Source organism: Bartonella birtlesii IBS 325 (assembly GCF_000273375.1).
Lineage (GTDB): Bacteria > Pseudomonadota > Alphaproteobacteria > Rhizobiales > Rhizobiaceae > Bartonella > Bartonella birtlesii.
In genome coordinates this window covers 442,137-499,807 of the sequence record NZ_CM001557.1, presented here as the reverse complement: position 1 = coordinate 499,807, position 57,671 = coordinate 442,137, and the positions used below count along the sequence as shown (strand labels likewise).

Genomic DNA, 57,671 nt, shown 5'->3' with positions numbered 1-57,671 from the left:
AATACATGCTGAGATTTTATGGCGAACTCGGCCTAATAAACCCATTCTTGCAGCGGGTGTGTCAGGTTCTATACCTGCAGTTTCTCATCTTCTAAAAGTTATTGCCTCTCTGCCCAAAGGTGCTGTTGTTCTTCCTGGTCTTGATCTTGATATGGATGAAGAGCAATGGGAAGCATTAGGTATAACCCATAAGGAAAAAACAGCTTATGATATTTCTTATCATACAACGAATGCTTTTAGTCATCCTCAATATCATTTAAAAAAACTTCTTTCTCTTATGGAATGCCACCGCATCGATGTGTGCGAAATTGGTCAACAAAATTTAATAAAGAAAAAGCGTATGGCTCTTTTATCAGAAGCGCTGCGACCAGCCTCTACAACAGAGCGCTGGATACAAATTGTCCGCGATGATTATGAAAATCTTTGTGCCGATTGGTCATTTATTGAAGCGATAAATGAGCGTGAAGAAGCGCTTGCCATTGCTGTTGCCTTACGCAATGCGATCGAAGAACCTCAAAAAAACGCAGCTCTTATTACTAATGACCGCAATTTAGCGCGCCGTGTCGTAGCTGAACTACAGCGTTTTGGTATTGAAGCAAATGATTCAGGCGGAATACCACTTGCGCAAACACTGCCTGCAACCTTGTTCCGGCTTCTTTTAGAAAATGTTTTTCAGCCCTATGATCCTATTGCTTTTCTTTCCCTTCTCAAACATCCACTCACCACATTAGGTCAAGAGCGTCATCGCTTACGCGAAATGGCAGAAAATTTTGAACTCTTTGTTCTTAGAGAAAATGCTGGTTGTATCAATCTTTGCGAATGCAACAAATTTCTTGAAAAATGGATAGCAACATATTTAAGCAATATTTCTGAAACCGATGTATTTGACCAACAAAAATTTGAAGAAGTACGCTTGCTTGGTGATCTTTTGGTCAAAGCTGTGGAGCCTTTAGCATCTCTTATGAAACAAAAACAAGAATGCACAATAAATGAGGTCGCAGTTGCAACAGTTGAAGTTTTTGAAAATTTTGGGCGTAATGAAAACAATTCACTTGCCCATCTTTATCAACATGAAGCAGGTCAAGCTCTGTTGATTTTTTTGCGTGAATTGGTGAGCGATCAATCAGGGTTAACATTCCCTCTTTGCGAATGGCCTGCTATGTTTTCAGCGCTGATAGCTGCCCGTTCTGTCACGCCTTCCCCTGGAGGACACCCTCGTTTATTTATCTGGGGTACTTTGGAATCACGTTTACAAACGGTTGATACTATCGTCATCGGAGGACTTAATGAAGGATCATGGCCAATTACAACCCGCAATGATGCTTTTTTATCACGACCGATGAAAATGATGTTAAGTCTCGAACCACCTGAACAGCGTATAGGCCTTTCTGCACATGACTTTCAATGGGCTATGGGAATGGATAAAGTGGTGATAAGCCGAGCATTACGAGTGAATCATACGCCTTCCATTCCTTCACGCTGGTTACAGCGCTTAGAAACTGTCGTAGGAAAACAAGTTTGGCAACAAATCCGTGCACGAGGTGAAATATTTCTTCATTGGGCGAAAATGCTTGATCATACAAATATCATTGCTGGTGTGACACGTCCTTGTCCTGTACCACCCCTTGAAGCACGCCCTCGCCATTTTTCCGTTACTGAAATAGCAACGTTGCGGTATGATCCTTATGCCATTTATGCAAAAAAAATCCTACGTCTTAAACCGCTTAAAGCCCTCATCCATGCTCCTAGTGCCGCTGAACGTGGAATACTTTATCATGCTATTCTTGCTACTTTTTGTAGACAAGTAAAAAACCCAAATGCTGCAAATGCACTCGATATACTCCTCAACATAGGACGTCAAGAATTTGATAAATTTAATTTGCCTGCCGATATTGAAACAATCTGGTGGACAAATTTTGAAAATCTTGCTCCATTTTTACTCCAATGGGAACAAAGCTTAGGACCTCGAGAACGATATGCCGAAGTGGTATCACAAAAAATACCCATTTCTACTACAGGTGTCACTCTTTCTGGACGTATTGACCGTATTGATGTATTGCCAAATAAAACAGTTGAAATACTTGATTTTAAAACCAGTACTCCCCCCTCATCAAAAGAAGTGCGCGATTTATTGTTTCCGCAATTGGCATTAGAAACAGCTTTGTTTATGCAAGGCGCTTTTCCAGATCTTCAGAATCTTACTCCCACAAATTTATTTTATGTTGCTCTTAATAAAAAAGGTAAAATTACTTCCCAGTCAATTTTTTCAAAGAAAGAAGAAAATGACCACCAAAGCGCTCTTGATCTTGGTGAGAGTGCGTGGGAACGTCTTATCACATTAATGAATTATTATCAAAATCCACAACAAGGTTATCTTTCAAACGCAGTTCCTTTTAAACGAGAATATGAAGGTGACTATGATCATTTAGCACGCTTATGGGAATGGTCAAGCGGACTTCAGAAAGCAGATCAAGAATGACTTTTTTTTCTATTCCTGAAGCAGCTCTTAAAGCACAAGCAACAGCAACACATCCAAAAACAAATGTATGGGTTTCTGCCAATGCAGGATCTGGAAAAACCCACGTTTTAAGCGAACGCGTTATTCGTTTGCTTTTAAATGGTACCCCTCCTGCACGTATTTTATGCCTTACTTATACAAGAGCTGCTGCTGCTGTTATGCAATCGCGGATTTTTCGCACACTTTCTAGCTGGAGTGAACTTGATGATGCACAGCTTAAAGAAATCTTATCACAACTTGAAAATAAGCCCATTAGTGCACAAAAATTGACCTATGCACGTCAACTCTTCGCTCGTGCCTTAGAGACACCGGGGGGGTTAAAAATTCAAACTATCCATGCATTTTGTGAATCTCTGTTGCATCAATTTATGCTGGAAGCCAATATTGCTGGGCATTTCGAACTAGTTGATGATATCAGTCGAAAAAAACTCCTCCAAGAAGCTCGTCGCCAACTTCTGGAACATAAAGATGCTCAACCCGCTTTGAAACAGCTGCTTAAAGTTATTAGCGAGCACATACTTAATCAATTGCTTTATGAAGCAACTGAAAAGCAACATAAACTGGCCGGTTTTTTGTCCGCTGTTCTTTCTGAAAACGGAGAAGAGAAGTTGCATGCACTTTTTCATTTAGCATCTGATGAAACAAATGAACAGTTATTAGAAAAAATTCAACAAACTGCTCGTCTGCCTCTTTATGCCCTTACACATTGCCAAACAAACGGCAATAAGAGCCTTAAGAAAATGATCGCGAAATTTTCCCAATTAAAAAACGCTTGTGATGAAAAAAACATTATTGGTATTATTTCCGATATTTATTTTAAAACAACAGGTGAACCACGCAATTTTTCATCTTTGTCGTGTAACAAATTAGATGAAATTTGGCCCTTTATTCAACAAATACTTGAAGATAAACAAAACAAGCTTTCTATTCTTTTAGAGAAATATCAATGCGCAACAATCGCTACACTCAATAAGGCTGCTTTTCAGCTTTGTGCTCTATATCTTAAAATCATCGCGAATCTAAAAAAAGCCAACGGTTTATTAGATTTTGATGACCTTATTGAGCGTACACTCAATCTATTACGGCGTAAAGGGGCAAGCCAATGGGTGCACTATAAACTTGATCGTGGTCTTGATCATATTTTACTTGATGAAGCACAAGATACCAACCCTGAGCAATGGCAAATTATTCAACTGCTGGCACAAGAATTTTTTACAGGTTATGGCCAGCGTACAAATACACGTACTCTTTTTGCTGTTGGAGATGAAAAGCAGTCCATCTATTCTTTCCAAGGCGCTGTACCAGAAAATTTTGCCGAAAATGGACGAATAATTCAAAAAAAGGCGCTGCAAGCAAAACAAAAATTTGAAAAAATACAACTGAATTATTCTTTTCGTTCTACAGCAGATGTTCTTAAAAGTGTTGATCTTGTTTTTGAAAAACCAGAAAACTACAAAGGACTTTCAGCAGAAAATATCAAAACAGTCCATGAAGCTATTCGTATTCATAGCCCTGGGGAGGTTATTGTATGGGATGCCATTCCTAAAGAAAAAAGCAAACTTCCTGATGATTGGCATTTAAGCGTTGATCATTTAGACACCCCTGAAACGCGTCTGGCAGAAAAAATTGCTGAAACTATTGCTGGCTGGTTACAAAAAAGGGAAATGCTTCCAGCAAAAGAGCACCTCATGCGCGCAAGTGATATTATGATCTTGGTTCGTAAACGTGATCACTTTGTTTCTGCTCTTTCTCGTGCTCTTAAATTACGCAATATTCCTATCGCCGGCGCTGATCGTTTACAGCTTATAAAGCATATTAGTGTGCGTGATTTAATGGCACTGGCACGTTTTGTCTTGCAACCACAAGATGATCTTTCTCTTGCTTGTGTTTTAAAAAGTCCTCTTTTTGTTCTTAGCGAAGAGGAACTTTATCAGCTTTCTGCGCATCGTACAGGCTCTCTTTGGCAAAGTCTTTGTATGCATGCCTCATCTTATGCATCTTTTAAAAATGCTTTTGAAAAATTGAATCAATATCGCACTCTCGTGGATAAAATACCGGTTTTTGAATTCTATAGCCATATTCTAAATAATGATAAGGGACGTCAAAAGATTTTGGCTCGTTTAGGATCTGAAGCAAATGATGTGCTTGATGCTTTTATGGATTACACACTCACTATTCAAAAAACTGGTTTACCAGGATTACAAGCTTTTTTGGAAACATTAAGTGCAAACGACCCAGAAATTAAACGTGAATTTGATCAAAATCATGAAGAAATTCGTATTATGACTGTTCATGCCGCAAAAGGACTAGAAGCTGCTGTTGTGTTTCTGGTTGACCCAGGGAGTGCTATTTGGCACCCTCAACATGCACCACATTTGCTTAAAGTTTCTTCAAATCATGCACAATGGAGTGATCAACAAGCTTTTATTTGGCGCCCTCATGCAAAATTCGAGACACCGCCCTCTAAACAAGCATTGTCATACTTAAAAAAACGCGCTGAAGAAGAATATAGGCGTCTTCTTTATGTGGGAATGACACGTGCTAAAGATTGCTTATTTGTCTGCGGATATAGTGGTGAGAAAATTTTCCCGAATACATGGCTACAATTGGTAAAGAATGCTCTCAAACCACATGCTGTGGCTATAAAAGGCCCAGCAGAAGATATTGCAGCTTGGCGCTATTGCATTACACCTTCTTCACTTGCCCCTATAAACCAAGAGCTTCCTCATATTGCGCGCCAAACACCACCATCTCTACCCGCCTTTTTTTCTCATAAAGTTCCAGAAGAACCAGCTTTACCCAAACCGTTGAGGCCTTCTGTTGCTAGTCTTTCTATTGAAGCTGATCCTGAAATTTCCTCAAATTCTAAATATCTGAGTACTTCACCTGTCTTAGGAGAACCAAACACCAACAGAGCTTTTTTTATTGAATATGGTAATATTGTTCACCGATTGCTGCAATATTTACCCAATTGCCCTCCCCAAAAGCGACGCGATTACGCTCAGCACTATCTTAATATCAAAGTTTCTCATTGGTTTGAAAATCAAAAAGAAACAGCACTTTGTCATGTTTGGCAAATCTTAGATCATTCTTACCTCACCCCTCTCTTTTCTGATCATTCTCGTGCTGAGGTCCCCTTAATGGGTATGGTAAAAATTCGTGGAAAAGAACAAACTGTTTCCGGTCAAATTGATCGTATATATATCACAGAAGAAAACGTAATCTTTGCTGATTTTAAAACGGGATTCTCACCTGAAAATGAAGCTACCATCCCTCCACATCATTTGTTGCAAATGGCTCTTTATCGAAAATTACTGCAAACTATTCATCCCAATAAAGAGATCCAAGCACTTCTTGTCTACAGCAAAGAAGTAAAAGTTTTTAAACTTCTCCCAGAAAAACTCGATACGCTGCTTAATGAAATTGTTTAATAAATTATGAAAAACCTTTTCCCTTACAACCTCTTATAATTTATCTTGGCAATAACTTGATATGAATCGTTATCATACCAATCTATAGAGATGAATATAAAGGATAAATCAATGACATGTATAAAAGTTGATAACAGCAATTTCGAAAATGAAGTTCTGAACTCTTCCACCCCTGTTGTAGTTGATTTTTGGGCAGAGTGGTGTGGACCTTGCAAAATGATTGCTCCAATTTTGGATGAAATCTCATTGGAAATGGAAAATCAAGTTAAAATTGCCAAAGTAAATATCGATGAAAATCCCGAACTGGCTACCCAATATGGAGTACGCTCGATTCCTACCCTGTTAATGTTTAAAGATAGAAAGGTTTCATCAAATATGGTTGGCGCTGCCGCTAAAGCGCGTGTTTCTGAATGGATTAAAGAAGCGCTTCGTTAAACTGCTCATGTGATTTTTTCTAAAAAAGAGAGGAAATCTTATCTCTCCTCCTTATTTGATTTTTAAAAACAATTTTTTTATAGAAAAATACTTTTTTATTCAGAGCGTGTTTGATAATCTTTAAAAGCCGCAAATTTTATTTTCGGTGCTCGTTCTGCTTCATAATTCAATGAAAAATGATTTTCTGCTAAAAAAACTGGATCACCCTCTAGATCATGGGCAATGGCAGAACGGTGATTGCTGAGAAATTTTTGCAACTCATCTTTGCTTTGTGCTGAAATCCAACGACATATATTAAAGCGTGCTGGCTCAAAACTCACCGGCAAGCCATATTCTATTTTCAATCTTTCCTTTAGAACATCAATCTGCAAAGCACCAATGACACCAATGAGAGATGGTGAACCATCATCGGGGATAAATAATTGCACGACACCTTCTTCCGCCATTTGTTGCAGAGCTTCTTTGAGTTTTTTTGCTTTCATCGGATCACCTAGACAGACACGACGCAAAATTTCTGGTGCAAAATTGGGTACTCCTTTAAAGAGAATATCTTCTCCTTCCGTTAAGGTATCACCTATACGCAATGTGCCATGATTAGGAATCCCTACAATATCACCGGCATAGGCTTGATCAGCAATTTGACGTGAACGCGCAAAGAAAAATTGTGGTGCCGAAAGTGTCATTGGTTTTCCTGTTCGTACCAACTTTGTCTTCATGCCACGTTCAAGTGTTCCAGAACAGACCCGAAAAAATGCAATACGATCACGGTGATTAGGGTCCATATTCGCTTGAATTTTAAAAACAAACCCTGTCATTTTAGCTTCCGTTGCAACAATACTGCGTTGATCAGCATCCTGATTACGAGGACTTTGACCAAAGTCAATGAGCGCATTGATCAAATCACGAACACCAAAATTTCGTAAAGCAGAACCAAAATAAACCGGTGTCATATGTCCTCCACGAAAAGCTTGAAGATCAAAATTTTTGCAAGCATTTCGTGCAAGTTCTACGCCTTCAATAAAAGTTGAACGTTGATATTCAGGAAGAAGATTTGCAACTTCGTGGGGTCCAGAAACTTTCTGTTGTGTTATCTCATCATCTTTTTTACGAAACCGATTATGATGAAGATCAAATGTTCCTGCAAAATCCTTCCCCGTACCAATGGGCCAAGTTATTGGTGCCGTATCAAGGGCGAGTTTTTCTTCAATTTCATCTAAAAGTTCTATAGAATCACGTGTTTCACGATCCATTTTGTTAATAAAAGTAACAATAGGAATATCTCGCATCCGACATACTTCAAATAATTTCAGTGTTCTCGGTTCAATTCCGCGTGCACCATCTAGCACCATGATAGCACTATCAACAGCCGTGAGAGTGCGATAGGTATCGTCAGCAAAATCCTCGTGGCCTGGAGTGTCTAACAAATTAAAAATGTGATCTTCATATTCAAAGGTCATCACTGATGTTACAACCGAAATACCGCGATCACGTTCAATATGCATCCAATCGGAACGGGTTTGAATGCGATCTTTTTTCGCTTTTACCTCTCCGGCAAGCTGAATAGCTCCACCAAATAATAACAGTTTTTCTGTTAGCGTTGTCTTCCCAGCATCTGGATGAGCAATAATTGCAAATGTGCGACGCCGTTTTACTTCTTGCACGCGCTTTTTCATCATTCCCCCACAGGTCGTGCAAGCGCTTCAGCAATCAGTGCACGCATTTCATTAATCCCATATAAAGCAATAAATGACCCCAATCGTGGTCCTCGTTCTTGCCCTAAAAGGACCTCATAAATCATTTGAAAAAACACATTTGAAACACCTGGCCCTCCTTCTGGACTTCTTTTGCTATGATCTTGATAGCGTTTTATTAAACGCGCAACATCAAGAAGTGCATTTTGAATTGTGTTGGCATCAGCAGTTTCAGGTAAATTGGCTAATTTTTCATCAATTTGTACTAACGTTGCCCGTTCATTATCATCTGCTGTTCGAAATTTTTTGTTAGGCTTAACAAAAACATCAAAATATTTAAGAGCAAATTGCACCAATTGATCAAGTTCTGGATAAGTTTGTGCATTTGCTCCTTTAGCATAGCGAGAAATAAACCCCCAGAGAACCTCTTTATTCTCCGCATTTGAAGCACTTACCAAATTCAATAGCAAAGCAAAGGGTACAGGCAAATTAACTTGTGGAGGGCAACCATTATGGATATGCCATACCGGATTATTAAGTCGCTCTCCCCAGTTTTGACGACCATAAGCTGCAAGATGCGCATAATATTCATCAACAGCTTTTGGAATAACATCAAAATAAAGCCGTTTTGCTGTTTTGGGCTTTGAAAACATATAAAACCCTAAACTCTCCGTTGGCGCATAGGTTAACCACTCATCAATAGTTAAGCCATTTCCTTTGGATTTAGAAATTTTCTGTCCCTTCTCATCCAAAAAAAGCTCATAATTAAATCCTTCTGGTGGTTTTCCACCAAGCGCTTTGCAAATTTTAGAAGAAAGATTTGTGGAATCGATAAGATCCTTACCCGCCATTTCATAATCAACATTAAGTGCTGTCCAGCGCATGGCCCAATCCACTTTCCACTGACATTTTACTTTGCCACCCGTAACCTCTGTTTCAATAGTTTCTCCTGTTTCAGGTTCAATGTAGGTGACAGTGCCTTTTTCAACATTGCGAGCAATCATCGGTACCTGTAAAACCTTACCAGAAAATGGAGAAATAGGTAAAAAGAGTGAATAAGTCGCTCGCCTTTCTTCACCCAATGTTGGCAAAACAATTGCCATTACCTTGTCATAACAGGCAAGTATTTTTAAAAGTATTTCATCAAAACGACCAGAGCTATAATAATCAGTAGCACTGGCAAATTCGTAATCAAAACCAAAACGATCAAGAAAAGCCTGCAAACGTGCATTATTCGCTGCTCCAAAAGAGGGATAAATATCACCAAAAGGATCAGGTATGCGACTGAGCGGTTGACCAAGATAGCTTTCCATCTTCTTGCGATCAGGCACATTATCAGGAACTTTACGCAAACCATCCATATCATCAGAAAAACAAAGTAATTTTGTTTTCACTTTATTTTCTGTGAGAATATGGAAAGCATGACGTACCATAGTTGTACGTGCTACCTCCCCAAAAGTGCCAATATGCGGCAGACCAGAAGGCCCATAGCCTGTTTCAAATAAAACGCTCTCTGGATAACCCGTTTTCTCATACCGTTTGATAATTTTACGTGCTTCTTCAAAAGGCCAAGTTTTCGATTGAGCAGCCACGTCTCTCAATTCAGGCGTAAGAGGAACTTCACACTGATAACGCATCATTATCTTTATCCTAAAAAATTAAACTCTTTAATGGTATGGTGTATGGTTCTTGGATTCATTCGTCAATAATAGCAAACGAAAAGCTGCCAAAAATCTTTTTATCATTCTCTTATTATGACTAGATTTTGCCCTATTCTTTTTCTTGTATTTTCTTTTATTTTTTATATCAACGAAGTATAAATATTATGGATATGTAATTTGCTCGTTTTGGTTATTGGTGTTTTAATTGCTGTTATTCTAGGTTTTGTTTATTATACTTATCAGCAAGAAAAAAGTCTTCTAGCATTAAACAAAAAAACGGACAACAAAACACTTCGCAAACATCAATAAATTAGAAAAATGACAAAATAAGGCATTTTATACAAAAAAAATCCTCTACTTGTTATACTATAAATGGGATATGTAATTCATTTATTTACATTCTAATGAACGTGCTGCTAGTGTGCGCAAACGCAAGGCGTTTAATTTTATAAAACCTGCCGCATCTTTTTGGTTATAGGCACCTTCATCATCCTCAAAAGTCACTAATTTACTGGAATAGAGTGACTTTTTGCTTTGGCGTCCTTCAACAATTACATTACCCTTATAAAGCTTTAATGTTACTTCACCTTCAACATTTTCTTGAGATAAATTAATAGCCGCCTGCAACATTTCGCGTTCAGGTGAAAACCAAAAACCATAATAAATGAGTTCTGCATAACGCGGCATTAATTCATCTTTCAAATGTGCCGCCCCCCGATCCAATGTCAAAGATTCTATTGCCCTGTGCGCCGTTAAAAGAATGGTTCCTCCCGGTGTCTCATAAATGCCTCGTGATTTCATACCAACAAAACGATTTTCTACCAAATCTAACCGACCAATACCGTTGTCGCGTCCATAATTATTTAATTCAGCAAGTAAATTTGCAGGAGATAAACTTTTTCCATTAATCGAAACAGCATCACCTTTTTTAAAACCAAGAGTGATTATAGTTGCTTGATCTGGAGCCGCTTCCGGCGAAAGAGTCCGCATATGCACATATTCAGGAGCAGGGATTGCCGGATCTTCTAAAATTTTTCCCTCTGATGACGAATGCAATAAATTTGCATCAACCGAAAAAGGCGCTTCTCCTTGTTTATCCTTCTCTACAGGAATTTGATGGGCATGTGCAAAATTAATCAAATCTGTTCGACTCTTAAAATCCCAATCACGCCATGGAGCAATGATTTTGATTTCAGGATTAAGAGCATAGGCAGAAAGTTCAAAGCGTACTTGGTCATTGCCTTTTCCTGTTGCCCCATGGGCAATTGCATCTGCACCCGTTTCCTTAGCAATTTCAATTAAGCGTTTTGAAATGAGTGGACGCGCTATTGACGTTCCCAAAAGATAGGTCCCTTCATAAACGGCATTAGCGCGAAACATTGGAAAGACAAAATCACGCACAAACTCTTCACGCAAATCTTCAATATAGATTTCTTTCGCACCCAGTATTTCTGCTTTACGACGCGCGAGAGCTAATTCTTCCCCCTGCCCTAAATCAGCTGTAAAGGTTACAACTTCAGCGCCCCATTCACTTTGCAACCATTTAAGGATAATAGACGTATCTAAGCCCCCAGAATAAGCTAAAACAACTTTTCTAATATTTTGCCACTTTTTCATTTTAAAATTCCATTGTATGTGTTTTTCTTGAATTTAAAGATTAAAAATTACGCAAACAATAAAAATAAATTCTCTTTGAATAAGATTTAAAAGATGCAAAAAAATACAAGAAAGTGTAAAGAAGCATTTTCGTGAGAAATGTGGATTATTTGAGTGTTTTTACACAATAATAAAGAGGTTTATATGTCATTTTTTCCTGAATGGCCTATTTTAATACAATTTTCTGTGGCATCGTTGATTTTAGCACTTATTCCAGGACCTGATATGATGCTCTCTATAGGACGAACTATTACACAAAGCAAAAAAGCTGGTATTATGTGTGCTCTGGGAAGCGCAACAGGATTTGCCATTCAAGTAACTGGTGTGGCACTGGGCTTATCTGCTCTTATTTTCGCTTCACCGCGTGCTTTTGTTTTTCTTAAAATTGCTGGCGCTTTTTACCTTTTATGGTTTGCCATTCAAGCATTGCGTAAACACTCAACACTTTCTATTGAACAAGAGCCATCTAAATATAAGAGCTCTAAGCGTAACTATCTTGCTGGTATTGGAATTAATCTTTTAAATCCCAAAGTTATTCTCTTTAATGTAACCTTTTTGCCGCAGTTTATTAATGCGAATGATCCTATGGCAACGCAAAAGTTGCTCATCTTAGGGTTTTCTTATATTCCTATTTCTCTTCCCATTACAATTTCGACGGTCTTCATGGCGCATAAACTTTTCAAAAGTCTTAATCAAAATCCCCTTTATATGCGCTTTTTTAATTGGTTTATCGCTGGTGCTTTTACCAGTTTTGCTCTCCATCTTCTTATAACTGAAAATTAGGTTTACTGGCTGTCTACAGCATTTTCTAACCGCAAACGTTCAGATTTACGTAAACGCTCTGAAACCGATTTAAGTTGACCACATGCAGCTAAAATATCACGTCCACGCGGTACCCGAATAGGCGAAGCATAGCCTGCTTTGTTGATAACATCAGCAAAACGTTCAATTTGTTCCCAATCAGAACATTGATAATTACTCCCCGGCCATGGATTAAAGGGAATTAAATTGATCTTGGCTGGAATATCTTTTAGCAATTGTATCAATCGTTTAGCATCATCCAAACTATCATTGATGTCTTTCAGCATAACATATTCAAATGTAATTCGTTTTGCATTGGAGAGACCAGGATATTGACGGCACGCATCCATAAGCAGAGTAAGTGGATATTTTTTATTGATAGGAACCAGCATATCCCGAAGTGTATCATGCACCGCATGGAGTGAAATGGCTAACATAACGCCAATTTCTTCTCCTGTTCGGATAATTCCAGGCACTACCCCACTGGTTGAAAGTGTAATCCGGCGTTTTGATAAAGAAAGCCCTTCTCCATCGGAAGCAATCAATAAAGCTTTTTTAACTGCTTCAAAATTATAAAGTGGTTCCCCCATCCCCATCATCACGATATTGGTGATTTTGCGCCCTTCAACGGGAACAATTGCCCCGTCAGGTGTATCCTTATTAGGAAAATCACCCAAACAATCACGTGCGACCAGTAATTGTGCCAAAATTTCTTCGGCTGTTAGATTACGAACAAGTAGTTGCGTTCCCGTATGACAAAAAGAACAGGTTAACGTACACCCTACCTGAGATGAAAGACATAAAGTCCCACGCCCTTCTTCAGGGATATAAACCGTTTCAATTTCCACAGGTCTTCCTGCTCCACGCGCTGGAAAACGCAAAAGCCATTTACGTGTGCCATCTTTTGATATTTGTTCGCCAATAATTTCTGGACGCGCAATAGAAAAATGGCTTTTAAGCATTTCTTGCATGGATTTAGAAATATTTCGCATTTCATCAAAATTTGAAATACCACGCACATAAAGCCAATGCCAAAGCTGACGGACACGCATACGCGTTTGATGTTCTGGTATACCAATTGCCTTTAAAGCTTGCACCATTTCATCTTGTGATAAACCAATTAAAGAGAGTTTAGAATCCTCTTTAACGGTAACATTATTTGTTTCCCGTGATGAACATAGTCCAACTGGTCTAAGGTCGTAGGAAATGGCCATTGTTTTCCAATTTACATCATAATTCAGGGTTATAGAGACCTTAATGACATTTCTCTGCTGCATTCAATGCAGCAGTAACCCCTTTTAAAGAATAAGTATAGGTAGTAGAAGTTCCCCGTTTTGAGAGAGCTTTCACTGTCATATTCATTCCAGCACGCATAGCAGAAACAAGCTGCTTTTCTAACTCTGATGAAGACAACCAAGCTGATGAATCTTTTGTGAAAAAATCAAAATCCTTATCTCCGATAATCACAGTAACTTTTGATCCTTCTTTCAGTGTATAACCTGCCATGAATTGCGGTTCAAAGGAGACAGGCGAATGAGAACGCTTGGTCACCAAAAAGAAATTATCACCATGATTAACCGTTGTGGGAAGAGATTGTAAAGGTACTGACAACACATAGCAAATTGTGTCTTTGGACGATTTATAAGAATAGGTTCCCCAAGCTTCAAATTGATTTAAACGGCTTGGCGTTTGTGCACATGCTTCTCCGGTAATAACCAAAACCATTACAGATACAGCAATAACAGTCTTTTCAAACATCTTCATTTAGCTCACTTCTTTAGTCTCTAACAAGATTCTCTTCATTGAAAAGCTCAACAAAAACTCGTTGATGCCTTAATGTCGTTGTCCCCATCCTTTCAACAAGTGAAATATTTCATATTAACCAAAATAGTTTCTTCCTTTTAATTTTAACCCTCTCATTATTACAAAGTATGAATTTTTTATTCAATAACCAGGCTAAAAAACAATATTTTGATATTATACAACCAAATTTGTTTTTCATACAAACAACATCTCTTTAAGCAATTAGAATTTAAAATAAAGCCTAAATATACCATCACCTTCTTAAGAAATAAACTATGCTCTTTTACCGTAATAAATTTGCAGCAAATCGGAAAGCACACCATAAAAAAAATACTCTAAATTTCACAGTTCTTTGAAAACCATTCATATGCTAACATATCCGACCATCTGCTTTAACAAAAATCATAAAATTCTCTCTTCTTTTGCGAATGATAATGCTTCTATGCGGACTCAACTTTGTAGAGATGCCATCTCTCTTACGCTTTTAAAAGCTTTAAATACAAAAAAAACAGCATCAGTAACCGCAGATAACTTTGCCTCCTTTGAAACCACTTGTTCCCATCATACGCTTTCCTATTTTATTGTAAATTTTTAAAGTAATTTCAGCAATCTACACGAGTTTAACCGTATTGTTTCTCTGTCATGAATATACAAAAAATTTAACTTTTTTCCACAGTCATTCCTAACCCCTGTCTCTAATCGTTTTTAAAGGACTTTTTCATTAAACCCTATGGAACGCTTATAGATGCATACAAGCCTTGTGCCCAATCTAAAGTCTATGATTTTATCGTATAAAATTGTCGTTTAATATTGGCTCTTTAAAAGAGTTACTGTTTTAAGCAAAATCCACCCTTAAATAGCTCAATTTACAAAAAATCACATAAGCTATCCCCAAATCATAGAGTGCTTCACAGCATAAAATAATAAATGCTTTGTAGAGAAAAATAACAAAAGCCAGAAATTCTTTTATTTTTAGTTCTTACAAAAAACCATTTTAGGGGGAATATTTTTAGCTGTTTAAATGTGTACTGCATTGTTATTTCATATCTGTTGTGCATGATCCGCAATCATACACAACATCATCTTTTAAGCTGCATTCGATTCTGAATTTTGAATCAATAAAGTATGAAGTTCATCGGCATCATGGGTGTTGCGCAATTTTTGAACGACATCACTATGGCGTAAAACACGCGCAATTTGTGATAAAGCTTTCAAATGGTCTGCACCAGCATTTTCAGGTGCTAATAAAAGAAAAACAAGATCTATCGGCTCGTCATCGAGAGCTTCAAAATCAACTGGGTTTTCAAGGTGCGCAAATATACCAATGATTCGGTCAATCTCTGGCAATTTTCCATGAGGAATTGCAATGCCACCACAAAGGCCCGTTGAACCCAGTTTTTCACGTTGTAAAACAATATCAAAAATTACACGTTCACTAAGATTTGTAAGCTCAGCAGCTTTTTCGGCCAAAATCTGCAAAACTTGTTTCTTCGAATTCGCTTTAAGAGCCGGAATAATTGCTTCCGGTGCAATTAACTCACTCAAATTCATACTTTAATTTTCCTTTTACATGCTCAAATGCTCACCTACAAACTTGTAAACGGTGTTCTCTAAAGTTCTTTCACTTTCTCGCATCATCACATGTGACTTTATTTCCAATTTATAATGGGTGATGATTCTATTCATCTCATATTGCTCTCAGCGCAACAATAAATAGTCATTCAACTCCTAATTAACAGCATAAGAAAACACAGAATTGACGTTGTCCATAAATTTAATTTTCCTATGATACGTGACAACGCCAATCACTTATAAATTTCTGGAGCTTTCCAGTATAAAAGTTGGTGTGCAACTTTTTCATCAGACTTTCCTCTTTACTTTTAAAAACTGGCTTCCATAAAATGAGAAGAGTATCGAAACAAAATGGTACATTACTTTGACAATTTCTGTGTAGCTTGAGTGCTACCTGATTACAACAATCTAAAGGCATTAAATCATTCGATGGTTACTTTAAAAGGGCTTACGTATTGGGTTCAACATCCAAGGTCATGCACCCGCTTTTAAATGCGCAATGCAAACCAACAAAATATCATAAATTCTATTTAATAACCGCAACATAATCCATGGGTACTACCATAAAAATATCCGAAGCAGCATCATTGATATGTTTGTTTAATTTAACAAAGAAAAATATTATGAATATCCCTATACCTTCCAACAAAACGTGCATTTATTTATAGCCTCGTCTATCATTCATTGTTAGGTTAATCTAGTGATATCTTTTTTTATGTTACCCTTAAAAGCAAACTAAACACATCCAATAATGAGACAATTTCATCTTGATGAAATTCTTTTTCCACTGTTTATTATAAAAAATTTTAGCACAAAATAAGGTGCCTTTTAAAAATAGTATTATAAACATACTCTCCTGAAAAAATCTTATTGTCTATCCCAACTAAATTTCCTTTTTCCTACCAATAATATCTCCAACATCTCCTTATTCATTGAATGCTTTTAACAAAACTGTCACAGTCTCTGTATAAAGAATGGCTCTTATCTTTAATTCTATGATAAAATGTATACAAATAATAACTTATGAAGAATCAAATTAAATTTCATATTTTTTCTGTGAAATATGTTTGGTTACATCAACGTAAGGACATAGGTCACTATTTATGCTCATCATGTTGATCTCTTTAAGCGTAAATGAAAACATAATCAGAGAGAAAATTGATTTCCTAAATAAATTCTGCGCACATCAACATTGTTGATAATATCGTCAGGAGAACCATGAACTAATACTTGCCCAGCGTGAATAATATAAGCACGATCGACAAGCCCCAATGTTTCGCGCACATTATGATCAGTTATCAAAACACCAATCCCACGCCTCGTTAAATGACGAATGAGCTGCTGGATATCAAAAATAGCGATAGGATCAATTCCTGCAAATGGTTCATCAAGCAACATAAAATTGGGGCGAGAAGCTAAAGCACGTGCGATTTCGAGTCGCCGACGCTCCCCTCCTGACAAAGAAAGGGCAGACATTTTTCGTAAATGGTCAATTTTAAATTCATGTAAAAGTGCATCTAACTCTTCGCGCCGTTTGAAGCGGTCTTTCTCTACAATCTCTAAAACAGCTTTAATGTTATTTTCTACCGAAAGACCACGAAAAATAGAAGCTTCTTGGGGAAGATAGCCTATACCTAAACGAGCACGTCTGTACATAGGAAGATGTGTTATATCAAATCCATCAATTCTAATGGATCCTCCATCAGATTTCATGAGACCTGTAACCATATAAAAACAAGTCGTTTTTCCTGCACCATTGGGACCCAAAATGCCAACAGCCTCTCCAGTACGAATGCCAAAAGAAACATCCTTAATCGTTTGCCTTCCACGGTAAATTTTCATCAAATGACTGGCAATTAAAGTCCCTTTTAAGCGTTTTCTTAAAGCTTCACTTGCTGAATCATCTCTATCCGTCTGTTTTTTTCTTTTGATTCCAAACATGAAATCTTAATGGCCATTCTTTTGACTTTGTTTAAAAATGATGGAAACACGACCCTTTTTCTCAGATGTTTCACAACCTTCTAAAAAAGCTTTGCCGTTTTTCATATCTGCTGTGAGTGCGCACCCTGTCGCCACATTATCACCGTCTGTTAACACAACATTCTTCCCTGTTAAGCGCATTATTTTTGACTTACCATCAAAAACACCTTTATCCCCCGTAGCGATTTGTGTAGCAATTTTTATATAAACTTTTCCTAAAGCTTCCATTTTCTGAACACCTGTCGAACCAAACCAAGCAGGTGATGATGCCTTTGTCTCTGCTTGAACTCTCTCTGCTCCTTTACGCATCTTATCGTAGTAAACGATCAATTTTGCTGTTCGCAAAAGACTTTTACCTTGAACCACAGAAACATCACCCCGAAAGAGCGCTATTCCCTCTTTATCACGTATTTCTAAAGAATCTGCATAAAGTTCTACCGGTTCTTTGTCATTTGATAAACTAATACCAAAATGAGCACTTTCAGCATATCCAAAAACTGTCTCAAATCCTAGTATTCCAATACTCAAAGCCAAAGAAGCCTTCATCCATTTTTTATATAATCCCCTCAGCTTCATCTCATCATTTCTCACAATTCTTCTATTCACAGACATCTACACTGCTATAAAAATCATTTAAGATTTGTAATTGATATAATCTCATGGCTGACCAATCACTAAATGCACGCCACCATGAAAGTATATGTTTTGTCCTTTTTCTCGAATTTGCAAAGCATTTGCTGCAAGCTGTAAACCTGCACGCTGAATATTGACAGGTCTATTTGTATTTAAATGCCCCTCGGATAAATTAATATTTGCTGTCATAAATTGTGCAACCATTCCATCATTGGTCGTAATGGTGAAGGGCTTATCCAACTGTAAATAACCATTCGTATTATCATAAAATCCCCCTTGTGCATCAAGAAAAACCCGTTTCTGTTTGCCAACAAATGCTCCAGCTGTAATGTTTTTAAGACCAATTGTTCCAGAATGTGTACGATCTTGAAATGCCCTTTCTGCTTTAAGCCAATAAGGTTCATGAGCGCGTGTGTAACCTTCTAACTTGGGATTGAGCATTGTCAATTTGGCTATTCCTTCCTCTTCATTATCCAAAACTATAGGTTCAGAAGCAGTGGGAGCAAAAAAAATGTAAACCAGCAAAAAACGAATGCTACAGACAATGCAGCAAGAGGTAAAAAAAATTTTAATATGCTAATCCAACGCGAATGACGAGATGCTTTTTTAAAAACATCAGCCAAAGGGGATTGCGTTGAAAAGACTTTATAATGATTATGTACGGACATACTTCCCTAATCTCTTAAATGTTCCGTGTCTTTCAATCTGTATAACCTCTATAAAAGGTATTTTCAAATTTTGTTTCTTGTAAATTTGTTTTTTCTTGGTTTTATTCTTATTCATTTGTATATTGTAATGTGTATGGATGAAATGCACAATTATAGAAAACTATAGAAAACCTTTTTTGGTGTGAAAGTGAGGCTATTTTGGTTAAATCAGAGCTTATACAGATTATTGCACGTCAAAATCCACATCTTTTTCAACGTGATGTAGAGAATATCGTGAACGCTATTTTTGAGGAAATTTCAACAGCACTTGCAAATGGCAATCGTGTAGAACTTCGAGGTTTTGGTGCTTTCTCTGTCAAAAGCCGCTCAGCTCGCAACGGCCGTAATCCACGAACAGGTGATGCAGTTGCGGTTGAAGAAAAATGGATTCCTTTTTTTAAAACTGGCAAGGATTTGCGTGATCGACTTAACCAATGAGTAAATTTATGACATTTAAACGTATCCTTTTCATAATTATTTTGGTGATTCCTACAGCGCTTTTGGTTGCTTTTATTGTAGCTAATCGTCAAATGGTTACTTTGACGCTTGATCTTTTTCAGACAAACTCAGAAAATTTTACTTATCACGCTCCTTTTTTTATATGGCTCTTTATTTTTTTTGGTCTTGGCGTTTTATTGGGAAGCTTAAGCAATTGGTTTGCATATCATAAATGCAAAAAAGCCCTTAAAAAGAGTAATGCGGAACTCGAAAAATTAAAAAAATCAATCACAGATATGGTATAAATGTGTGTGAAAGTTTTTTTGTGTATTCAATATAGAATAAAAACTGCTCTTTTTCTTTTTTCCTGTACATACCCTAATTGACTCTGGGGCTTTACACTCTTACAAAAAATTCGAGAGCTTTATAACAACACCCGTATCGCGATATTCTATATGCCTGCAAAATGTTTTCAATCTTACCACAACAATAGATATCCGCAGGAAAAATTACCTGTTATTTTAGAAACAGGGGCAAGTGCAGATTATGCTCTTATTGACTCTGGTAATGGACAAAAATTAGAGCGTTATGGAGCTTACCGCATTATTCGACCAGAGGGACAAGCCTTATGGAAACCTGCTTTATCACAAAAGAAATGGGAAGATGTTGATGCCATTTTCACTGGTAACAGAGATGAAGAAGGTGTTGGTCGTTGGCATTTTCCTAAAAAACCGCTTGGTGAAACTTGGCCTCTTTCTTGGAATGGATTGTCTTTTCTAGGCCGTTTTACTTCTTTTCGTCACGTGGGTGTTTTTCCTGAACAAGATGCCCATTGGCGCTTTATGGAAGAACAAATTACGCAAGCTATACGTCCGATTAAAATGCTTAACCTTTTTGGCTACACGGGTATCGCTTCTTTGATTGGTGCACGTGCGGGTGCAAATGTTACACATGTTGATGCTTCTAAAAAAGCTATCGCTTGGGCTAAAACAAATCAAGAAAGAGCAGGATTATCAGATTACCCTATTCGTTGGATTTGCGATGATGCTGTAAAATTTGTCGAACGAGAACTGCGTCGTAAAAAAAACTATGATATGATTCTTCTTGATCCTCCTGCCTATGGACGTGGCCCTCATGGAGAAATTTGGCAATTATTTGATCATTTATCCACCATGATTACAAATTGTCGTAAGCTGCTTTCTGATAAACCTCTTGCGATTGTACTTACTGCTTATTCTATTCGTGCTTCTTTCTATACACTTCACACTCTCATGCGTGATGAATTGATAAATTTTGGTGGTATTGTCGAATCAGGAGAATTAATCTTACGTGAAGAAACCACGCAACGTGCCCTTTCTACTTCTCTTTTTAGTCGTTGGATTGCTTGAATATGTGTATATCAAAAATCGGAAAGGTCAAAGAAATCACCTCTCTTAGCAATTCTATCATCAAAGACCTTCGTGCACTCAGCCAGAAGAAAAACCGAAATCGGGAAGGTCTTTTCATGGCAGAAGGACTGAAATTGGTGATTAATGCTCTCAATCTTGGCTGGACAATACAAACACTGATTTTTTCTAAAAGCAAAATTGGTAATACCGCTATTGAAAACACCGCTGCATATACTGTAGCCAATGGCGGTTTTGTCATTAAAGCTTCACAAAAGGTGATGGAATCACTTACTAGGCGGGATAATCCGCAAACAGTTATTGGTATCTTCAAACAACAGTGGCATCCCCTTGAAATGATCAAAGAGCAAGTCAAAGACGTTTATGTTGCACTTGATCGGGTGCGTGATCCTGGAAATCTTGGCACCATTATTCGTACTGCTGATGCCGTAGGTGCTAAAGGCGTTATTTTGATTGGTGAGACAACAGATCCTTTTTCACCCGAAACAGTCCGAGCAACGATGGGATCGATTTTTTCTATACCACTTTATCGTTGTGATGAAAGTGATTTTTTAAATTGGTCTGATCACTTTAAAGCCATGATTGTTGGCACACATCTTAAAGGACCTACCGATTACCGTAGCATTGATTTCAAAAATGGTCCTGTTATACTTCTTATGGGAAATGAAGAACAGGGGCTATCAGATATTCTAGCAAATCATTGTGATAAACTTGCGCGTATTCCTCAAAGCGGATGCGCCGACTCACTTAATCTAGCAATAGCAACAGCTATCATGCTTTATGAAATTCGTCGTCCTTATTTAACACTAGAACCATGTGAGACTAAAATATGACACGTAAATCACTGCTTTTTTTTCTTCTTGGCTTGATCGTTACAGTAGGACTTGACCAAGCAGTCAAATACTGGATTATACACAATATGCTCCTTGGAACAGCAAATTCGCTTCTTCCTTTTCTTTCCCTTTACCATGTGCGTAATTCTGGTATTGCGTTTTCGTTTTTTTCTTCTTTTTCTCACTGGGGACTTATTGCCATAACGCTTGCTATTATTGTTTTCCTTTTATGGTTATGGAAAAGCACGGCGCAGAATAGATTTTTAACGCGTTTTGGTCTTACCATCATCATTGGTGGAGCAATCGGCAATCTTATTGACCGTATTCGTTTTCACCATGTCACTGATTATATTCTCTTTCATATCGGCGATGTTTTCTCCTTTGCTATTTTTAATCTTGCTGATAGTTTTATCACATTTGGTGTCATTGCTATCCTCATCGACGAATTGCGCATCTGGATAAAAGCAAAGCGCCATTCTGATCGTCCATTTTCACAAAGAGAGAAATAAAATGAAATTATTTGCTTATGTGATACAAGATAAGCGTAAATAGGCGATGCGCAATGGCTTTACCATTATATTATTTTTTATATTATAAATTGGGCACTTCATTATATGGGCACTGGGGTGAGATAGGTTGAAGAGTCTAAAGCAAAGAAATGTCTCTTTAAAACAAACGCGTAAATGTGCAATATAATGCTGTTCGATGTGAGAAGCGTAATCTCATTAAGAAAAATGATGATTCGTATTTATAGATTTTGCATTACGTTTTTCATATTCTTTATAAAGAAACAAAAACTTATCATTTAAACTTTTCCCTTCGCATAAGTAAACTTCATGATTTTACTCAAAATAAGCTTATTCCTTACCAATTTGTAAGGTTTCTTGCCAAGATAAGTCTCTTGTAATTTTAAAATAAATCCCCATAATAGAGGGAGGTATGCTGGAATTCCGCTAGCGGCGCCTGGAGTTGTTTGTATGTACCAAGTAAAGGTTTATACATAAAGTGCTGTTACAATATACAGATATTCTTTTAAACTCCAAAATCTGGCGGAACATATACTAAAGGACTTTATATTATGGCTGATTTCAAAAATTTACGTTCGGCATCTGTTTCTCGTGCCGATGCATCAATTGATCTAGGATTGCGCAGCTATATGCTGGGCGTTTATAATACAATGGCCATTGGTTTGCTTATTACAGCCGCTGCTGCTTATGCAGTTGCATCATTAGCAACGACAACAGATATGAGCCAGGCAGCCGCTCAAATCAATAGTAGTGTTTATTTGACTTCATTTGGAGTAACATTCTATACATCGCCACTTTCTTATATTGTTATGTTTGCACCACTTGTAGCGGTTTTATTCCTTAGTTTCAAAATAAACACATTGAGTACAAGTGCAGCCCGTAGCCTCTTTTTTGGATACGCTGCTCTTGTTGGATTCTCACTCTCCTCTATTATTTTGCGTTATACCACGGAAAGTGTTGTGCAGACCTTTGTTATTACCGCAGCGTCTTTTGGTGCTCTTTCACTTTATGGTTACACAACAAAGCGTGATCTCACGGCGATGGGTTCATTCTTTTGCATCGGTTTGATTGGCTTGATGCTTTCTATGCTTGTGAATATCTTTCTTGGATCAACTGCCTTGCAGTTTGCTATCTCTGTGATTGGTATATTTATTTTTGCTGGTTTAACAGCTTACGATACACAGAATATTAAGTTAATGTATTATGAAGGAGATCAAAGCGATGCAAAAGGACGTAAAATTATTATGGGGGCTTTGAATCTCTATCTTGATTTTATTAATATGTTTGTTTTCTTATTGCAATTTCTCGGCTCGAATCGTGATTAATTGCGAAAATTATCACTTAATTGAGGGACCTTGTTTCTTAAAAGGAGCAAGGTCTTTTTGTTTTTAGCGTTTTTTAAACACAAGGCTTGTTCTTTTTTCTTGTTAGTGTACTTGCTTAATAAAATGACAAAAATGCCTTATAAGCAGAGATTTTCTCGATTTTCTGCACTTATACAACAAAAACTCCATAGCTCTCTTGCAAAGACAGGTGATAATAATTTTTGTCATCAGTCAAATAAAACCAATCAAAACCTTCATTACGATCTTACCGTTGCTTCTTATAATGTTCATAAATGCGTAGGTGTTGACAAAATTTTTAATCCTACGCGTATTGTCCATGTTATTACTGAACTACAAGTTGATATTCTTGCACTTCAAGAAGCAGATAAACGTTTTGGTGAACGCGTTGGCTTGATTGATCTTCAACTTTTAAAAAGCAAAACAGGCCTGATTCCAGTGCCTTTGAATACCATGTCGCCTCAAGGGCATGGCTGGCATGGTAACGCTCTTTTTTTGCGAAAAGGACATGTACGCGATATCTTACAAGTCACTCTTCCTGGCATTGAGCCGCGTGGCGCTGTGATTGTAGAGTTTGAAATGGAAATCGGCCTTATACGTATCATTGCCGCTCATTTTGGCTTATTACGTCATTCTCGTAATCAACAAACAAAAACACTCCTTGCACTTCTGCAAAAACGCCCCCTTATGCCTACACTCCTCGTTGGGGATTTTAATGAATGGCGGAGGGGAAAAGGCTCTTCTTTAAAGCATTTTTCTCCCTATTTTGATAGTACACTTGGAACTGTACCAAGCTTTCCTTCTCGCTTTCCTTTTTTGGCTCTTGATAGAATTTTTGCTTTTCCCCATCAGTTAGTGAAAAATATTGAAAATCACAACTCATCGCTTGCACGCGTTGCCTCCGATCATTTGCCTATTAAAGCCTATCTTGATCTTGCCAATGCAATAGCTATTATTCAAAACAAATAACTGAAAAAGATTAATGTGCTTCATCCCAATTTTTTGCAATCATGACTTTTACTTCAAGGGGTACTGATAAAGAGAGAACAGGCATTGCAGCATTTTCCATGACCTTTTTAACAACAACCATGGTTTTTTCACTTTCATCTTCTGGTACCTCAAAAATCAGTTCATCATGCACTTGTAGCAACATTTTTGCTGATAATTTCTCTTTTTGCAAAGCATCTTCCATGTGAATCATGGCACGGCGAATAATATCTGCTGCTGACCCTTGAATCGGTGCATTAATAGCAGCACGCTCATTAAAAGAACGAACTTGTAGATTCGTTGCTTTTATTTCTGGATAATGAATACGACGTCCAAAAATTGTCTCTACATACCCATTCTGACGTGCAAAGATTTTTGTTTTCTCCATATAGTCTTTAATTCCTGGAAATCTTTCAAAATAGAGTTGAATATAACGCCCTGCTTCTTGCCGTGAAAATCCCAATTGATTGGCTAATCCAAATGCTGAAATGCCATAAATAATACCAAAATTAATTGCTTTTGCACGACGCCGTATATCTGAATCCATCCCCTCTATCGCAACGCCAAACATTTGTGATGCCGTCATAGCATGAATATCCTGCCCTTTAGCAAAAGCTTCTTTTAATGCCGTGATATCGGCAATATGCGCAAGAATACGCAATTCAATCTGACTATAATCGGCCGAAAGTAACACATGTCCTTTTGGAGCAATAAAAGCTGTGCGAATTTTACGCCCTTCAGCGGTCCGTACAGGAATATTTTGTAAATTTGGTTCTGATGATGATAACCGCCCTGTTGATGTTGTTGCCAAAGAGTAGTTTGTATGGACTCGCCCTGTTTTTGGCAAAATATAAGAGGGCAAAGCATCTGTATAAGTAGATTTTAGCTTTGCAAGCTGGCGCCAATCAATGACTTTACGCGGTAAAACATGGCCTTCAGCAGCTAATTCTTCTAAAGTCTGTGCAGAAGTTGACCACTGTCCACCCTTGGTTTTAGCACCTCCGGGTAATCTCATTTTGCCAAAAAGGATATCACCTAATTGCTTTGGTGAAGCAATATTAAATTTCTCACCAGCTAGCTGATAAATTTCCTCTTCTAGAATCAAAGCAGCCTGCGCTAATTCTCCTGAAAGACGCAATAAAATCTGCCTATCAACAAGAATCCCACGTTCTTCCATTCTCGCGAGTACTTCTATTAGCGGCCTATCAAAACGTTCATAAATTTTTGTCATCCTTTGAGATACAAGTTGTGGTTTTAAAACTTGCCACAAACGCAGCGTTACATCAGCATCTTCAGCCGCATAAAGAGTTGCCTGTTTCAAATCCACCTTTGCAAAAGAAGTGATCTTTTTTCCGTTATGCGTTAAATCCTTGTAGGCAATCGGTGTATGTCCAAGCCAACGTTTAGACAAATCATCCATATTATGGGTTAAAGATCCAGCATCCAAAACATAGGACAAAAGCATGGTATCATCAAAAGAACGTATCACAATGCCCTTTTGCTTCATCACTAACCAATCATATTTTATATTCTGGCCAATTTTTAAAACTGCTTGATTTTCTAATATCGGCTTTAAAAGTGCTAAAGCTTTCTGGGGTTCAATCTGCCCTACAATGCGCGCTCCTCCTAACAGATCATCTTCCCCTTCAACATGTTCAAGAGGCACATAAGCTGCTTTTCCCGGCTTTAATGCTAATGAAAAACCAACAAGCTTTGCTTGTAGTGGATCAAGTGAAGTTGTTTCAGTATCAAAAGCAAAAAAGCCTTGTTCTTCTGCTTTCCATAACCAATCTTTCAAAACTTCTTCATCAAGAATAGTTGTATAAGTATCTCTTGTAATTTTTTGTGTTAGTGCTTGACCTTTGCACTTTTCCGCTAAGCTTTGTGGAGAATTTTCAGAAAAATTATGTGAGAGTGTACTATTAACATCTTTTATATCAAAATCGTTCTTATATTTAGGCTTTTCCCATTCAACATCTATATCAAGTGCATCAATTACTGCTGCATCGCACATCGTTGCCTCTGCTACACGACGTGTTAATGTCGTAAATTCCATCGTTTTAAGAAAAGCGATTAAGCGTGGACCATCTTGGGGTTCCAAAATAAAATCGTCTAAATTATTGTCTATAGGCACATCTGTTTTAAGACGCACCAGTTCACGAGAAATTTTTGCCTGTTCACTATAATTTTGAATATTTTCACGCCGTTTTGTTTGCTTAATTTCTGCCACGCGCTGTAATAAAAGATCAAGAGAACCAAATTGATCCAGCAGTTGGGCAGCGATTTTTGGACCAATACCTGGAATACCTGGCACATTATCTGTTGTATCTCCAATCAAAGCCTGCAAATCAACCATTTTTTCAGGTGCGACACCCCATTTTTCTATAACTTCGGAAATACCAATATGTTTATCTTTCATACTATCATACAAAGATACATGCGTATTTACGAGTTGCATAAGATCTTTATCAGAAGAAATAATTGTTGTTTTTGCTCCAACCTTTGTTGCCAATTTTGCATAGGTAGCAATTAAATCATCCGCTTCAAATCCTTCCTCTTCAATACAAGGCAAATTAAAAGCTTTTGTTGCTTGGCGTATTAATGCGAATTGTGGAATAAGATCTTCAGGAGGTATCTCACGATTTGCCTTATATTGTGGATAAATTTGTTTCCGAAATGTATCGGATGAATAATCAAAAATAACAGCAAAATGCGTTGGAACAACACCAGTAGCTGTATTGCGCGCATCACAGAGTAATTTCCATAGCATATTACAAAAACCAGCGACAGCTCCTACAGGAAGACCATCCTTTTTGCGCTTTAAAGGCGGTAAAGCATAGTAAGCACGAAAAATATAGCCCGACCCATCAACCAAAAAAAGATGATCTGTTGCTTTCATGACAATTTCACTTCTCCATTTCTGCCTAAAAATAATTCTCTCTCAAATATTTTTTTGCTCTTATAATAAAATTTATCAAGCTGCCTCTAAAAAGCCATTTTTTCTTTTCATAAGGTATGAAGTCGTTGCAATTTATATTTGGTACCTAGAGCTTTTCTTTGCTGTTACAGGATATAATAGCTTTCATTTTGCTCCTCCTATGATAGCTGAGGTACTATGTGGCGACATGGTCGTTGTGGTGTTCCCCTCCCCACAACGACCGTATTTTTTAAGGGCAGTGTTTTTAGAGATTTTATTCTTCCCAGATTTAAAGAAAAAGGTTGCATTCTTTACTCAGGAATTTCGAAATCATTCCACAAAGCCTTTTCTCCCATTTTGTTAATAAAATCAGCATGCAGACTTTTTTCTTGTGCACTTAATCTTGGAGCTAAGGCTTGTGGACGGGATTTAACCGCATAGAGAGCATCTTTGTCATTTTTGGAATCTTCATCATCTCCCTGCTTTTTATTAAAACCTAATACCCCCTGCTTGCCACCAATGAGTTCGATGTAAACATCGGCAAGAATCTCTGCATCAAGTAAAGCGCCATGAAGAACACGATGACTATTATCAATTCCAAAACGTTTGCACAAAACATCAAGTGAATTCGGTCCCATAGGAAACTTACGCCGTGCCATAGCCAATGTATCAAGAATGTTATCAACACTGATAAGTGGTCTATTCGCCCGTCCTAATTCTGCATTAAGAAAACCAATATCAAAGCTTGCATTATGAGCAATCATTGTTGCGCCATTAATAAATTCTAAAAACTCATCAGCAATATCACTAAAGTTTTTTTCATTCTTTAAGCGTTCATTGGTCAATCCATGAATCGCTACAACTTCATCAGGAATAATAATGCCTTGTGGATTCAAATAAACATGGAATCGGCGCCCTGTAAGATAACGATCAACCATCTCTACACAACCGATTTCTATTATGCGATCTTTCTCTTTATCTAAACCTGTTGTTTCTGTATCAAAAATAACTTCACGCATGACTTTAATTCTTTAGTAACTTTTTTATCACGTAATAAACTTGCTCACGTGTATTCTCTAAATTTTTCCCTGTATCAATAATAAAATCAGCACGTTCTCGTTTTTCTTTATCAGGCATTTGTCTCGCATTGATAAAGGCAAATTTTTCTTCATTCATATTTTGGCGAATCATCGCACGCTCTTTTTGTATTGTTCGTGGAGCAGAGACAACGATAACACTGTCTACACGTTTTTCACTCTTTGTTTCAAAAAGAAGTGGAATCTCAAGAATAACTAATTTTTTTTCCTCTCTGTGTGCTCTCTCAATAAATTCTTTTTCTTTTTCTTGTACTAGAGGATGAATTATTTTTTCTAATTTTTGTAATTTATCATGATTGTTTAATAAAATTTTAGAAAGCTTTAAGCGATTAATTTTATTATCTTCAATGACACTAGGAAATGCACGTGCTATAAGTGATACTACTGGTTCATCTTTATAAAGCTGATGTACTGCATCATCAGCACTAAAAACAGAAATACCTGCTTGTTTGAAAAAATCAGCGACTGTTGATTTTCCCATAGCAATTGATCCAGTCAATCCTACGATTTTCATCTTTTTTCTTCACCCATATCCTCTAAAATTGCTGTTCGTAGTGCCTTTGTAACTTGTGGTCTTATTCCAAACCATCGTTCAAAACCTACAACAGCTTGATGCAAAAGCATACCCAGTCCATCAACAGTTTTTAAACCATGCGTTTTTGCTTGTTGTAGAAAAGGTGTTACCAATGGTGTGTAAACAATATCTGTCACCAATGCTGTTGTCTTCGCGTTATAAAAATCACAAAAAAAAGAATCATTTTTTTTCTCATGAGGATTTATCATACCTAAAGAAGTTGTATTAACAATCAAATCAGCCTGATAAAGTATTTCATGTATATTTTGCCAGTCACAAACTTCAATAGTTTTTCCAAAATGCTGCGCTAAATCTTCTGCACGCCTCTTTGTACGATTGAATAAGCAAATACGTTCAAATCCACGTTTTTTTAAGGAATATAGGACAGCGCGTGCAGCACCACCTGCACCAAAAATAACTGCCGTTTCTCCTATCCAATCAGGAGCAAAATCATCAAGATTAGCACTAAAACCGTAAGCATCACTATTTGTGGCACAAAGTTTATCTCCTTCATACCAAAGCGTATTAACAGCACCAATCATTGTTGCTACATCATCTTTATAATTTGCCAAATGAAAAGCTTCCTGTTTATGGGGTAGTGTAACATTACCCCCACAAAACCCTCTCTTTTTTAGAGATCTGAAAAAATCCCTAAATTCTTCAGATCTTACTTCTTGTGCGATATATTCGCCTTGTAGATCATATTGTTTAAGCCAAAAATTATGTATTTTTGGCGATTTTGAATGATGAATAGGAATACCAACAACAAAGGCACGTGGAAAATCTATTTTTTCATGCTTTATTGTTAGATTAACCATCAATAACCCCTAAATGACGCAGTTTTATAAGTAAGGGCAATAAAGGTAAACCAATAATTGTAAAAAAATCTCCTTCAATTTTATCAAAAAGATGAATTCCTTCTCCTTCAATTTGATAGACTCCTACACTGTTAAAAACATTTGTTCCCACGCGCGATAAATAACGTTCAATAAACTCTGATGAAAGAGGGCGCACCAACATATGCGCACTAAAAACTTCTGTCCAAATTTCTTGGCCATTTTGAAATAAAGCTATTGCACTATGAAGAGAATGGGATTTTCCTGACAAATCACGTAAACGTTGATATGCTTCCTTACTATTTGTGACTTTATGTAAAACTTTTCCTCTTAAATCAAGTACTTGATCACAACCAATAACTAAGTTACCAGGAAAACGGTCGGAAACATTTTTTGCTTTTGCACTTGCAAGAAAACAGCTGAGCTCTTTAGGAGTCTTTGTTTTTCCTGTTTTTTCTATTTCTCTTTCATCAAAAGAAGCTGCTTCAGTAAAAAAACTTAAACCAGCTTTTTTCAATAATTGTGCACGATAAAAACTAAGGGATGCTAATATTAGCCTATCTGTGACCATGGGATTCTTTCATTTTCCTTCACGAAATCGCGTTAAAAGCTCAAATATAGCAGCAGCGGTCTCTTCAATAGAGCGCCTTGTCACGTCAATAATAGGCCAACCAAAACGTTCACAAATGCGCTTTGCATAAGTTAATTCTTCAGCAATATTGATACGATTTGTATAACTCTCAATGGCAAAATTATCTCCCAAATCGCGATTTTGGCGAATATGTGAGATTCTTTCGGCAGAAGCAATTAAACCTATGATTAAAGAATTTTTTACTTCTAAAAGAGCTTCTGGTAAATCAATTCCCGGAACAAGAGGAACATTAGCTGTCTTAACTCCACGATTTGCTAAATAAATACTGGTAGGTGTTTTAGATGTTCTTGAGATTCCTACAAGAATTACATCTGCATTAGATAGATCACTGGGAGATTGTCCATCATCATGTTCTATTGTAAAATCCAGCGCTTCAATACGACGAAAATAGTCTGCATTGAGATCATGTTGTGCACTGGCACGTAAATTTGTTGGTATTCCAAGATAAGACTGAAAAGCATCCAAAACAGGATGTAATATGTCAATACAGGGAACTTTCATTTTTTCACATTTCTTCTTAAGAAGAAGTTTAATTTTTTGATCAATGATTGTGTAAAGAACAATACCAGGTTCTTGTTGTATTTCATCAAGAGCTCTTTGTAATTGTGTCTCATTACGAATCATTGGATAGATATGTTCTGTTACTTGATTCATCGTGTATTGTGATGCAACAGCTCTTCCAACAGAGATTAATGTTTCTCCTGTAGCATCAGAAAGCATGTGCAAATGAAAGTTTTTTTTATCTCTTGTCACAAAAATTTTAACTCCTTGTTAACAAATGTGCATATATAAGCATCGCTTATTACAAAAAGAAAATTTGAGGAAAATTTTCCATTATTATGCACAAACTGAACAGTTGTGATAGCTGATCTCCTCTTATAAAAAAAGTGTGGTAATAGCAGCTTTAAGATAATGTTATACTTTTCTTTTTTTATTTTTCATTTGTGGATAAAATTGAGGATAAATAGAGTATAACTAATAATTTACGTTAAACACAGGCTTTAATAAGAATAATCCCCTTTTTCAAAAATTTTTAATATAAGGTTATCTGGAAAAATAAAAGTATTTTGAATATTAATTTATTAGTGATATAGAATGTATCCATATCCAGTATAGTCTCTTTTAAATATGTTTATATTATCTTAATTTATAATGGTATTTTATGTAACTTAATTAAAATTTCTATAATCGATTTTCTTATATATTTCTTTTATTTAATAAATTATTTTTATACAAATAGCTTGCAGATTTTAAAAATTGAGTGTACAATGCTCTTTTTTCTTATAAGAGTATTATATTCTCTAAATTTTCCGTAGATTATCAGGGACAATCTCCACTTATTTAAAGAGCATATTTCATGCAAGAAATGAAACTACAAGAACTTAAAAGTAAAAATCCCGTTGAACTTGTTTCTTTTGCTGAAACATTAGAAGTTGAAAATGCTTCTTTGATGCGCAAACAAGAATTGATGTTTGCTATTTTAAAAAAGCTTGCTTCGCAAGATGTAGAAATTATCGGAGAAGGAGTTGTTGAAGTTTTGCAAGATGGATTTGGTTTTTTACGATCTGCTGATGCTAATTATCTTCCAGGACCTGATGATATTTACCTTTCACCTGCACAAATTCAATCTTTTTCTTTAAAAACAGGTGATACTGTTGAAGGTCCTATACGGAGCCCGAAAGAAGGAGAGCGCTATTTTGCTCTTCTTAAAATTAATACTATTAATTTTGAAGATCCTGAAAAAATCCGCTATAAAATTCATTTTGATAATCTCACTCCTCTTTATTCTAATGAACGTTTTCAAATGGAAATACAAGATCCTACAGAGAAAGATATGTCATCGCGGGTGATTGATTTGATATCTCCATTGGGAAAAGGTCAACGAGGGCTTATTGTAGCACCTCCTCGGACGGGAAAAACAGTTTTACTTCAAAATATTGCTCATTCTATTACCACTAATCATCCTGAATGTTATCTTATTGTTCTTTTAATTGATGAACGTCCAGAAGAAGTTACTGATATGCAACGTTCTGTAAAAGGAGAAGTTGTTTCTTCTACTTTTGATGAACCAGCAATGCGTCATGTACAAGTAGCTGAAATGGTTATTGAAAAAGCAAAACGTCTTGTTGAACATGGACGTGATGTTGTTATTCTTCTTGATTCTATTACACGTCTAGGGCGTGCCTATAATACAGTTGTTCCTTCATCAGGTAAGGTTTTAACAGGTGGGGTAGATGCAAATGCGTTGCAGCGTCCAAAACGTTTTTTTGGCGCAGCACGTAACATTGAAGAAGGTGGATCTTTAACCATTATTGCAACGGCTTTGATTGATACTGGTAGTCGTATGGATGAGGTTATTTTTGAAGAATTTAAAGGTACTGGTAATTCGGAAATTGTTCTTGATCGTAAAGTTGCTGATAAGCGAATTTTCCCAGCTATGGATATATTGAAGTCAGGAACACGTAAAGAAGAACTTTTAGTAGCACGGCAAGATTTACATAAAATTTTTGTACTTCGTCGTATTTTGGCGCCTATGAACGTAACAGATGCAATTGAGTTTTTGATTGATAAATTAAAACAAACAAAAAACAATAGTGAATTTTTTGATTCAATGAATACGTAGAAATATTGGTTTTTTTTGATTGGGATACATCCTGTGGATACAATCTTTGCTGTTTCGAGTGGATTGTTGCCTTCAGGGGTCGCAGTCATTCGGCTTTCTGGTCCCCATGTTATAAATATAGTTAAAACACTTTGTGGTTTTTTGCCCAAGGCACGATTTATGCATTATGGAAATCTTACAGCTCGTGATGGTAGCTTTCTAGATTCTGCTTTAACTGTTTTTTTCCCGGCTCCTCATAGTTTTACAGGGGAAGATTGTGCAGAATTCCATTTGCATGGGGGAAAAGCGGTTGTAAATCGTTTTCTTGATGAATTATCTACATTTGCTGGATGTCGTATGGCAGAAGCGGGTGAATTTTCGCGTCGTGCTTTTATGGAAGGGAAGTTAGATCTTGTTCAAGCAGAAGGTCTTGCTGATTTAATAGAAGCAGAAACGGAAAGTCAGCGGCGTTTGGCTATTATGGGGACAAGTGGGCGTTTAACAGCACTTTATCGTGATTGGCGCAGCAAACTTATGAAAGCACGTGCTTTTATTGAAGTAGAACTTGATTTTGCTGATGAAACTGATGTTCCAAATTCGGTATCTGATAAAATTTGGAAAGATGTAGAAAATCTTCGTACTTCTCTTCAAAAACATATTGATGAAGGAGAACGTGCGAGTATTTTACGTGATGGATTACAAATTGTTATTGCTGGTGCTCCAAATTCTGGAAAATCAAGCATCATGAATCGTTTGGCTGGAAAACCTGTTGCTATTGTGACAGATGAGGCAGGAACAACGCGTGATGCTTTAGAAATAAGGCTTGTTCTTGGTGGTATACCAATTTTTTTGACAGATACTGCTGGTTTTAGGGAAACAGAAAACAAAATCGAGCAATTAGGAATAGAAGTTGCAAGGAAGCATATTAGAGATGCTGATTTAGTTATTTTAGTTTATGATATGATAAATCCAAAGGAGATTGAATTACCAAAGACATCGGCTGAAATATGGCGTGTTGGTAATAAACTTGACCTTTATGAAAAAAATGAAAATAACTGGTCTATACAATTTTCTACAATAACTGGTTTGAATTTTGATTATTTTATTAAAGAAATTGAATCATTTTGTTTACGTCGTGCCGCTGAAATTGGAAATCTTGTTCCAGCGCGTAAAAGGCAACTTCAGTTATTAAAAGAAGCTGTTAAAGAAATAGAATTTTCCATAAACTATCATACTCTTGATTTAAGTTTACGTGCAGAACATCTTCGCCGTGCCAGTGATTTTCTTGGAAAAATTACTGGAGATATAGATGTTGAAGATTTGCTTGATGTTATTTTTTCAGAATTTTGTATTGGTAAATGATGATTCACGTGAAACATTGATTATTTTATAGACAGTTTTAAAAGATTATGTAATTTTATACATTCTGTTTCACGTGAAACTTGAGAGTAGATTTTATATGGAATAAATTCTGATGCAATTATATGATGTTATTATTGTTGGTGGTGGACATGCAGGCTGTGAAGCTGCCTCAGCTTCAGCACGAGTTGGAGCACAGACCGCACTTATTACGCATAAAATATCAGCAATAGGAACAATGTCTTGTAATCCTGCTATTGGTGGGCTTGGAAAAGGACATTTAGTTCGTGAAATAGATGCTTTGGATGGTCTTATGGGGAGAGCAGCAGATGCTGCTGGAATTCAGTTTAGACTACTTAATCGACGCAAAGGACCGGCAGTAAGAGGGCCACGTACACAAGCTGATAGGCAACTCTATAAAGAAGCAATACAGAGTTTTTTACAAGAACAAGATAATCTCGTTCTACTTGAAGATGAAGTTATTGATCTGATTATTAAAGATAATTACGTTTCAGGTGTTATTTTAAAAAAACAGGGAAAGCTTTTTTCTGGTGCTGTTGTTTTAACTACAGGGACATTTTTAAATGGGATTATTCATATTGGCGATAAGAGATGGTCTGCTGGACGGATGGGAGAACAGTCGAGTGTTAAGCTTGCAGAACGTTTAAAAAATTATAATATAAATTTTGGAAGGTTAAAAACAGGAACTCCAGCTCGTCTCAGTAAAAAAACGATTCGTTGGGAGTATCTTCCAAAACAAAAAGCTGATGAAGATCCAGTTCCTTTTTCTCTCTTAACAGAAAAAATTGAACAGCCACAAATTGAATGTGCAATCACACGTACGAATGTGCAGACACATAAAATTATTCGTGAAAATATACATCTGTCTGCTTTATATTCTGGAAATATTGAAGGATTAGGACCACGTTATTGTCCTTCAGTTGAAGATAAAATTATTAAATTCGGAGAACGTGATGGACATCAAATTTTTCTAGAACCAGAAGGTTTAAATGATGATACGATTTACCCAAATGGTCTTTCTACTTCTCTTCCTGAAAATGTTCAAATTTCTTTATTGAAAACAATTGAAGGACTAGAAAATGTTAAGGTTTTACAGCCTGGTTATGCTATTGAATATGACTTTGTTAATCCAAAACAATTGACAAAAACTTTGGAATTGCGTTCTTTACCAGGATTATTTTTAGCAGGGCAAATTAATGGTACAACAGGATATGAGGAAGCTGCAGCACAAGGATTTTTAGCTGGATTAAATGCTGCACGGAAAGTTTCTGGATTAGATGAAATTATTATAAGTCGTTCTACAGCCTATATTGGTGTTATGATAGATGATTTAATTTCACGTGGAGTTTGTGAACCTTATCGAATGTTTACATCACGTGCTGAATTTCGTCTCTCTTTGCGGTCTGATAATGCTGATTCTCGTTTAACACCTTTGGCGCAACAATGGGGTATTGTAAGTCAAAATCGTTGGGATTGTTATCAGAAAAAACAACAACATATTGATCGTGCACGATCAATATGTAAAGGGCTTTTTTTAACACCTAATGAAGCTTCTGCTTATGGTTTGCAAATAAACCGTGATGGAATTAGGCGTTCAGCTTATGATCTTCTTGCTTATCCTCATATGACTATAAAGCGCCTTTCAGACTTTTGGCCACAATTGCAATTAATTGATTCTAAAACTGTTGAATCTTTAGAAATTGAAGCACAATATGCAGTTTATTTAGAAAAACAAGCACAAGATATTGCTTCTCTTCAGCGAGATGAGCGTTTAGAGATTCCCTCTTCTATTGATATTCGGTCAATTTCTGGTCTTTCAAATGAACTGAAAATAAAAATTCAGGAAAATTCACCACGTTCTATTGCTGATGCACAAAAAATTGATGGTATGACACCTGCAGCATTATCGCTTATTATTACATATATTCAACGTCAACGACGTGAAAAGGCTAAAATAGCTTAATGAATCTTTCTACAGAGCAAAAATATCAAGAACTCTTAAATATTGTTCCTTCTGTTTCACGTGAAACGATGGAGTATTTAATACAATTTGAAGCTTTAATAATACAATGGAATAAATATATTAATTTAATATCTGTTGCAACAATACCTCTTTTATGGACACGCCATATTTTAGATTCAGTACAAATTTATCCTTTATATAGTGATTTTTCGCATTGGTGTGATCTTGGTTCAGGTGGTGGATTTCCTGCAATTGTTATTGCTATCTTTATGAAAGAAAAAAAAGAGGACATATTGATCTTGTTGAAAGCAACGGAAAAAAAGTCGCTTTTTTACGAACAGTCATTGCTGAACTTGATCTTCCAGCGACAGTTTATCACCACAGAATTGAGGATGTATACAAAAAAATAGCAAAACCAGAAATTATAACAGCACGAGGATTAGCTTCACTTGATAATCTTTTAAGGCTTATTTTTCCTTTATTTACACAAAAAACAATCGCTCTTTTGCAAAAAGGCCGGGATTACTCTACAGAAATAAAAAATGCCTCTGCCAATTGGCAGTTTGATCTGCTAAAACATAAAAGCAGAATTGATGAAAATTCTGTTATTTTAGAAATTTCTCATCTTCGATCCGGTCATGTAGAGGGTAAAGCAAAATGAGCGAAACACGAATTATCGCTATTGCAAACCAAAAAGGTGGGGTAGGAAAAACAACCACAGCAATTAATCTTGCTACAGCTTTAGCAGCTATTGGAGAAAATGTTCTTATTATGGATGTTGATCCACAAGGAAATGCAAGTACAGGATTGGGAATAGATCGTAATAGCCGTCCTTTGTCTTCTTATGATGTTTTGGTTTCGGGGGTTTCAGTAACAAAAGCTGCTTTAAAAACAGCGGTACCAAATCTCTATATTGTCCCTTCTACACTTGATTTGTTGGGTGTAGAAATGGAAATTTCTTCATCAAAAGATCGTATTCAACGGTTACGTAAGGCGCTTTATGATGATCCTAAAATGGAAAAAAAATTCAGTTATATTCTTATTGATTGTCCTCCATCTCTTAATCTTCTTACACTAAATTCTATGGGAGCTGCAGATTCTGTTTTGGTGCCTATGCAATGTGAATTTTTAGCACTTGAAGGGTTAAGCCAATTGCTTGAAACAGTAAAGCAAGTACGATCCGTACTTAATCCATCTCTAGAAATTCAAGGTATTGTTCTCACCATGTATGATGGACGGAATAATCTTTCAAATCAAGTTGTTGAAGATGTACGTTCTTTTATGGGAGATAAAGTTTATCGTACCGTTATTCCACGAAATGTGCGAGTATCAGAAGCACCTTCTTTTGGTAAACCAGTATTGCTTTATGATCTCAAATGTGCAGGGAGTCAGGCTTATTTACGTCTAGCATCAGAGGTAATACAACGTGAAAAACAAGCACATGCAGCTGCTTAGATATTAAAAATGATTTTTGTAAATAAAACTCAAAGAGTGAAATTATGAATGATGATCAATCAAAAAAAAGACTGGGACGTGGATTAGCAGCATTGATTGGCGATATCAGTTTAAACAATGGTCTTACACGTTCATCAAGTACTGAAAAGTTAGCAGAGTTTGGTTCAGTTTCTACATTTTCTGAGCGGTTTGTTTCACTTGAATCTATTTCTTGTAATCCACATAATCCACGGCGCCATTTTACTGAATCGGAACTTGATAATTTAGCACAATCAATTCGTCAGCACGGTGTTGTTCAACCTGTTATTGTAAGACCTTTACGTGATCATCCTCAGCGATTTGAATTAATTGCTGGTGAACGGAGATGGCGTGCTGCACAGCGTGCTAATTTAAGTAAATTGCCGGTAATTGTTCGTGATGTAGATGACAAAACGGCTTTAGAATTGGCAATTATTGAAAATGTTCAGCGTGCTGATCTTAATCCTATTGAAGAAGCAATGGGGTATGAACTTTTACTGAATGAACATGGTTATACGCAAGTAGATTTAGCTCAAATCATTGGAAAAAGTCGAAGTCATGTTGCAAATACTCTTCGTTTATTAAAGTTACCGTCAAAAGTACAACAATTTTTAACCGATGGACAACTCTCTGCTGGTCATGCACGTTGCCTTATAACCGTTGATAATCCACTGGATTTAGCCGAAAAAATTATTCGTGATGGTCTCTCGGTACGCCAAACAGAAATGCTTGCATATGAACAGGCTAATCCGAAAGTCAAAAAACGAACTTCTTTAGAAAAAGATGCAGAAACGAAATCTTTAGAAAAATTGCTTGCAGATGTTATAGGAATGAAAGTTATCATTCGGCATGGTAAAAAAGGTGGCGATTTAAAAATACATTACTCTTCATTAGAACAATTAGATGATATTTGTCGGCGTTTGCAAAATTAATCAATCGTTCAAAATAAAAAGAGTTTTTTAGCAACCTTCTCTTAAAATTTTAATTATTCTGTACATATATTCTTTAGCAAATTCAATATTGCTTGAAGGTACAATGCTTTACTCATGTGGAGAAATTTCTTCGTTTGTAAGTACATTTAATGTTGTTTGAAATATTAAAAGACCAATAACAAAGTCTCTGGGTATGATATTATTTTCTTTTAAAATATTTACAAGTTTCGGTTTACGAGAAATATAAACGATATATTCTTCAACGTTATCATCATGAGTAATGGAATCGTTTTTATTATTGGTTTCTTTTAACTTTGGAAATAAATTTTTACATTCTTTTGAAATTTCTTCAAATTTAAAAAGAAAATCTTCTGTTAAGGGATAATTTGCAATGAAGGGTGATAGAGAAGAATAATTACCTATTTTTTCTCTGTTTCTTGAGTATATAAAGCAAAGAAAAAAAGGAAGAGAAAACATAATATAAATCTAAACGTGATTAAAAAATATCCTTTCTTTTCCGAATTTCAGCAAAAACTTCTTCATTTGTGGCTTTTTCCATTGCAAGATTTTTTCTGATTGTGTGATCATCCCAACGGAGAAAGGGGTTTGTTGCTTTTTCTTGCTCTAAAGTTACAGGAAGAGTCATGGCATTTTGCGAGCGTAATGAAAAAACTTCTTCTACTCTTTGTTTAAGTTTTTGATTATGTGGATCAAGTGTCAATGCGAAAAGAGCATTATTTTTTGTGTATTCATGTCCACAATAAAGAAGTGTTTCATCAGGAAGTTGACGAAGTTTTTTTAAAGAATTCAGCATTTGTGCTGCTGTTCCTTCAAACAGACGTCCACAGCCAAGTGAAAAAAGTGTATCTCCAGCAAAGAGTAATTTTTTTTCAGGAAAATAATAGGATAATGCCCCCAAGGTGTGACCAGGAGTTGAAAGAGCTAAAAGTGTATGGGAGCCAAAAAAAATTTTTTCATCAGGTTTAAGTGTTTTATCAAGGTGATAAATTTTTTCTTTTTCTGCTTCTGGTCCAATAACTATAGCTTTGTATAGTTTCTTTAATTCTTCCAGCGCTTCTACATGGTCGTGATGATGATGCGTGATAAAAATAGTTTGAAGTGTCCAGTTACGACGTTTTAAGGCATGCTGAATAGCTTTGCTTTCAGGTGCATCAATTGCTGCTGTTGTGCCAGTTTTTTGATCATGAATGAGCACACCAAAATTATCTTTTCGACAAATGAACTGTTCAATCAACATACCTTTTCTCCTGTACAGTGTACAGTAATGAAATTTATACAATAGCATGTATTATAAATTGTGTTGGATTTAAGAATTAGAGTTATCCTTTTCTTTTAAAAGCCCGTGTGAATGCTTTAGTATAAGAGGCATTTGGGTAAGCATAAAGAGAACTGTTAGGGGCATAACACCAAATACTTTAAAACTTGTCCAAAAATTATCGCTAAAATTGCGCCAAATGATTTCATTTAAAAGAGCAAGAAAAACAAAAAAGAATGCCCAACGATAGGTCAGTTTTTGCCATCCTAAATCATCGAGTTTTAAAGTAGAGTCCAAAGCATAACGCAAAAGTGGTTTTTTAAAAAACATTCCACCAAAGAGGATGAGAGCAAATAAACTATTAATAATTGTTGGTTTCATTTTAATGAAAGTATCATTGTGAAGCCAAAGCGTTAAAAAACCAAAGATGAGAACAAATATTCCCGAAATGAGAGGCATTATAGGAATTTTTCGTGCAAGAATCCATGATAAACTTAATGCAATGATGATTGCTACCATGAAAATAGCTGTTGCAGGAAAAATAGGTTTATGAAAATTTTTAAAAAATTCAATATTTTTTATCAGCCATTCACCTTTATAATTGGCAAGGAAAAAGACGACTAATGGCCCCATTTCTAAGAGAAATTTAAGTGTTGGTGAAAGAGCTGTTGTTTTATTATTTTTTTTGTATTAGAATTATTGTGTAAATTGTTTTTTAATGAAGTTTTTTTCATGCGTATCTTCCTGCGATTGTTTCGGCAAAATCAGAAGCAGAAAAAGGTTGAAGATCCTCAATATTCTCTCCTATACCGATAAAATAGACGGGTAATTTATATTTTGCTGCGATGGCAACAAGCACTCCTCCTCGTGCACTACCATCGAGCTTTGTCATGATTAAACCATTAACACCGGCAATATTACGGAAAATATCCACTTGATTAAGTGCATTTTGTCCGGTAGTGGCATCCAGCGTTTGAAGAATTGTATGGGGTGCATGGGGAGTGTGTTTTCCTAAAACACGGATAATTTTTGCCAATTCATCCATCAATTCCGTTTTATTTTGTAGACGTCCAGCGGTATCTATAATTAAAATGTCACTATTGGCTTTTTTAGCTTTTTTGTAAGCATCAAATGCTAAACTAGCAGCATCTGCTCCTAGTTTTGTTGAAACAACAGGAGAGTTTGTGCGCTCACCCCAAATATGTAATTGTTCAATAGCTGCAGCGCGAAATGTATCACCAGCAGCTAGCATAACTTTTAATCCTCCTGCGGTGAGTTTTGCTGCGAGTTTTCCAATCGTTGTCGTTTTTCCAGTACCATTTACACCAACCAATAAAATAACATGAGGTTTATGATTAAGATCAAGTTCTAGTGGAATTGCCACAGGTTCTAGTACTTTTTTTATTTCATCTGCCATAATGGCGTGAATGTTATCTGGAGAAAGATTCTTTTCATAACGGCTAGAAGCGAGATTATTAGTAATACGTGTCGCTGTTTCTACACCAAGATCAGCTTGAATAAGGATATCTTCTAGTTCTTGCAGTGTATTTTCATCAAGCTTTCCTTTAACGAATAGATCACTTATCGATTCACTTAAGCGTTGTGAAGAAAGAGCTAAACCTTTTCTTAGACGCCCAAACCATGCTGTTTTTTTCTGTTCAACAGAGGATATAGGTGAAAGATCTTCGTTTTTCTTTTCACAAATTATATCCGCGACAATAATTTTTCCAGAAAGGGGGATTTTTGCAGTATCGTCTTCAAAAGAGGGATTTTTCTCGTCACATGTGGCAGATGTTGTATTTTGACTTTCTGTTTGTTCAACCTTTTCTCTGTCGATAGAGGGTGGTTGGCTACTTTCACTGTCTTTTATGATATCGGCTTTAGAAGTGGAAAATTGTTCTATTTCTTGGTCTTCAGATTTTTTAAAAGAAAATATTTTTTTGATAAAAGATTTTGTCATGAGGGCTTTCCTGTTCAAGCGGCGTTTAATTTTGGAAGGACAGCAATCAATTTATCACCATCATGGTCAACAATAAGGGCTTGAACAATTGTTCCAGCTTTTGCACCTTTTATTTGTGCAAGAGTATAATCTTCTGTTCGTCCAATTTCATCTTTTTCAACGAGAATTGTTTGCTTGCTGTTTTGTAAGCGAACAAGATGTTTTTGGTAAGCCTCCTCACCTGCTTTGCGCAACTGTTCTGCACGCATCTTAATTATTTTGCGGTTGATTTGTGGCATACGCGCAGCAGGTGTTCCTTCTCTTGGGCTAAAAGGAAAGACATGAAGGTGTGTTAAATTACACTCACTGATTAAAGCAAGACTGTTTTGAAACATTTCTTCTGTTTCAGTAGGAAAACCAGCAATTAAATCTGCACCATAAACCATTGTAGGACGTTTGGCACGCAAATCTTGGCAAAATTGAATTGCATGTTCACGTAAATGACGGCGTTTCATTCTTTTTAAAATCATATTATCACCGGCTTGTAAGGATAAATGTAAATGCGGCATGACCCTTGTTTCATAAGCTAAAAGATTTATCAGTTCTTCGTCTGCTTCAATAGAATCAATTGATGACAGACGTAAACGAGGCAAGTCAGGAACATGATGCAAAATTGTTGAAGTTAATTTTCCTAGGGTGGCTTTTCCAGGGAGATCGTGGCCATAACTTGTAAGATCAACACCTGTGAGAACTACCTCTTGAATACCATTATCTATAAGCTGTTTAATTTGTTCAATGACAGCACCCATAGGAACTGAACGTGATGGTCCACGTCCATAAGGGATAATACAAAAGGTACAGCGGTGATCACATCCATTTTGCACCTGTATAAAGGCACGTGTGCGTTCTTCCATTGCACTCACCATATGGGGAGCAATTTTTTGCACTTCCATGATGTTATTGATACGCAACTTTTCGGAATGGTTGATACCAAAATCAGGAAGTTGGTGATAAGAATGCGCGTGGAGTTTATCTTCGTTACCTAAAATAAGATCGACCTCTGTCATTGAGGCAAAATTTTGTGCTTCTGTTTGAGCAGCACAGCCTGTGACAATAATACGGGCATGAGGATTTTCACGTCTCGCTTTGCGAATAGCTTGTTTTGCTTGCCGCACAGCTTCGGCTGTGACGGCACAGGTATTAAAAATAATAGCACCGTCTTTGAGTTTATCTAACTCCGAAGAGGCACTCTCTTTGCGTATAATTTCCGATTCATAGCGGTTTAATCGACAACCAAAAGTTACAATTTCTATTGCCATCAACAGTTATCCTTTTTATAGCTCCCTGTTAAAGGATTTAAAAAACCACTGAATTCATATTTGATTGGACCCGTCATGATAATATGATTGTCTTCTCTATAAAAGATATTAAGTTTTCCCCCTGGTAAATTCACATCGATATGACGTTTTGTAAGTCCACGTCGATATGCAGCTACTGTACTTGCACAAGCAGCACTGCCACATGCTTGTGTTAATCCAGCTCCTCGTTCCCATGTGCGTAAATTTAGACTTTTCTTTGACGTGACATGTGCAATAGAAATATTGCACCGTTCTGGAAAAAGGGGATCATATTCAAGTTTTGGTCCATATTTTTCTAATGGAATATGTTGAATATCACTTTCAATAAAAAAATAGCGTGGAGATTGCCGACAGATACAAGGCATGCATCTTTTAAGGGACCAGCAGTAATTTCTACGTGATTGGTGTCAATTATTTCACGTGAAACAGGCATCTCTTTTGCATTGAAATTTGGACATCCGATATCAACAGAAATGAGGTTGTTGGTTTGGCGTTTGCCTTCAATGATTCCAGCAGGCGTTTCTAGCCGAAAAATCTCACCCAAATTATGATCTGTGAGCCATGCTATGACACAACGGGTACCGTTGCCGCAAGCTTTAGCCATTGAACCGTCAGCATTCCATATTTCAAGGCGAAAATCAGATTTTTTTTGGGTTGGAGGATGAATGGCCATAATTTGATCAAAATAGGCTTCATGATCTGCTGCTAAGGTGAGGATTGCTTGTGGTGTGAAAGCATCTTTGCTGTCGCGCAGATCAGCAACAATAATTTGATTTCCAAGACCGTTCATTTTGCTGAATGGCGTTTTCATGAAATTTCTCTATTTTTAGTGATTACTCACAAAAGATATATGGCTGAAAATATTATAAATTTCTAGTGTTTAATAAATATAAAACTGGTAGCGGAATATTTATCGTTTAAAATAAAAATTTTTTACCCTGTTTTTTTAATTTGTTAATTTATCTTTGTAACATATAACAAATATTCATTCATTGAGTGAGTTTATTTATTGTCGTGGGAAAGAGTGTAGATATGTCGTTTTCAAGAATTTCATTTTTCGTTGCAATATCAACGGTAACGCTTTTAGGGGGATGTTCAACATCGCGGTTTGATAGTAACGATAATGGTAACACATTAGAAGTTTTTTATCCACTTCAACAGATGCCAACACAAGTGATGTCTGATCCATCTTTCTCTCATTCGTTAGCATCTGAAGCAGAGGATTCTTCAATGTATGAGAAAGGAGATTCCCAGAGTGATGGACGGATGGCTAGTCTCGAATTACCAAGCAATGCCACTGATTTGTTTCCGGCTAGTATTGCTGGGGTGTGGAATCTTTCTATGGGTGGTAAAGTTTGCCGAATTGCAACGCCACAAACGAAATTTGGTCAAGGATACCGTGCTGGCCCTTTACACTGTCCAGGAATTGTTTCTCAGGTAAGTTCATGGTTTGTTAAAGGAAAAAGATTATATTTTTATAATAATTCAGGACGTGTTATCGCTACCCTTTATTCTTCCAATGTTGATCGTTTTGAAGGACGCACACTTGATGATCATCCAGTTGTTTTAAGCCGTTAGATCGTTTTTGACCATTTATGAAAAAATGAAAGATATACGCACGAGTCTGTGAAGGGAGCTTATATTTTCATTGAAAACGGATTGAAAAAGGTTGTTTGGATGTTTTTGGTTTCAGCGCGCTATAAGGAGCTAGTGTATAAAGGGGAAATTAGTTTTGATTTGGATCAATTGGCTTTAGCGGAGCATTTTGATCATTTATTACAAGAAATTGTGCAGCAAAGTAGTTCTCGTCCCTTGGCATTTTGGCATTTTTTTAAGAGAAAAAAACGAACTTTTTCTCATTTTTCAAGACAAGGTGGTGGAGATGTTCTCTTCCAAGGGCTGTATATCTATGGTGAAGTAGGAAGAGGCAAAACTATGCTTATGGATTTGTTCTTTTCTTGTTTGCCGCAACAGCGTAAAAAGCGTGCCCATTTTAATGATTTCATGGCTGATGTGCATGAGCGCATTAATATTTATCGACAAGAATCAATACACGCAAAAGCTGGACAACAAGATAATCCTATTTTAGCTGTTGCTGAAGATCTTGCACGAGAAGCCCAAGTGATTTGTTTTGATGAATTTACTGTAACAGATATTGCTGATGCTATGGTGCTTGGTCGCCTTGTTTCTGCTTTATTTTATAAAGGGGTTTTCTTTGTTGCAACTTCAAATGTTGTTCCTGATAACCTTTATTATAACGGTTTAAACCGAGAGCTCTTTTTGCCTTTTATTCAAGTTTTGAAAGCACATGTTCGTGTTATAAATCTTGATGCAAGAACAGATTATCGTCTTGAAAAATCAAATCTACAACATGTGTATATAACGCCATTAGGGGAGCAAGCAAATGAATGCATGGATAAAGCGTGGACACTAGTGTTACAAGGACAGAAGGAAACATCTGATGAACTTCCTATAAGAAAGCGCTTTGTTCATGTTCCACGCACCGGAGCAGGTTGTGCACGTTTTGATTATAAGGATTTATGTGCAAAACCTTTGGCAGCGGCTGAATATTTAGCATTAGGGGAGCATTATCATACGATTTTTATCGATAATGTGCCAGTGATGGATGATACATGCCGAAATGAAACGAAACGGTTTATTCTACTTATTGATGTTCTCTATGAACGCCATATAAGACTATTTATGTCGGCAGCGGTGAAACTTAAAGATTTGTATAAAGGACATGCGCAGACTACAGAAACATTTGAATTTCAGAGAACACAATCGCGTCTTTTCGAGATGCAGAGTCAGGATTATTTAAAAGCGTGGGCAGAACATTTTCTTTTGAAAGAAAAGAGATGATTATAATTTTACTTTTACGTAAACTGTAAGGATAATAACTCTTTGAATTTAAAAGAAGTGTAATAATTCTATTGTATTTTTTAAAAATTCACTTTATCGGTACATTATAGTGGTTTCTAACAGTATGTTTCTATGGAGGATTGTGTCTTCTATGAAGTAAAAAGTTTGATGAGTTTCACCTTTTTCTTCTTTTGAAGGTATTGTTAAAAATATGGCTAAAGTAAAAGAAAATATTTAATATACCGGTGTTGATAAGTATATATTGAGTTCTCTAATTTTAGGAAAAAATAAAATGGCAAGAAAAAAAATAGCTCTTATTGGTTCGGGTATGATCGGTGGCACTTTAGCACATATTATTGGGCTTAAAGAGCTTGGTGATGTTGTTTTGTTTGATATTGCGGAGGGGATGCCACAAGGTAAAGCTCTTGATATTGCTGAATCTTCGCCCGTTGATGGTTTTGATATCAGTTTAAAAGGTGCTAATGTTTACGAGGCAATTGAAGGTGCTGATGTTGTTATTGTAACAGCAGGTGTTGCACGCAAACCTGGTATGAGCCGTGATGACCTTTTGGGCATTAATTTAAAAGTAATGGAACAAGTTGGTGTTGGGATTAAAAAATACGCGCCTTCCGCGTTTGTTATTTGTATTACCAACCCCCTTGATGCAATGGTGTGGGCATTGCAGAAATTTTCAGGTCTTCCTACACATAAAGTAGTTGGTATGGCCGGTATTCTTGATTCGGCACGGTTTCGTCGTTTCTTGTCTGAGGAATTTAAGGTCTCTGTTAAAGATGTAACGGCATTTGTTTTAGGAGGTCATGGTGATTCAATGGTGCCTTTGGTGCGGTATTCAACGGTTGGTGGTATTTCTTTGCCTGACCTTGTAAAGATGGGCTGGACAACACAGGAAAGAATTGACCAAATTATCCAGCGTACCCGTGATGGTGGTGCAGAGATTATTAGTTTGTTGAAAACAGGTTCTGCTTTTTACGCACCAGCCGCTTCTGCTGTTTCTATGGCTGAGGCCTATTTGAAAGATACTAAGCGTGTTGTTCCTGTTGCGGCTTATCTTTCAGGGGAGTATGGGGTTAATGATACCTATGTTGGTGTTCCTGTTGTACTTGGTGCGGGCGGTGTTGAACGGATCATTGAAATTGATCTTGATAAAGAGGAAAAAGATGCCTTTGAGCATTCAGTAAATGCGGTTAAAAAGCTTTGTGAAGCTTGTATCGCACTTGTGCCTGGACTTAAATAAATTGAGCAAGGTTCTGTTCATTAAAATAGAGTATTTGGAACATTAGGATTTGAGGATTAATAATAAAATTATCTGTAAAAGAAAAGGACAAATGCATGAATATCCATGAATATCAGGCCAAACGTCTGCTTCATGAATATGGAGCACCAGTTGCAAACGGTGTTGCTATTTATTCTGTAGAGCAAGCTGAAAAGTGGGCAAAAAAATTGCCCGGACCACTCTATGTAGTTAAAAGTCAGATACACGCTGGTGGTCGTGGTAAAGGGAAGTTTAAAGAACTTACTCCTGATGCAAAAGGTGGTGTTCGACTTGCAAAATCTGTTGAAGAAGTTGTTGCAAATGTCCAAGAAATGCTTGGTAAAACTTTAGTAACCAAACAAACTGGTCCAGCAGGTAAACAAGTCAATCGTCTTTATATTGAAGATGGTGCTGATATCGAGCGTGAACTTTATCTTTCATTGTTGGTTGATCGTAAAGTTGGTCGGGTTGCTTTCGTTGTTTCAACGGAAGGAGGAATGGATATTGAGACCGTTGCTGAAGAGACGCCAGAAAAAATATTAACTCTACCCATTGATGCTACACAAGGTGTTACCTCTGCTGATTGTACAAAGCTTTGTGATGCATTGGAATTGCACGATAGTGCACGGGAAGATGGTGAAAAGCTTTTTCCAATTTTCTATAAAGTGTTTTGTGAAAAAGATATGAGCCTTCTTGAAATTAATCCGCTTATTGTAATGAAGGATGGTCGTTTACGTGTTCTCGATGCGAAAGTTTCTTTTGATAATAATGCTCTGTTCCGTCATCCAGACATTTTAGAACTACGTGATATTTCAGAAGAAGATCCAAAAGAAATTGAAGCATCAAAGTATGACCTCGCTTATGTTGCCCTTGATGGCACAATTGGTTGCATGGTTAATGGTGCAGGTCTTGCTATGGCAACAATGGATATTATCAAGCTTTATGGAGCTGAGCCAGCAAATTTCCTTGATGTGGGTGGTGGAGCTTCAAAAGAGAAGGTAACTGCTGCTTTTAAAATTATCACTGCTGATCCGAATGTTAAAGGCATTTTGGTCAATATTTTTGGTGGTATCATGCGTTGCGATGTCATTGCTGAGGGAGTAGTTGCTGCTGTTCGTGAAGTTGGTTTGAAGGTTCCTTTGGTTGTTCGTCTTGAAGGTACGAATGTTGAGCAGGGTAAAGTAATTATCAGTGATAGTGGTTTGAATGTTATTTCCGCTGATGATTTAGATGATGCTGCTCAAAAAATTGTAGCAGCCGTAAAAGGAGCTTAAACGATGTCAATTCTTGTGAATAAGGATACAAAAGTTCTGGTTCAAGGGCTTACAGGAAAAACAGGAACATTTCATACAGAGCAAGCGCTTGCTTATCATGGTACGCAAATGGTTGGGGGCGTTAATCCTAAAAAAGGTGGTGAAACATGGGAGGGTTCAAAAGGTGAAACTCTTCCTATTTTTGCTAGTGTTGCTGAGGCGAAAGAAAAGACAGGTGCGGATGCTTCGGTTATTTATGTTCCACCTGCGGGGGCTGCGGCAGCTATTATAGAAGCTATTGATGCAGAGATTCGTTTAATTATCTGTATTACTGAAGGCATTCCTGTTATGGATATGGTGAAAGTAAAGGCGAGATTAGAAAATTCACAATCGCGTCTCATTGGTCCTAATTGTCCTGGTATTCTGACACCAAATGAATGTAAAATCGGTATTATGCCTGGTTCTATTTTTAGAAAGGGCTCTGTCGGGGTTGTCTCACGGTCGGGAACTTTAACGTATGAAGCAGTCTTTCAGACAAGTCATGAAGGTCTTGGGCAGACAACAGCTATTGGTATAGGCGGTGATCCTGTTAAGGGTACTGAATTTATTGATGTGTTGGAAATGTTTTTGGCTGATGATGAGACCGAGTCTATCGTTATGATTGGTGAAATTGGTGGTTGTGCTGAAGAAGAAGCGGCGCAATTTCTTCAAGATGAGGCGAGAAAAGGTCGTAAAAAACCGGTGGTTGGTTTTATTGCTGGTCGCACAGCTCCTCCAGGACGTACAATGGGGCATGCCGGTGCTGTTATCTCTGGTGGAAAAGGTGGAGCAGAAGATAAAATTGCTGCAATGGAAAACGCTGGGATTCGAGTTTCTCCTTCACCATCACAGATAGGGAAGACCTTGATGTCGGTTTTGAAGGGATGAAAGAAAATTTCATTTGAATGAGAATGTATTCTTATCCAGGTGGGGGATTATATATGAAAAGGCGAAGGTTTTTTGAATTTTCTGGCTTTCGTTTGTTTTGCAAATATTTAAAGGTCGAAAAGAGATATAAGGAGACGGAATAGATGTTCCGGAGAGGTATATGGCAAGGCAGGACGAGATAAATAGTCTTTTTGCACAAACGTCGTTTCTATATGGTGGAAATGCGGATTATATAGATCAACTTTATGCCGAATATGAAAAAGACCCTACCAGTGTAGATTCACAGTGGCGTACTTTTTTTGAAAACCTTCATGATAAAAAAGAAGATGTTCTTAGAAATGCCGAGGGAGCAACATGGCAGCGCGATCATTGGCCTTTAAAGGAAAATAGTGAGCTGGTTTCTGCTCTCGATGGTGATTGGTCTGTTCTTGAAAAGCATGTTGGTGATCGATTAAAGGAAAAGGCAGTAAAAGATGCTGCGCAAAAGGGGACAATCTGTAGCGAGCAAGATATTATTCGTGCAACCCGCGATTCTGTCCATGCTCTTATGATGATTCGTGCTTTTCGTGCACGTGGTCATCTTCATGCACGACTAGATCCTTTACAATTAGCAGAAAAACTTGAGGATTACAAAGAGCTTTCTCCAGAAGCTTACGGTTTTACTTCTGCTGATTATGAGAGACCCATTTTTATTGATCATGTTTTAGGGTTGGAGTACGCAACTATTCCGCAAATGCTTGAGATCCTCAATCGTACCTATTGTTCAACGATAGGTGTGGAATATATGCATATTTCTGATCCTGTTCAGAAAGCTTGGCTTCAAGAACGTATTGAAGGACCAGATAAGCAGATTGCTTTCACACAGGATGGTAAGAAAGCTATTCTTAAAAAGCTTATTGAGGCCGAAGGATTCGAACAGTTTTTAGATATAAAATATAAAGGGACAAAGCGTTTTGGACTTGATGGTGGTGAAGCGTTGATTCCTGCCCTTGAACAGATTATTAAATGCGGTAGTGCTTTGGGAGTGCAGGAAGTTATTTTAGGAATGGCGCATCGTGGTCGTTTAAATGTTCTTTCACAAGTTCTTGCAAAACCACATCGGGCTATTTTTCACGAATTCAAAGGAGGGTCTTATAAGCCTGATGATGTAGAGGGATCGGGTGATGTCAAATATCACTTGGGAACTTCAGCTGATCTTGAATTTGATGGTAAAAAAGTTCATTTATCGCTTGTGGCCAATCCATCTCATCTTGAAATTGTTGATCCAGTGGTAATTGGTAAGGCACGTGCTAAACAAGACCAGCTTGTAGATCGTGTGCACATTGATGCACTCCCATTGAATGAGCGTTCAAAGGTCTTGCCATTGCTTATTCATGGTGATGCTGCTTTTGCAGGGCAAGGTGTTATTCAGGAAACTTTTGGCCTTTCAGGTCTTAAGGGTTACAATGTTGCTGGCTCTGTTCATGTGATTATCAATAATCAGATTGGTTTTACAACGGATCCGCGTTTTTCACGCTCTTCACCTTATCCATCAGATGTAGCAAAAATGATCGATGCGCCTATTTTTCATGTGAATGGTGATGATCCTGAGGCTGTGGTTTTTGTTGCAAAAGTGGCGACAGAATTTCGTCAAATTTTTCATAAGCCGGTGGTGATTGATATGTTTTGTTATCGTCGTTATGGGCATAATGAAGGTGATGAACCTTCATTCACACAACCACTTATGTATAAAGCGATCCGTAATCACAAAACAACCCTTCAGATTTATGGCAACCAGTTGGTAGCGGAGGGGGTAGTTACTGCTAAAGAAATTGAACAACAAAAAAAGCTTTGGCGTGATAAACTTGAAGCTGAACTTGAAGTAAGCACTTCTTATAAGCCTAATAAGGCTGATTGGCTTGATGGAAGCTGGACTGGTCTTAAAGCTTCTACGAGTACTGATGAGCAACAGTGTGGTGTGACAGGTGTTGAATTAAAAACTTTAAAGGAAATTGGTAAAAAACTTGTCGAGATTCCAGCAGATTTTCATGTTCATAAAACGATACAGCGTTTTTTAAGCAACCGTGCTAAAATTTTTGAAACCGGTGCAGATGTTGATTGGGCAACTGCTGAAGCTCTAGCTTTTGGTTCGCTTTGCTTAGAAGGGGCACCTGTTCGTCTTTCCGGTGAGGATGTTGAACGGGGAACTTTTTCACAACGCCATTCAGTTCTTTATGACCAGGAAAATGAAGCCCGTTATATCCCGTTAAATAATTTACAAAAGGGACAGGCCTTTTATGAGGTTGTCAATTCTATGCTTTCTGAAGAAGCGGTTCTTGGTTTTGAATATGGATATTCTCTTGCTGAACCACGGGGATTAACACTTTGGGAAGCGCAATTTGGTGATTTTTCTAATGGTGCACAGGTCATTTTTGATCAATTTATTTCTTCTGCAGAGCGTAAATGGCTTCGTATGTCTGGTCTTGTCTGCTTGTTGCCTCATGGTTTTGAGGGGCAAGGACCAGAACATTCTTCAGCACGTTTGGAACGTTTTCTTCAACTCTGTGCAGAGGATAATATGCAGGTTGCTAATTGTACAACGCCTGCAAATTATTTTCATATTTTGCGTCGGCAGATCAAACGTGATTTCCGTAAACCATTAATTTTAATGACACCGAAATCACTTTTGCGTCATAAGAGAGCTGTTTCTTTCCTCAGTGAGATGGAACCAGGAACAAATTTTCATCGTTTGTTGCTTGATGATGCAGAACGATTCAAAGATTCTGTCATTAAATTGCAAAAAGACGATAAAATTCGTCGTATTGTTCTTTGTACGGGAAAAGTTTATTACGATCTTTATGAAGAACGTGAAAAAAGGGGTGTTAATGATGTTTATTTGCTTCGTATTGAACAGCTGTATCCTTTTCCTGCAAAAGCTTTAGTGGATGTGTTGTCTCGCTTTTTGCAGGCAGAAGTTGTTTGGTGCCAAGAGGAACCAAAGAATATGGGGGCTTGGTCATTTATTGAGCCTTATTTAGAATGGGTTTTGACGCATATTAGTGCGCAATATTCACGGGCACGTTATGCAGGACGTTCTGCTAGCGCATCACCGGCCTCTGGGTTGATGGTGAAACATCTTGAACAGCTTTCTGCGTTTCTTGAAGACGCATTAGGCTCTTAATTTATGACTACTCTGATGTATGGAAAAATATTATGACTACTGAAATTCGTGTTCCTACTTTGGGCGAATCGGTTACCGAAGCGACTGTTGGTAAGTGGTTTAAAAAGCTTGGCGAGACTGTTGCTATGGATGAACCTTTGATTGAGTTAGAAACTGATAAGGTAACGGTTGAGGTTCCTTCACCTGTTGCGGGGAAATTATCTGAAATCATTGCAAAGGAAGGCGATACAGTTGAAGTGAATGCGCTTTTAGGGGCGATTGAAGCAGGAACTGCAGGTGTTTCTCAGTCATTTTCGCCTGCTGCTACACCTATTCTTGCGGCTGAATCTGCGGTGGGACAGTCTTCTTCCAGCGGTATAATGCCTCCTGCACCTTCAGCAGCGAAAATGATGGCAGAAAATAGTATTATAAAAAGTGATGTTTCTGGTTCTGGAAAGCGTGGACAAATTCTCAAAGAGGATGTTCTTGGGGTTTTAGAACGGAAAACAAAAGCACCTTCTCCTGCAGTTTCTACATCCAGCTCTTTGGCTACTCCTGTTCAAGAAGTACATGAAGAGCGTGTTCGTATGACAAAATTGCGTCAAACAATTGCTCGTCGTCTTAAAGATGCTCAAAATACAGCGGCAATGTTAACCACATTTAATGAGGTTGATATGTCTGCGGTAATGGATTTACGTAAGCGTTATAAAGATATTTTTGAAAAAAAACATGGTGTTAAGCTTGGTTTTATGGGATTTTTTACCAAGGCTGTTTGTCATGCATTAAAGGAACTTCCTGCTGTTAATGCAGAAATTGATGGAACAGATATTATTTACAAAAACTATGTTAATGCAGGAATTGCTGTTGGAACGGATAAAGGACTTGTTGTTCCTGTTGTGCGTAATGCTGATCAGATGTCACTTGCAGAAATTGAAAAAGAAATTGGTCGTTTGGGACGTCTTGCTCGTGATGGAAAATTGGCTGTTTCTGATATGCAGGGTGGAACTTTTACCATTACAAATGGGGGGGTTTATGGATCGTTAATGTCGACGCCAATTTTGAATGCACCACAGTCTGGTATTTTGGGAATGCATGCGATTAAAGAGCGGGTCGTGGTTGTGGATGGACAAATTGTGATTCGTCCTATGATGTATCTGGCACTTTCTTATGATCATCGTATTGTAGATGGCCAAGAAGCAGTGACTTTTCTTGTGCGTGTTAAGGAAAGTTTAGAAGATCCGGAACGCCTTGTTCTTGACTTGTAAAAGTACAATTTTCAGGATGAAAGGAAAAACGGATGTCTTACGATGTGGTTGTGATTGGAGCTGGGCCAGGTGGTTATGTTGCGGCAATAAAAGCGGCACAATTGGGGCTAAAAACAGCAATTATTGAAAAACGTGTGGCATTAGGGGGGACATGCCTTAATGTTGGCTGTATTCCTTCTAAAGCGTTGTTGCATGCATCAGAAGTGTTTGCTGAAACACAACATGGTTTTGAAACACTTGGTATTTCTATTGCAAAATCTAAGCTTAATCTTGAACAAATGATGGCGCATAAAAAAGCTGTTGTGACAGCCAATACAAGTGGTATCTCTTTTTTGATGAAAAAAAATAAAGTTGATACTTTTTGGGGTACAGCCAAAATTTTAAGCGCAGGTCATGTGGAAGTTGTTGCACGGGATGGTAGCACACAAAAAATTGAAACAAAAAATATTATCATTGCTACAGGTTCAGAGAGTGCAGGTATTCCTGGATTAAATGTTGAAATTGATGAAAAGGTTGTTGTTTCTTCTACGGGAGCCCTTGCTCTTGAAAAAGTGCCAACGCGCATGATTGTTGTGGGAGCCGGTGTTATTGGTTCAGAACTTGGTTCGGTTTGGAGTCGCTTGGGGGCTAAAGTTACCATTATTGAATATCTTAATAAAGTTTTAGGATCAATGGATGGTGAAGTTTCACGGCAGTTTCAAAAAATCATGGAAAAGCAGGGGATTGAGTATAAGACTGGTGCAAAAGTAACAGCTATTACACAATCTGGTGCAACTGCCCAGGTAACTTTTGAAGCGGCCAAAGGTGGTGAATCTGAAACTTTAGAAGCTGATGTTGTGCTCATTGCTACTGGACGTTTTCCATACACGGAAGGTCTTGGTTTGATTGAGGTTGGTGTTCAGTTGGATGAGCGCGGTTTTATTTCTATTGATGCGCATTGGCAGACCAGTATTCCAGGAATTTATGCGATTGGTGATGTTGTTAAAGGACCAATGTTGGCGCATAAGGCGGAGGAAGAAGGTGTTGCTGTGGCAGAAATTTTGGCAGGTCAAAAGGGACATGTTAATTTTGATGTCATTCCTAGTGTTGTTTATACACAGCCGGAGATTGCTAGTGTAGGAAAGACAGAAGAAGAACTTAAAGCTGCCGGTATTGAGTATAATGTTGGCAAATTTCCCTTCATGGCTAATGGTCGTGCACGTGCGATGCAAAAAAATGATGGATTTGTTAAAATCCTTGCTGATAAAAAGACAGATCGGGTTTTAGGTGGACATATTCTTGGATTTGGTGCTGGTGAAATGATCCATGAAATTGCAGTTTTAATGGAATTTGGTGGTTCATCAGAAGATTTGGGGCGTTGTTGCCATGCACATCCTACTTTATCAGAAGCAGTGCGGGAGGCAGCTTTAGCTACGTTTGCTAAACCGCTTCATATTTAAATCTAGGTGTGCTTTTTAGTACTCTATGATGCTTTTTGAAAAAACCGCCCTTTAAAAGGGCGGTTTTTCTGTATCCATTATTGGTTTGTAAAGTTTTAAAAATATAATTTTTTTTCTTCTTGTTGTTCTCGTATCCAAGTGGAGAGTCCCATATGATCGAGATGTTTGAGGAAGGGATGTGGTGGTAATTCTTCTACGTTGACCATGGTTTTAACATCCCATTCGCTGGTGGCAATAAGAAGGGCTGCTGCTGCGGCTGGTACACCGGCTGTGTAAGAAATACCTTGGGCACCGGTTTCGTTAAAAGCTTGTTTGTGATCGGCTATATTATAGATGAAAACTTCTCTTGGTTTTCCATCTTTTTCACCTTTAATGAGGTTCCCAATGCAAGTTTTTCCTGTGTATTCTGGTGCTAAAGAGGCGGGATCGGGTAAGACAGCTTTTACGACTTTTAAAGGAACGACTTCTTGTCCTTCTGCTGTTTTAATAGGTTGTTCGGATAAGAGGCCGAGATTTTTTAGAACTGTAAAAACCGTGATATAACGTTCACCAAATCCCATCCAGAAACGGACATTTTGAACATCAAAATTTTTGGATAATGAATGAATTTCATCATGTCCCGTCATGTAAGCTTTTTGTTTTCCAACAACGGGAAGATCCCATTCATGGCTGACTTCAAACATTTGATTGGAAACCCATTTTTTATTTTGCCAAGACCATACTTGTCCCGTAAACTCACGAAAGTTAATTTCTGGATCAAAATTAGTGGCAAACCAACGCCCATGACTTCCGGCATTAATATCAATAATATCGATATCTGTGATCTTATCGAAATAACATTCACGCGCTAACGCTGCATAAGCATTCACGACGCCTGGGTCAAAACCTGCACCTAAAATAGCAGTTATACCAGCTTTTTCACATTCTTGACGACGGGGCCATTCATAATTGCCATACCAGGGCGGTGTTTCACAAATTTTTAAAGGATCTTCATGAATAGCAGTATCAATATAAGCGCATTTGGTTTCGATGCAAGCTGAAAGAACTGACATGTTAAGAAAGGCTGATCCAACATTGATGACAATTTCACATTTGGTTTTTTGGATGAGATTTACAGTTTCTTCTATGTTCATTGCATTGAGCATGTGGCCCATAAGAACACCTTGTTCTTTCATTGCATTTTTTTCTTTAATAGAAGTAATGATGGCTTCACATTTTTTGAGCGTTCGTGAAGCGATATGGATTTCACCAAATATATTGTTATTTTGAGCACATTTATGCGCAACAACTTGTGCAACACCTCCAGCACCAATAATGAGAACATTTTTCTTCATCGTGGGGTTATCTCCTTTTCAATACTGTTTGTTGTATAATGCTTTTTTACGGTTATTCTTTCATGAAAGACTTGTCTGATAATCATTGTAATTAAATTGTCGTTGAAGTGTTAATGTGCCATCACATTCTTTAATAACAATGGCAGGCATTGAAACGCCATTAAACCAGTTTTTCTTAACCATTGTATAGCCTGCTGCATCCTGAAAGGACAGTCTATCACCTATTTTAAGAGGTTCAGGGAACCGAAATGTTCCAAAAATATCACCAGCGAGACAAGATTTTCCGCAGACCATAATTTCATGAGGTCCTTGATTTGGTTCTAATTTTGCATTTTCGCGATAGATGAGAAGGTCAAGCATATGGGCTTCAATTGAGCTATCAACGATAGCAAGGTTCTTTTCATTATATAATGTATCAAGAACACTTACTTCTAATGTGGTGCTTTTTGTTATAGCAGCTTCTCCTGGTTCTAGAAAAATGGTGACACCATGAGTTTTTGAAAAATGTTTTAAGCGTTCTGCAAAAGTTTCTAGGGGATAATTTTCAGCTGTAAAATGAATTCCACCACCAAGGCTTATCCAATCAACGGCAGTAAAGAGTTCTGCAAATTTTTCTTCCATGTGACTCAACATTTTGTTGAAAAGATTAAAATCAGCATTTTCACAATTGTTGTGGATCATCAAGCCATTTATGAGAGGCAAAACTTCTTTAATCGCGCTTTGGTTCGTTTCACCCAAACGACTAAAAGGACGAGAAG

At 37.2% G+C, this 57,671-nt stretch carries 45 protein-coding genes and 4 pseudogenes (2 of these 49 cut by a window edge); 26 read left to right on the top strand and 23 right to left on the bottom strand.

What is annotated here, in order from left to right; translation table 11 throughout:
- The 3 genes from addB to trxA form a co-directional block, all read left to right on the top strand.
- Positions 1–2,479, top strand: partial view of a double-strand break repair protein AddB gene (addB, locus tag QWU_RS02640; protein WP_006589988.1) — the 3' portion only. The gene continues 644 nt to the left of window position 1, outside the view; 2,479 of the gene's 3,123 nt are visible here — the last part of the coding sequence; its start codon lies off the left edge, out of view; it ends in the stop codon at positions 2,477–2,479.
- Positions 2,476–5,949 (top strand): double-strand break repair helicase AddA, encoded by a 3,474-nt coding sequence (gene addA / locus QWU_RS02635; protein ID WP_006589987.1) that lies wholly within the window; start codon positions 2,476–2,478, stop codon positions 5,947–5,949. Before addB ends, addA begins: the two co-directional genes overlap by 4 nt.
- 111 nt (positions 5,950–6,060) lie before the next feature.
- Complete coding sequence (trxA, locus tag QWU_RS02630; RefSeq protein ID WP_006589986.1) at positions 6,061–6,384, top strand: thioredoxin; 324 nt, start codon at positions 6,061–6,063, stop codon at positions 6,382–6,384.
- A gap of 95 nt (positions 6,385–6,479) precedes the next feature.
- Here trxA and QWU_RS02625 read toward each other — a convergent pair whose 3' ends face one another.
- Together QWU_RS02625 and QWU_RS02620 are read right to left on the bottom strand one after the other, a co-directional pair.
- Positions 6,480–8,057, bottom strand: coding sequence for a peptide chain release factor 3 (locus tag QWU_RS02625; protein WP_017196139.1), 1,578 nt, complete (start codon positions 8,055–8,057; stop codon positions 6,480–6,482).
- Entirely contained in the window at positions 8,057–9,715 is a 1,659-nt protein-coding gene (locus tag QWU_RS02620; RefSeq protein ID WP_017196138.1) for a lysine--tRNA ligase, read from the bottom strand. The genes QWU_RS02625 and QWU_RS02620 overlap by 1 nt, the downstream gene beginning before the upstream one ends.
- Positions 9,716–9,913: 198 nt before the next feature.
- On the opposite strand from QWU_RS02620, the gene QWU_RS10475 reads away from it, so the two are divergent.
- The gene (locus QWU_RS10475) at positions 9,914–10,045 is read left to right on the top strand and encodes a hypothetical protein (RefSeq protein ID WP_017196137.1); all 132 of its coding nucleotides are present in this window, start codon (positions 9,914–9,916) and stop codon (positions 10,043–10,045) included.
- 81 nt (positions 10,046–10,126) lie between these two features.
- On the opposite strand, the gene QWU_RS02610 is transcribed toward QWU_RS10475, so the two are convergent.
- Positions 10,127–11,353: an argininosuccinate synthase gene (locus tag QWU_RS02610; protein ID WP_006589983.1), complete on the bottom strand. Its 1,227-nt coding sequence runs from the start codon at positions 11,351–11,353 to the stop codon at positions 10,127–10,129.
- 183 nt (positions 11,354–11,536) lie between these two features.
- Between QWU_RS02610 and QWU_RS02605 the strand changes: the two genes are divergently transcribed.
- Positions 11,537–12,175 (top strand): LysE family translocator, encoded by a 639-nt coding sequence (locus QWU_RS02605; protein ID WP_006589982.1) that lies wholly within the window; start codon positions 11,537–11,539, stop codon positions 12,173–12,175.
- Positions 12,176–12,177: 2 nt separating this feature from the next.
- On the opposite strand, the gene rlmN is transcribed toward QWU_RS02605, so the two are convergent.
- The 6 genes and pseudogenes from rlmN to lptC all read right to left on the bottom strand — a co-directional run bounded on the left by rlmN (position 12,178) and on the right by lptC (position 18,849).
- A complete protein-coding gene (gene rlmN, locus QWU_RS02600) occupies positions 12,178–13,407 on the bottom strand; it encodes a dual-specificity RNA methyltransferase RlmN (protein WP_006589981.1) in 1,230 nt (409 codons plus the stop codon).
- A gap of 40 nt (positions 13,408–13,447) precedes the next feature.
- Complete coding sequence (locus tag QWU_RS02595; RefSeq protein ID WP_006589980.1) at positions 13,448–13,951, bottom strand: invasion associated locus B family protein; 504 nt, start codon at positions 13,949–13,951, stop codon at positions 13,448–13,450.
- 1,131 nt (positions 13,952–15,082) lie between these two features.
- The gene (gene ptsN, locus QWU_RS02585; RefSeq protein ID WP_006589979.1) at positions 15,083–15,547 is read right to left on the bottom strand and encodes a PTS IIA-like nitrogen regulatory protein PtsN; all 465 of its coding nucleotides are present in this window, start codon (positions 15,545–15,547) and stop codon (positions 15,083–15,085) included.
- A gap of 1,167 nt (positions 15,548–16,714) precedes the next feature.
- Positions 16,715–17,509 (bottom strand): LPS export ABC transporter ATP-binding protein, encoded by a 795-nt coding sequence (gene lptB, locus QWU_RS02575; RefSeq protein WP_006589977.1) that lies wholly within the window; start codon positions 17,507–17,509, stop codon positions 16,715–16,717.
- A gap of 6 nt (positions 17,510–17,515) precedes the next feature.
- Positions 17,516–18,124, bottom strand: coding sequence for an LptA/OstA family protein (locus QWU_RS02570; RefSeq protein ID WP_026017274.1), 609 nt, complete (start codon positions 18,122–18,124; stop codon positions 17,516–17,518).
- A gap of 81 nt (positions 18,125–18,205) precedes the next feature.
- A pseudogene (gene lptC, locus QWU_RS08955) lies at positions 18,206–18,849 on the bottom strand (LPS export ABC transporter periplasmic protein LptC).
- Positions 18,850–19,047: 198 nt separating this feature from the next.
- Here lptC and ihfB point away from each other — a divergent pair.
- The 7 genes from ihfB (at position 19,048) to QWU_RS02530 (ending at position 24,404) form a co-directional block, all read left to right on the top strand.
- Complete coding sequence (ihfB, locus tag QWU_RS02560; RefSeq protein WP_006589974.1) at positions 19,048–19,326, top strand: integration host factor subunit beta; 279 nt, start codon at positions 19,048–19,050, stop codon at positions 19,324–19,326.
- Positions 19,327–19,334: 8 nt separating this feature from the next.
- Complete coding sequence (locus QWU_RS02555; protein WP_006589973.1) at positions 19,335–19,631, top strand: LapA family protein; 297 nt, start codon at positions 19,335–19,337, stop codon at positions 19,629–19,631.
- A gap of 150 nt (positions 19,632–19,781) precedes the next feature.
- On the top strand, positions 19,782–20,714 hold the full coding sequence (locus QWU_RS02550; RefSeq protein ID WP_006589972.1) for a class I SAM-dependent methyltransferase: 933 nt from the start codon (positions 19,782–19,784) through the stop codon (positions 20,712–20,714).
- Between the two features lie 2 nt (positions 20,715–20,716).
- Positions 20,717–21,565, top strand: a complete 849-nt coding sequence (locus QWU_RS02545; protein WP_017196131.1) for a TrmH family RNA methyltransferase — start codon at positions 20,717–20,719, stop codon at positions 21,563–21,565.
- Positions 21,562–22,074 (top strand): signal peptidase II, encoded by a 513-nt coding sequence (gene lspA / locus QWU_RS02540; protein ID WP_017196130.1) that lies wholly within the window; start codon positions 21,562–21,564, stop codon positions 22,072–22,074. Before QWU_RS02545 ends, lspA begins: the two co-directional genes overlap by 4 nt.
- A gap of 569 nt (positions 22,075–22,643) precedes the next feature.
- Positions 22,644–23,417, top strand: coding sequence for a Bax inhibitor-1/YccA family protein (locus QWU_RS02535; protein ID WP_006589969.1), 774 nt, complete (start codon positions 22,644–22,646; stop codon positions 23,415–23,417).
- Positions 23,418–23,540: 123 nt separating this feature from the next.
- The gene (locus QWU_RS02530) at positions 23,541–24,404 is read left to right on the top strand and encodes an endonuclease/exonuclease/phosphatase family protein (protein WP_026017273.1); all 864 of its coding nucleotides are present in this window, start codon (positions 23,541–23,543) and stop codon (positions 24,402–24,404) included.
- Between the two features lie 10 nt (positions 24,405–24,414).
- On the opposite strand, the gene polA is transcribed toward QWU_RS02530, so the two are convergent.
- From polA to QWU_RS02500, 6 genes are all read right to left on the bottom strand, one after another.
- Positions 24,415–27,321 (bottom strand): DNA polymerase I, encoded by a 2,907-nt coding sequence (polA, locus tag QWU_RS02525; RefSeq protein WP_006589967.1) that lies wholly within the window; start codon positions 27,319–27,321, stop codon positions 24,415–24,417.
- Between the two features lie 329 nt (positions 27,322–27,650).
- Positions 27,651–28,358 carry a DNA polymerase III subunit epsilon gene (gene dnaQ / locus QWU_RS02520; RefSeq protein WP_017196129.1) on the bottom strand — a complete coding sequence of 236 codons (708 nt, stop codon included), beginning with the start codon at positions 28,356–28,358 and terminating at the stop codon, positions 27,651–27,653.
- A 4-nt stretch (positions 28,359–28,362) separates the two neighbouring features.
- Complete coding sequence (gene coaE, locus QWU_RS02515; RefSeq protein ID WP_006589965.1) at positions 28,363–28,950, bottom strand: dephospho-CoA kinase; 588 nt, start codon at positions 28,948–28,950, stop codon at positions 28,363–28,365.
- Positions 28,947–29,828, bottom strand: coding sequence for a shikimate dehydrogenase (locus QWU_RS02510; RefSeq protein ID WP_017196128.1), 882 nt, complete (start codon positions 29,826–29,828; stop codon positions 28,947–28,949). The genes coaE and QWU_RS02510 overlap by 4 nt, the downstream gene beginning before the upstream one ends.
- The gene (locus tag QWU_RS02505; RefSeq protein WP_006589963.1) at positions 29,821–30,417 is read right to left on the bottom strand and encodes a Maf family nucleotide pyrophosphatase; all 597 of its coding nucleotides are present in this window, start codon (positions 30,415–30,417) and stop codon (positions 29,821–29,823) included. Before QWU_RS02505 ends, QWU_RS02510 begins: the two co-directional genes overlap by 8 nt.
- A 9-nt stretch (positions 30,418–30,426) precedes the next feature.
- Positions 30,427–31,251: a pyruvate, water dikinase regulatory protein gene (locus tag QWU_RS02500; RefSeq protein ID WP_006589962.1), complete on the bottom strand. Its 825-nt coding sequence runs from the start codon at positions 31,249–31,251 to the stop codon at positions 30,427–30,429.
- A 604-nt stretch (positions 31,252–31,855) separates the two neighbouring features.
- On the opposite strand from QWU_RS02500, the gene rho reads away from it, so the two are divergent.
- The 6 genes and pseudogenes from rho (at position 31,856) to QWU_RS02470 (ending at position 38,848) form a co-directional block, all read left to right on the top strand.
- Positions 31,856–33,121 carry a transcription termination factor Rho gene (rho, locus tag QWU_RS02495; protein ID WP_017196127.1) on the top strand — a complete coding sequence of 422 codons (1,266 nt, stop codon included), beginning with the start codon at positions 31,856–31,858 and terminating at the stop codon, positions 33,119–33,121.
- Positions 33,122–33,154: 33 nt separating this feature from the next.
- Entirely contained in the window at positions 33,155–34,462 is a 1,308-nt protein-coding gene (gene mnmE, locus QWU_RS02490) for a tRNA uridine-5-carboxymethylaminomethyl(34) synthesis GTPase MnmE (protein ID WP_006589961.1), read from the top strand.
- A gap of 112 nt (positions 34,463–34,574) precedes the next feature.
- Positions 34,575–36,443 carry a tRNA uridine-5-carboxymethylaminomethyl(34) synthesis enzyme MnmG gene (gene mnmG / locus QWU_RS02485; RefSeq protein ID WP_006589960.1) on the top strand — a complete coding sequence of 623 codons (1,869 nt, stop codon included), beginning with the start codon at positions 34,575–34,577 and terminating at the stop codon, positions 36,441–36,443.
- Between the two features lie 68 nt (positions 36,444–36,511).
- Positions 36,512–37,104, top strand: a pseudogene (gene rsmG / locus QWU_RS10550) (16S rRNA (guanine(527)-N(7))-methyltransferase RsmG).
- Positions 37,101–37,898: a ParA family protein gene (locus tag QWU_RS02475; RefSeq protein WP_006589958.1), complete on the top strand. Its 798-nt coding sequence runs from the start codon at positions 37,101–37,103 to the stop codon at positions 37,896–37,898. The pseudogene rsmG and the gene QWU_RS02475 overlap by 4 nt, the downstream one beginning before the upstream one ends.
- Positions 37,899–37,942: 44 nt before the next feature.
- Positions 37,943–38,848 (top strand): ParB/RepB/Spo0J family partition protein, encoded by a 906-nt coding sequence (locus QWU_RS02470; protein WP_006589957.1) that lies wholly within the window; start codon positions 37,943–37,945, stop codon positions 38,846–38,848.
- A gap of 108 nt (positions 38,849–38,956) precedes the next feature.
- Here QWU_RS02470 and QWU_RS02465 read toward each other — a convergent pair whose 3' ends face one another.
- The 6 genes and pseudogenes from QWU_RS02465 to dapF all read right to left on the bottom strand — a co-directional run bounded on the left by QWU_RS02465 (position 38,957) and on the right by dapF (position 44,232).
- Complete coding sequence (locus tag QWU_RS02465) at positions 38,957–39,325, bottom strand: hypothetical protein (protein ID WP_006589956.1); 369 nt, start codon at positions 39,323–39,325, stop codon at positions 38,957–38,959.
- A gap of 19 nt (positions 39,326–39,344) precedes the next feature.
- Positions 39,345–40,106, bottom strand: coding sequence for a hydroxyacylglutathione hydrolase (gene gloB, locus QWU_RS02460; protein ID WP_006589955.1), 762 nt, complete (start codon positions 40,104–40,106; stop codon positions 39,345–39,347).
- A gap of 69 nt (positions 40,107–40,175) precedes the next feature.
- A pseudogene (locus QWU_RS08945) lies at positions 40,176–40,858 on the bottom strand (septation protein A).
- On the bottom strand, positions 40,855–42,084 hold the full coding sequence (gene ftsY / locus QWU_RS08940) for a signal recognition particle-docking protein FtsY (RefSeq protein ID WP_017196125.1): 1,230 nt from the start codon (positions 42,082–42,084) through the stop codon (positions 40,855–40,857). Before ftsY ends, QWU_RS08945 begins: the two are co-directional and overlap by 4 nt.
- A 14-nt stretch (positions 42,085–42,098) precedes the next feature.
- The gene (mtaB, locus tag QWU_RS02445) at positions 42,099–43,382 is read right to left on the bottom strand and encodes a tRNA (N(6)-L-threonylcarbamoyladenosine(37)-C(2))-methylthiotransferase MtaB (RefSeq protein ID WP_006589952.1); all 1,284 of its coding nucleotides are present in this window, start codon (positions 43,380–43,382) and stop codon (positions 42,099–42,101) included.
- Positions 43,382–44,232 (bottom strand): annotated as a pseudogene (gene dapF, locus QWU_RS08935) (diaminopimelate epimerase). The gene mtaB and the pseudogene dapF overlap by 1 nt, the downstream one beginning before the upstream one ends.
- 221 nt (positions 44,233–44,453) lie before the next feature.
- Between dapF and QWU_RS02435 the strand changes: the two are divergent.
- The 8 genes from QWU_RS02435 (at position 44,454) to lpdA (ending at position 55,579) form a co-directional block, all read left to right on the top strand.
- A complete protein-coding gene (locus QWU_RS02435; RefSeq protein ID WP_006589950.1) occupies positions 44,454–44,999 on the top strand; it encodes an AprI/Inh family metalloprotease inhibitor in 546 nt (181 codons plus the stop codon).
- A 99-nt stretch (positions 45,000–45,098) separates the two neighbouring features.
- A complete protein-coding gene (zapE, locus tag QWU_RS02430; protein ID WP_026017272.1) occupies positions 45,099–46,283 on the top strand; it encodes a cell division protein ZapE in 1,185 nt (394 codons plus the stop codon).
- Between the two features lie 292 nt (positions 46,284–46,575).
- Positions 46,576–47,538 (top strand): malate dehydrogenase, encoded by a 963-nt coding sequence (mdh, locus tag QWU_RS02425; RefSeq protein ID WP_017196123.1) that lies wholly within the window; start codon positions 46,576–46,578, stop codon positions 47,536–47,538.
- A 95-nt stretch (positions 47,539–47,633) separates the two neighbouring features.
- Positions 47,634–48,830 (top strand): ADP-forming succinate--CoA ligase subunit beta, encoded by a 1,197-nt coding sequence (gene sucC, locus QWU_RS02415; RefSeq protein WP_006589947.1) that lies wholly within the window; start codon positions 47,634–47,636, stop codon positions 48,828–48,830.
- Between the two features lie 3 nt (positions 48,831–48,833).
- Complete coding sequence (gene sucD, locus QWU_RS02410) at positions 48,834–49,736, top strand: succinate--CoA ligase subunit alpha (protein WP_006589946.1); 903 nt, start codon at positions 48,834–48,836, stop codon at positions 49,734–49,736.
- A 160-nt stretch (positions 49,737–49,896) separates the two neighbouring features.
- Positions 49,897–52,896: a 2-oxoglutarate dehydrogenase E1 component gene (locus tag QWU_RS02405; protein ID WP_006589945.1), complete on the top strand. Its 3,000-nt coding sequence runs from the start codon at positions 49,897–49,899 to the stop codon at positions 52,894–52,896.
- 32 nt (positions 52,897–52,928) lie between these two features.
- On the top strand, positions 52,929–54,140 hold the full coding sequence (odhB, locus tag QWU_RS02400; RefSeq protein WP_006589944.1) for a 2-oxoglutarate dehydrogenase complex dihydrolipoyllysine-residue succinyltransferase: 1,212 nt from the start codon (positions 52,929–52,931) through the stop codon (positions 54,138–54,140).
- A 32-nt stretch (positions 54,141–54,172) separates the two neighbouring features.
- Positions 54,173–55,579, top strand: coding sequence for a dihydrolipoyl dehydrogenase (gene lpdA, locus QWU_RS02395; RefSeq protein ID WP_006589943.1), 1,407 nt, complete (start codon positions 54,173–54,175; stop codon positions 55,577–55,579).
- 95 nt (positions 55,580–55,674) lie between these two features.
- On the opposite strand, the gene QWU_RS02390 is transcribed toward lpdA, so the two are convergent.
- Positions 55,675–56,913, bottom strand: coding sequence for a saccharopine dehydrogenase family protein (locus QWU_RS02390; RefSeq protein ID WP_006589942.1), 1,239 nt, complete (start codon positions 56,911–56,913; stop codon positions 55,675–55,677).
- Positions 56,914–56,973: 60 nt separating this feature from the next.
- Positions 56,974–57,671, bottom strand: the 3' portion of a protein-coding gene (locus QWU_RS02385; protein WP_006589941.1) for a carboxynorspermidine decarboxylase. It continues 400 nt past the right edge of the window; 698 of the gene's 1,098 nt are visible here — the last part of the coding sequence; its start codon lies off the right edge, out of view; it ends in the stop codon at positions 56,974–56,976.

Coding starts and splice junctions, on each gene's coding strand:
- addA (WP_006589987.1), top strand. CDS start 2,476: ATGACTTTTTTTTCTATTCCTGAAGCAGCTCTTAAAGCACAAGCAACA.
- QWU_RS02435 (WP_006589950.1), top strand. CDS start 44,454: ATGTCGTTTTCAAGAATTTCATTTTTCGTTGCAATATCAACGGTAACG.
- mdh (WP_017196123.1), top strand. CDS start 46,576: ATGGCAAGAAAAAAAATAGCTCTTATTGGTTCGGGTATGATCGGTGGC.
- ftsY (WP_017196125.1), bottom strand. CDS start 42,084: ATGACAAAATCTTTTATCAAAAAAATATTTTCTTTTAAAAAATCTGAA.
- mtaB (WP_006589952.1), bottom strand. CDS start 43,382: ATGGCAATAGAAATTGTAACTTTTGGTTGTCGATTAAACCGCTATGAA.
- trxA (WP_006589986.1), top strand. CDS start 6,061: ATGACATGTATAAAAGTTGATAACAGCAATTTCGAAAATGAAGTTCTG.
- QWU_RS02610 (WP_006589983.1), bottom strand. CDS start 11,353: ATGAAAAAGTGGCAAAATATTAGAAAAGTTGTTTTAGCTTATTCTGGG.
- coaE (WP_006589965.1), bottom strand. CDS start 28,950: ATGAAAATCGTAGGATTGACTGGATCAATTGCTATGGGAAAATCAACA.
- rlmN (WP_006589981.1), bottom strand. CDS start 13,407: ATGGCCATTTCCTACGACCTTAGACCAGTTGGACTATGTTCATCACGG.
- lptB (WP_006589977.1), bottom strand. CDS start 17,509: ATGTTTGGAATCAAAAGAAAAAAACAGACGGATAGAGATGATTCAGCA.
- QWU_RS02470 (WP_006589957.1), top strand. CDS start 37,943: ATGAATGATGATCAATCAAAAAAAAGACTGGGACGTGGATTAGCAGCA.
- QWU_RS02405 (WP_006589945.1), top strand. CDS start 49,897: ATGGCAAGGCAGGACGAGATAAATAGTCTTTTTGCACAAACGTCGTTT.
- QWU_RS02390 (WP_006589942.1), bottom strand. CDS start 56,913: ATGAAGAAAAATGTTCTCATTATTGGTGCTGGAGGTGTTGCACAAGTT.
- QWU_RS02605 (WP_006589982.1), top strand. CDS start 11,537: ATGTCATTTTTTCCTGAATGGCCTATTTTAATACAATTTTCTGTGGCA.
- QWU_RS02625 (WP_017196139.1), bottom strand. CDS start 8,057: ATGAAAAAGCGCGTGCAAGAAGTAAAACGGCGTCGCACATTTGCAATT.
- QWU_RS02550 (WP_006589972.1), top strand. CDS start 19,782: ATGCCTGCAAAATGTTTTCAATCTTACCACAACAATAGATATCCGCAG.
- QWU_RS02510 (WP_017196128.1), bottom strand. CDS start 29,828: ATGGTTAATCTAACAATAAAGCATGAAAAAATAGATTTTCCACGTGCC.
- sucD (WP_006589946.1), top strand. CDS start 48,834: ATGTCAATTCTTGTGAATAAGGATACAAAAGTTCTGGTTCAAGGGCTT.
- polA (WP_006589967.1), bottom strand. CDS start 27,321: ATGAAAGCAACAGATCATCTTTTTTTGGTTGATGGGTCGGGCTATATT.
- mnmG (WP_006589960.1), top strand. CDS start 34,575: ATGCAATTATATGATGTTATTATTGTTGGTGGTGGACATGCAGGCTGT.
- QWU_RS02555 (WP_006589973.1), top strand. CDS start 19,335: ATGACATTTAAACGTATCCTTTTCATAATTATTTTGGTGATTCCTACA.
- gloB (WP_006589955.1), bottom strand. CDS start 40,106: ATGTTGATTGAACAGTTCATTTGTCGAAAAGATAATTTTGGTGTGCTC.
- lspA (WP_017196130.1), top strand. CDS start 21,562: ATGACACGTAAATCACTGCTTTTTTTTCTTCTTGGCTTGATCGTTACA.
- QWU_RS02475 (WP_006589958.1), top strand. CDS start 37,101: ATGAGCGAAACACGAATTATCGCTATTGCAAACCAAAAAGGTGGGGTA.
- QWU_RS02465 (WP_006589956.1), bottom strand. CDS start 39,325: ATGTTTTCTCTTCCTTTTTTTCTTTGCTTTATATACTCAAGAAACAGA.
- ptsN (WP_006589979.1), bottom strand. CDS start 15,547: ATGAATTTGAGTGAGTTAATTGCACCGGAAGCAATTATTCCGGCTCTT.
- QWU_RS02505 (WP_006589963.1), bottom strand. CDS start 30,417: ATGGTCACAGATAGGCTAATATTAGCATCCCTTAGTTTTTATCGTGCA.
- odhB (WP_006589944.1), top strand. CDS start 52,929: ATGACTACTGAAATTCGTGTTCCTACTTTGGGCGAATCGGTTACCGAA.
- lpdA (WP_006589943.1), top strand. CDS start 54,173: ATGTCTTACGATGTGGTTGTGATTGGAGCTGGGCCAGGTGGTTATGTT.
- QWU_RS02535 (WP_006589969.1), top strand. CDS start 22,644: ATGGCTGATTTCAAAAATTTACGTTCGGCATCTGTTTCTCGTGCCGAT.
- QWU_RS02595 (WP_006589980.1), bottom strand. CDS start 13,951: ATGTTTGAAAAGACTGTTATTGCTGTATCTGTAATGGTTTTGGTTATT.
- sucC (WP_006589947.1), top strand. CDS start 47,634: ATGAATATCCATGAATATCAGGCCAAACGTCTGCTTCATGAATATGGA.
- dnaQ (WP_017196129.1), bottom strand. CDS start 28,358: ATGCGTGAAGTTATTTTTGATACAGAAACAACAGGTTTAGATAAAGAG.
- zapE (WP_026017272.1), top strand. CDS start 45,099: ATGTTTTTGGTTTCAGCGCGCTATAAGGAGCTAGTGTATAAAGGGGAA.
- QWU_RS02530 (WP_026017273.1), top strand. CDS start 23,541: ATGACAAAAATGCCTTATAAGCAGAGATTTTCTCGATTTTCTGCACTT.
- rho (WP_017196127.1), top strand. CDS start 31,856: ATGCAAGAAATGAAACTACAAGAACTTAAAAGTAAAAATCCCGTTGAA.
- QWU_RS02620 (WP_017196138.1), bottom strand. CDS start 9,715: ATGATGCGTTATCAGTGTGAAGTTCCTCTTACGCCTGAATTGAGAGAC.
- QWU_RS02570 (WP_026017274.1), bottom strand. CDS start 18,124: ATGAAGCTGAGGGGATTATATAAAAAATGGATGAAGGCTTCTTTGGCT.
- QWU_RS02545 (WP_017196131.1), top strand. CDS start 20,717: ATGTGTATATCAAAAATCGGAAAGGTCAAAGAAATCACCTCTCTTAGC.